The organism is Streptomyces sp. NPDC003300 (assembly GCF_040610915.1).
In the GTDB taxonomy this organism is placed as follows: Bacteria; Actinomycetota; Actinomycetes; order Streptomycetales; family Streptomycetaceae; genus Actinacidiphila.
Genome location: NZ_JBEXNE010000019.1, coordinates 57672 through 115342 on the forward strand (window position 1 = coordinate 57672; position 57671 = coordinate 115342).

Genomic DNA, 57671 nt, shown 5'->3' on the forward strand with positions numbered 1-57671 from the left:
GGATTCGGACTCAACGGCACCGGCGACGACTCAGAAGAACCACCCGAACGCGGCTCCCTGGCCGGTACCGGCTTCCCGTCGCCCAGCGTCCGACCGGGATTCGCCATCGGGTCGGGGCCGGTGCCGCTCGAAGCCGGGGGTTTCGATGTCCCGCCCTGACGGTTCCCGCCCTGGGAGTTCCCGCCCTGCGGATTCCCGCTCTGGTGGTTGCCTCCCTGCGTGTTGCCGCCCTGGGAAGTCCCTCCCTGCGGGTTCCCGCCCTCCTTGCCGGAGGGCACCGGCGGTTTGGGCGCGGGGGCCACCGGGGTCGGCGGGGCCTCGCCCGGAGGCGGTGCGGTCTCCGTCGTCTCCTTCCGGGGCGGCGGCGCGCTCTGGCCGCTGTCGGAGTGACTGCCCTTGCCGGAACCGGAGTTCGTGCCGGAACCGGGCTCGTGCGGTGGCGGCGCGGTCTCGATCTGCGTGTGGCTGCTGTTGCCCTGGTTGGACCGTAGATTGCCGCCGCCGTCGCCCGAGCCCGCCGCGTCGCCGCCGTTCTGCCGCCCGCCCGGCTTGTCGCCGAGCGTCGCGGGCTGGTCATGGCCGGGCCCCGTGCGCGCCGGGGCCTTCGGCGCGGGCGGCGCCGTCGATCCGTTGTCGCGCGGACCACCGCCGCGGTTGCCAGAACCCGGTTCCTTCCAGAGGCTGTTGGGGTCCGGCTTGTCGCCGCCGAGGCGGTGCCCCGGCCCGTCCATCGGATTCGACCCGCCCGGCCCGCCGGGCTTCCCTTCGGTGCCCGATCCGGACGATCCGTCGGAGCGGCCGTGGGAACTCGTCGCCGGATAGTCGTAACCCGGTCCGGTCGGCTGCGCCTTCGACGGACCGTTGCTGCCCGGCGCGTCCGGATTCGGCTCCTTCCAGAGGCTGTTGGGGTCCGGCTTGCCACCGCCGAGGCGGTGCCCCGGCCCGTCCATCGGGTTGCCGGAGCCCGACCCGTCGGGACGGCCGTGGGAACTGGTCGCCGGGTAGTCGTAACCGGGCCCGGTCGGCTGGGCCTTGACCGGCCCGCCGCCCTCGGCCTTCGTGCCGGGACCGGGGAACGGATTCTCGCCGGGACCGCCCAGCCGCCTGCCCGGATTGTCCATCGGATTCGGGCTCAGCGGCTTGGCCGACCCACCGGACCCCTTGGATCCGTTGGACCCGTTGGAACCGCTCGAATTTCCGGAACTCTCGCCGTACGGGCGGTCTTTCAGGCCGTGCGGGTTGCCGGGCGGAGCGCCCAGCGTCCTGCCCGGGTCCTTCGCACCCCCCGGTGAACCGTCGCCCTTGCCCGAAGAGCCCGACGACCCGTTAGAACCGCCGTCACCGTACGGGCGGGACGTCACCCCGTGCGGGTTGGCGGGCGGAGCGCCCAGCGTCCTGCCCGGATCGGACTCGCCCTTGCCCTTGCCCGACGAACCCGATGAACCCGATGAACCGGACGAGCCCGACGACCCGTTCGAACCGCCGTCGCCGACCGGACGGGTCTTCACCCCGTACGGATTGGCCGGCGGAGCGCCCAGCGTCCTGCCGGGGTCCTTCGAACCCCCGGCGGAGTCGTCGCCCTTGGGGGCGGGCGCGCCGACGTCGCTGCTGTGGTGGCCGCCGCCGGGTCCGCTGTTGGTGCCGCTGAACTCGCCGCCGGAGGAGTGCTTGGTGACGATCGGTCCCGAGTCGGGGGCGGGACCGCCCTTGCCCGATCCGTCGGTGATCGGCGTCGCGTGGTCGCCGCCGCCGATCCGCGACGGGGGCGGACCGATCGGGGACTTCCCGCCGCCGCCACCGCCCAGCGGTTTGCCGCCGATCGGCGTGGGAGGCGGAGGTGAGACGGGCGGCGGGGCCCCGGTCTTGGGGCCGGAGCCCGGCTTTCCCGGACGCGGGGTGTAGTGGAAGGCCCCGAGCCCGCCGCTGATGCCGCCGAAGGCACCGCCGATGCCCAGGCTCCACGCCTCCATGCTCCAGTCGACCTCGTAGTCGGTACCGGCGATGTCCGCGCCGATCTTGCCGACGGCGATGTCGAAGGCGAGGTTGGACGCGGCGCCGATGACGGCGCTGCCGGTGATCTCGATGACCGCGGTGGCCACCGAGCCGATCCGGGCGGCCATCTGGGCCATGATCGGGATCAGCCGGGCCAGCAACTGGCCGATCATGGCGAGCAGTCCGCTGAGCAGCGGGCCGAGGGCGAAGAACACGGCGCCGAGCAGGGCGCCGAGGATGTCGGCCCACATCGCGGCGTTGAGCTTCTTCGCGTACTCCGCCGCGGCCTTGTGCAGTTCGTCGGCGTAGCGGTTGATCGTCTGGCCGATGGTCCAGGCGGTCTCGGCGGCGCTGTCGATGGTCGGGGCGACGCCCTCCTGCCAGGCCAGGCGCGCTTCGTCACCGGCTTTGCCGGTCATGCCGAGCTCGGAGACGTAGCCGTTGACGGCGACCTTGCGCTCGTGGAGGTCGTCGCCCATCCGGATCCAGGCGTTGCCCAGTTCGTAGATGTCGTCGAGCTTGATGGTGTTGAGTACGGAATCCGCGTCAGCCATGGTCGGGGCCGCTTTCCTCGGGCGTACCGCTGCTACTCGGACGGGTGCTGTTCTCGGGGCCGCCGCCCAGGCGGGTCACCGGTCCCGTGACGTACCGGGCCACGTCGGGCTGCCTGGCGGCGGGTTCGGGGGACCCCGGATCGTCGCCGTGCCCCGCCACGACGCCCGCGGGCACCGGCTCGGCGGCGGGGCCCGGTACGCTCACCGGCTCGCCGCCTTCACGAAGAGCCGTTCCGCCAGGGCCCGTTACGCCAAGGCCCGTTACGCCAAGGCCCGGTCCGTCAGGGGCCGTTACGCCAGGGCCCGTTTCGCCAGGGGCCTCCTCGCCCAGCTCGTCGATGGCGACCTGGACGATGGCGGGGACGGCGGAGCTGCGGCGGATCAGCGTGCCGCGGCCCGGCTGACGCCGGTAGGCGCGCTGGTCGCCGATCAGGACGCCCTCGCGGTGGTCGCCGGACAGCAGCAGCCCGTCGGTGCCGATCTCCTTGAGCTTGCTCAGCAGGGGGTCGGACAGCAGGGCGCGGCTGGCACCGCCGACGCGGCGGGCGAGCACGAGGTGGAAGCCCAACTCGGCGGCCTGCGGGATGAATTCGGCGAGCGCGGCGAGCGGGCCGTGGCCCATGGTGCCCGCGGCCAGGTCGTAGTCGTCGGCGACGACGTACAGCTCGGGGCCGTGCCACCAGTCGCGCGCGGCGAGTTGGGTGGCGGTGACGTCGGCGGGGGGCATCCGGGTGCGCAGTGTCTCGGCGAGGGCCTGCGCCTGGGCCGCGACCAGGTCGGCGTTGCCGCCGCGGGCGCCGATGTACTCGTCGGGCACGGTGCCCAGCAGGCTGTGCCGGTAGTCGACGACCATGAAGCGCAGGTCGCGGGCGCTGTGCCGGGCGGCCAGGCCGCGCATCCAGGCGCGCAGGAACGCGGTCTTGCCGGAGCCGGAGTCGCCGAAGACGACGAAGTGCGGGGCGTCGGCGGTCAGGTCGAGGCCGACCGGGCGCTGGTCGGACTCGCGTAGGGCGATGGGCACTTCGCGGGCGCCGAGGGCGGGGCCGTGGCCCTCCCAGCGCTCGGCGGGCGGCAGCGCGGCGGCGGCCGTCAGCTCGCGGACGGTGATCCGCGCGGGCAGCACGCGCAGCGCCGGGGCGGCGGGCCGCCGCCAGCTCTCGGCGAGCCGGGCCACCAGCGCCTGCCCGGCCTCGGCGAGCCCTTCGACGCTGTCGACGGCGTCGAGCCGGGGCAGCGCGATGTGGTGGGTCAGGCCCGCGGCGGCAAGGCCGCGGCCGGGGATGCTCTGGCCGAGCGCGCGGGCGGCGGGGCGGCTGATCTCGGACTCGGTGGGGTCGTTGAGCCGCAGTTCGAGGCGGCCGGGGATGCTGTCGCGCAGGCCGATCCGTACCTCGGCCCAGCGGTTGGCGGTCAGCCAGAGGTGGACGCCGACGCCGAGGCCGCGGGTGGCGATCTCGGTGAGGGTGACGACGGCGTTCTCGTCGGTGGTGTGCAGGGCGGCGAGGTTGTCGACCACCAGCACGACGTCGGCCGACCGTACGCCGTCGGGGACTTCGCCCGCGGCGCGGCGGGCGCGCAGTTCGGCGGCGGACTGGATGCCCAGGTCGCGGAACATCTGCTCGCGCGCGGTGACCAGGCCGGTGATCTCGGCCAGCACCCTGCGGACCCGCTCGTCGTCGCGGCGGCCCGCGATGCCCGCCACGTGCGGTGCGTCGCCGAGGCCGTGCAGCGAGCCGCCGCCCATGTCGATCCCGTAGAACTGGAGCTCGTCGGGGGTGTGGGTGAGCATGGCGCTGAGCATCGCGGTGCGCAGGAAGGTGGACTTGCCGCTCTGCGGGGCGCCGACCAGGGCGATGTGGCCCTGACGGCCCGCCAGGTCCAGTACGAGGGGCTGCTGTTCCTGCCGGGAGGGCACGTCCAGCACGCCGACCGGGAACTTCAGCTCGCCGGAGTACGGCCACAGGGCGCAGCGCAGGCCCAGTTCCGGGTCGGCCTCCGGTTCGCCCAGCAGCGGGTCGAGGGTGAAGCGCGGGGGCAGCGGCGGCAGCCACACCTGGTGGCCCGCGGTGTCCTTGTCGGCCAACCGCTCGACGGCGAGCTGGAGTTCGGTCGAGCCGCCCTCCGGGTCCCAGTCCCAGCCGGGCGTCTCGGCCTCGTCCGCGGCGAGCGGCGCGAGGTCGCCGTGCACGGCGAAGGGCACGGGTTCCAGGGCCGGTCCCGCGCTGTCGGCGTCGTGGTCCTGGTAGGGCGCGGAGACGTACGCGACGCGGAAGCGTTCGTAGACCGACTCGTCCACCTTGAGGTAGGCGGAGCCGGGGATGGCGGGCAGCGTGTACGCGTCGGAGGTGCCGATGACGGCGCGGGACTCGGCGGCGCTGAAGGTGCGCAGGCAGATCCGGTACGACAGGTGGGACTCCAGGCCGCGCAGCCTGCCTTCCTCCAACCGCTGGGTGGCCAGCAGCAGATGCATGCCGAGCGAGCGGCCGACCCGGCCGATCTGCACGAACAGGTCGATGAAGTCGGGGCGTTGGGAGAGGAGTTCGCCGAACTCGTCGACGATGATGAGCAGATAGGGCAGCGGCTCCAGCGGTTTGCCGTTGATGTCGGTGGCGCCCGCCGCCTGCCGCAACTGGTATTCGCGGACGGAGTCGACGTTCCCCGCCTCGCGCAGCATCCGCTGCCTGCGCTGCTGTTCGCCGCGCAGCGCGTCGCGCATCCGGTCGACGAGCGCGAGGTCGTCGGCGAGGTTGGTGATCAGGCCGGAGACGTGCGGCAGTTCGGTGACGCCCGCGAAGGTGGCGCCGCCCTTGAAGTCGACCAGGACCAGGGCCAGGTGCTCCGGCGCGTGGGCCATGGCGAGTCCGGTGACCAGGGTGCGCAGCAGTTCGCTCTTGCCGGAGCCGGTGGCGCCGACGATCAGTCCGTGCGGGCCGATGCCGCCCTGCGCGGACTCCTTGAGGTCCAGGGTCAGCGGTTCGCCGGTGCCGGTGACGCCGATGGGGACGGAGAGCAGTTCTCTGTCGTCGGGGGCGCGGCGCAGGGCGGCCGGGTCGAAGTGGGCGATGTCGGGGACGCCGAGCATGTCGGAGAGGGAGACGTGTTCCGACAGGACCTGTTCGCGTTCGCCGGTCAGCCGTAGCGGGGCCAGCGAACGGGCGGTGGCCTCCAGGACGCCGGGCGCGACCTCGTCCACGACGGCCTGCTCGACCGGGGCGTGCAGCGCGGCCGTACGGCCTTCCAGCGCGAGGCCGCCGCGGGCGTCCGTGCGGGCGCGTACGTCCACCCGGCCCGGCTCGGAGCCCTCTTCCTCCACCAGGCACACCACGTGCACGCCGAGGTCGGGGCCCGCTTCGGTGAGCAGGTCGGACAGCAGCGCCGAGCGGGCCCACGGCGCGTCGGGCTCGTATCCGTCGAGGAAGACCACCACGTGACTGCGGGGCCTGGTGTCGCGCTGGGAGATCAGCCGGGCGTTGCGCTCGGCGCGGGCGGCGACCGCCCGGTCGAGGGTGGCCTGGAGGTGGTCCTGGAGTCCTGCGAGGTCGTCGGCGAGCAGCGGCACGACTTCCTGTTCACGGCGCTGGGCCTGGTCGGGCTGCTGGGCGTGCGGCAGCCACTTGGCCCAGTCCCAGTCGGAGTTGCCGCCGGTGACGACGGCGATCCGCACGTCGTCGGGGGCGTGCAGCACGGAGAGCTGGAGCAGCAGGGTCTGGGCGAGCTTGCGGGTACGGTCGCGCGGGCCCAGCAGGCTCACCACGCCCGCGGCGCGCAGGTCGAGCCAGGCGGCCTGGTCGGCGACGGTGCCGTGCGCGCGGACCAGTTCGGCCGCGGCGTGCTGGCAGGGCGTGTCGACGTCGATGGTCGGGTCGTTCTGCCCCGGCATCTGGAGCGCGTCGGCCGCCGCCACCGTGCCGGTGCCGAGCCGCAGGTGCAGGAAGTCGTCGTCGCCCGGGCGGCGTTCCCAGACCCGGCGGCGGCGGGTGGCGATCGCCCAGAGCCGGTCCGGGTGCGGGTGCCGCCACGCGTCGGCGGCGCGCTGGCCGAGCTGGGAGCGCATGACCTGCTTGCGCACCCCGGCCAGATACTCCAGGTACCGCTCCCGCTGCCGGTACTGGTTGCGGCGGCGGTGGCTGCGCAGTTGCATCCGGACGCCGATGGTGATGCCCACGGAGACCACGACGAAGGCGATGCCCAGCAGGATCATCCACGCCTTGCCGTAGGCGATCATGTACGCGGCCATGCTCATGCTGGACAGCAGGGGCAGCAGGAGCATCAGCCAGCCCGCGGCGCCCTGCGGCTGTGGCCGCTGGGGCAGGCCGGCCAGTTTCGTCCGGCCCTCCGGCATCGGCGGGGGCGTGATGCGGACGGGGCGGTGGAAGGGGATTCGACTCACGATGGCTGCCTAGCGGGCTGTCGGGGCGGTGGGGGCGAGGTGGCGGGGGCGGTGCGCCGGCACTAGAACTCCATGGTGACCGCGGTCTTGTTGGGGTCGGTGACCGCGGCGGGCGGCTTGTCGCTGGACTTCCCGTCGTCACTGGTCAAGGCCGTGCGGAACGACTTGAAGGCGTCGGCGATGCCGTCCTCGGCGGTGGTGTAGTTGTACGCGGCCATGCCGACCCCGTCGGCCAGCGCGGACAGAACTCCCTTGTGCGGGTCGTCCTCCGTGCCGAACAGCTCGGTCATGACCGACACCCACTTCTTGTTGACCTCGTCGGCGTCCGAGGCGGCCTGGCCCTGCCAGGCGACGTGCAGTCCCTCCAACTGGCCCCGGATGGTGGTGAGGCTCGACAGGACGGTCTTGCTGAGGGTGACCAGGTCGTTGGCGTCGGACTTCAGGCCCGTCGGGGAGATGTTGAGGACGGAGGTGTCGTAGTCGGCGGTGCCGGAGTCGGCCATGACGCGCCTTTCTCGGGGAGCGGATACCGGTGCGGCACCTGCATGCTGACAATTCCTCATATAAGTGGTAAACCTGGCGGTGTCCTGCCGGGCCCATGCTTGGCGAACCGGCCGTGCGGTCGGCGCGAGAGAGACGAGGCAGACGACGTGACCGATCCGATCACCTCGAAATACGACACCACTCCGCTGCCCGATCCGCCCGCGGACGGGTCGGAGACGCCCAACCCCGACCACGACAAGAACCTCGACGGCCTCGTGCCGACCGACAAGGTCATCTGGTCCACCCCGCCGTCCTTCAACATCGACCCGAAGGACAGCCAGTCCGACCAGGGTTCCGGCCCCGACCCGAACTCGTACGAGGCCGCGGCGGACCTGAAGATCGACCTGAGCGCGGTACGCGTCGCGGAGAAGTCGATGCTCACGGAGGCCCGCGGCGCGGTCGACCGGTACGAGGAGCTGCGCAAGCGGGTCATGGCCGTCAAGGGCCATGTCTTCGGGCAGGGCGCCCAGGACAAGAACGCGGAGGGCGAGGGCCACACCTCGCTCTCGTCCGGGTACGACCCGTCGGTCGGCAAGACGCACGACAACCCGTTCGCCGAGACCGGCGTGAAATTCGGCGCGGACATGAACCCGGCCCAGGACCGCGCCCTGCTCCAGATCGGCTCGACGCTGGAGAAGCTCGGCGAGTACATCGCGCTGCTCAACCACTCGGGGCAGGTGTACGCGCACACCGACCGGGAGTCGCGCTTCCCGCCGCCGCCCGCGGGCTGAACGCGCCGCCGCGTACCGCCCACGCGGTGCGCGGCGGCGGCACTCAGCCATGGGTCCCGCCGTCGCTGAGGTTGTTCAGATTGACGTGCTCGGAGTCGTGGTAGTTGTTGTACGACGTCGTCATCCGCGAGGCGATGTCCTTGAGCAACTCGTCCAGTTCGTGCTGGACCTTGTGGAACCACGTCATCATCGCCGCGAACGACTCGTGCGACGGGCTGGACCAGTCGGCGCCGATCTGCTTCACCTTGGCGTCGATCGAGTTCATGGTGGTGGTGATCGTGCCGGACTCGCGTTTCACCACGCCGATCGCGTCGTTCAGCGCCGCGAGGTCCGCGCGCCACTCTTCCGGGGTCGGTTGGTCCGACATCCGCGGGTCACCTTCCTTTCAGCCGCTCCGAAGTCCTGTGCCGAAGTCCTGTGCCGGTCCTGCGCCGAAGTCCTGTGCCGGTCCTGCGCCGAAGTCCTGTGCCGGGTCCGCCGCCGTACGGTGCGCCCGCCGGGCAGCGGGGCGTACGTCCGCCCGCGCGGTCAAGCGGCGCCTCCCGGGGGGAGGTCGGCGGGCAGCAGCGTGGTGAGCAACTCCTTGTCGGCCGCCGCGAGATCGACGGCGCTCAGGTCGAGTTCGGCCACGCGGTACGCGTGCCGCTCGGTCATCCGCTGGAACACCTGCCGCGCGCTGCGCCCGTTGCCGAACTGCTCGCCGCGCGGGACGGCCGCGAAGTAGTCGTGCAGCGCGGCCGTCGTCTGCGGCGCGAAGGTGTACTCGTGGTCGACGGCCTGGTGCTCCACGATCCGCACCAGCTCCTCCGAGGTGTAGTCGTCGAAGAGCAGGGTGCGGGTGAAGCGCGAGGCCAGGCCCGCGTTGGACTCCAGCAGCCGGTTCATCTCGCTCGGGTATCCGGCGACGATGACCACCACCTCGTCGCGGTGGTCCTCCATCAGCTTCACCAGCGTCGAGATGGCCTCGGAGCCGAAGTCGGTGAACTGCCCCTGCGGCACGAGGGAGTACGCCTCGTCGATGAAGAGCACCCCGCCCAGCGCGCGCCGGAAGACCGCCGTCGTCTTGGGCGCGGTGTGGCCGACGTACTCGCCGACCAGGTCGCCCCGGTCGGCCTCGACCAGGTGTCCGCGTTCGAGCAGGCCGAGCGCGGCGAGGAAGCCGCCGTACAGGCGGGCCACCGTGGTCTTGCCGGTGCCGGGGTTGCCCGCGAAGACCAGGTGCCTGCTCAGCGGTGGCGCCGCGAGCCCGGCCTCCTGGCGGACCTTGACCATCTGCATGAGCTTGGTCAGCGTGACCACGTCGCGTTTGACGCTGTCCAGGCCGACCAGGCGGTCCAGCTCCACATGGAGTTCCGCGAGCTTCGCGCGGGCCGCCTCCGCGGTCGACTCGGTGTCACCGGCGGCCTGTTCGGCCTTCTCCGCGGCCGAGCGGGGCGCTCCGGCGACGGCGGGCACCGCGACGCGCCCCTCCTCCCCCGCCGCCGGGGGCGCGAGGGTCGGCAGGAGCGGATCGGTCGCGTCCTGGACCAGGCAGTCCTCGGCCCGCACGTCGGCCTCGTCGTCCCGCAGCAGGTCGGTGTCGGTGCCGTCCACGGTGCAGCGGCGAAGCAGGAAACGCGAGCGGGCACCGGCGTAGACGGCGGGGAAGCGGCTCTTGGTGAGGTGGCAGTCCTCGTACAGGCCCTCGCCGCCCTCCTCGACGAACAGCGCGTTCTTCGCCGCGCCCTCGACGGTGAGGCCGCGTACGCGGGGCCGGGCCCCGGCGCGTACGACGACGCCGCTGCCGCGCGGCTCGCGGACCGCGCCGCCCTCCACGACGGCCGTGCTGCCCTCCTCCAGCAGCAGGCCCGCGGTGCCGCTGCCGGTGACGGTGACGTTCTCCAGCCGGGCGCCGGTGTCCCGGCCGACCCGGACGCCGGTCTCGCCGGAGGCGGTGATCTCGCACTCCGCGAGCAGCGGGCGGTGCGTGGTGTGCAGGTGTACGCCCTCCCGGCCGCCGGACACCCGGCAGCCGCGGACGGCCGCGTCGCCGCCCTGCACGTACACCCCGGCCAGGCCCGCGTCCGTCATCTCGCAGTCGTCCGCGAGGAGTTCGGACCGTTCGGTGACCCGCACGCCGTACTCGGGCGAACCGCTGACGGTGCAGCCCCTGGCATGCAGGCGGGCCCCGCCGCCGAGGTGCACTCCGGTGTACGCGGTGTCCCGTACGGTGCAGCCGGTCAGCGTCACCTCCGCCTCGGCCACCGCGTACAGGCCGTTGGCGCCGCTGCGGGCGAAGGTGGAGTCGTGCGCGGTGGCCCGGCCGGCCCCGCTGACGGCCAGCGCGGTGTCCTGGCAGTCGACGGCCCGCACGCCGGTCAACTCGGCGGTGGCCTCGGCCGTGACCAGGATCGCGGCGCCGGTGGTGTGGTGCACATGGCAGCCGTCGAGCAGGACGGAGCTGCTGCCGTCGGCCAGTACGCCGGCGCCCTCGGTACGGAAGATCTCGCAGTCGCGCAGCCGTACGCCCGGGGTGTCGTGGCCCGGGCGGGCGGCGGAGCCGGTGGCGGGCGCGGCCGGTTCGGCGTCCTCGCCGTGGGCGAGGGGCCGGTGACCCGTGCCGGAGGCCGCGCGGGTCAGGCGGCCCGCCGTCTCGCGGACCCAGACGCCCGCGGCGCCCGTCTCGTGCAGGCGGCAGTCGCGCAGCGCCGCGGTGGCGTGTCCCTCGACCACGACGGCGGTGCCGCCGCTGCCGCGGACGTCGCAGCGGGTCAGCGTCGCGTGCGCGCCGCCCGTGAGCAGGACGCCGCGCCCGCTGGCGCCGTCCACCAGGGCGTCGGTCAACTCGGCGCGCGCCTCGTCCTCGACCACCAGGCCGTCGCCGACGCAGCCGCCGACGGTCAGATTCTCCAGTGTGGTGCGGCTGGTGCCGGTCAGCCGGACCGCCGCGCCCTCGGCCTTCCGTACCGAACAGCCGCTCAGCAGCGGGGCGGCGGTGCCCGCGACCTCGATCCGGCCGCCGGTGATCTCGCAGTCCCGCAGCACCGGTTCGCCCGCGCGCACCAGCAGCGCGGCCTCGCGGGGCACGGCGGACACGAGGGTGAAGCCGCGGATCTCGGCGCGGCCCGCGTGCACGGTGACGGCCGGGCCGCGGACGGCCACCAGCCGTACGGCGCCCTTCGCCACCAGGGTGACATCCTTGTCAAGCAGCAGGCTCTCGCTGTATGTGCCCGCCTGCACGGTGATGACGGCGCCGGTGTCCGCGCTCCGCACGGCCGCCGCGATGGTGCGGTGGCCGCCCCAACTGCCCGGCGCCACGCGCTGGGCGGCGGCCTTCACCGGGCGCTCCCGGGGGTCGCCCGCCGGGTCACGGGGCGGGTCGAGGAGAGGGTCCCGGGGCGGACGTGCCGGGTCCCGGGCCGACCGGACGCGGGCCGCTCATACGGCGCCCGCTCGACAACCGGCCGCCCGGTCAACGGCCTCTCTGCCAGGGGCAGTTCCGTCACCGGCCGTTCCCTCACCGGCCGCCCAGTCAAGGGCCGCTCCGTCAACGGCCGCCCGGCCACCGGCCGTTCCCTCACCGGCCGCTCGGCCGCGGGTCGCTCGGTCACAGGCCGCTCCCCAGGTCGGCCAGCCAGCCGAAGAGGCCGAACACCCCGGCGGCCAGTGGTACGGCGGCCACGAACAGAACGCTGGTGACGGCCGCGGGCCAGGTCGGGCGGTCCGGCTCGATGGGCCGCAGAGCCGCGCCGAAGGCGAGGAAGAGTCCGCAGGCGACCAGGACGGCGCCCACGCCGAAGGCGGCCAGCGGGCCCGCCAGCCGCGAGTCGAACGCGTACAGCGGCACCCGTACGGTCAGCGCCACGAGCCCCAGCACCCCGGCGGCCAACTGCGGTACCACCGCGCTCAGTACGCGCACGGTGGCGGCCTGGAGCAGCAGTCCGACGCTGACGCAGCCCGCCAGCACGAGGGCGTAGACGTCGTGGGACGCGCTCAGGGTGAGCAGGGCCGCCGCGAGGAACACCCCGCTCACCACGCTGAGCAGGGTGAGCAGCGCGTTGCTGCGGTGGACGACGGTGGCCACGGTCCCGTCGTCCAGCGCGGGCGCGCTGACGTCGGGTCCCGAGGGCACGAGCACCGCGATCTGGCCCGCGGCCCTGGGCAGCAGCCCCGCGGTCAGGAACAGCGCCACGGACACGACGGCGGCGGAGCCGGTGAGCCCGGCGTGCGAGGCGGTCAGCGCCACGGTGAGCAGCGCGGCCACCAGTGTGAGCAGGTTGAGCACCACGGTGGCGGGCGACGGCAGCGCGACCAGCCCGATCACCGCGCCGAGCACGGCGAAGACGGAGACGAGTACGGGGGTGGCGACCGGGCCGTGCACCGGTCCGTCCAGGCCGACGCAGGCCAGCAGCGGGACGGTGGCGAGCGCGAAGAACTGCCGTACGGCGCGCGGCAGCGGCCAGTTCTTGCGCTCCGCGTACCAGGCGAGCAGCGCCGAGCAGAGCGCGGCGAGCGCGAACAGCGCCGCCCACGGGCCGGCCGGCCGCAGCGCGCCGAGCCAGGCCGCCGCGGCCACCATGAAGACCAGGCCCGCGCCCACGACGCACTGGGCGCGGCGGCGGGAGCTCCACAGGCCGCCGTCGTCCTGGGCGCTGGCGACCTGTTCGTCCAGGTCGGTGACGGTCAACTCGCCCAGTTCCGCCGCCCGCTGGTCGCGCAGGTACAAGGTGGCGCCGTCCACGATGCCCGCCGCCGACAGCGAGTCGCCGGGGGCCATCGGAGCGCCGCCCGACTCGGCGAGCGACCAGACCGGCGGCAGCGCCTCGGACTCGGACTGCCCGCACAGGGAGGCGAGTCGGGGAACGTACTCGGCGATCGGGGCCTGCGCCGGAAGCGCGAGGTCGATCCGCCTGCGTTCGCCGACCACGGTAACCCGGCAGCGTTCATCGGGCACGGATGTTTCCTTCGGTGTCGGACCTCACGGCCGCGCGTCCGCGGGCCGCGGTGGGTCGGTGCCGCCGGGTTCGGAGACACCGACGTCAAAGACGGCGTTCGGCGGCGCCTGGTTTCGGTGGCGTGGGGTTTTTGTGACGCGTGGTCTTCGTGGTTCCGGTCTCAGTGGCGCCAGGTGGAGATGTTGGACCACTCGGCGTCACTGTAATTGCTCCAGTTCACATGCATCGCCTGGGCGATGCGGCCGAGCACACCGTCGGGTCCGAACAGGCCGTCGGCCGCCAGGTCCCACTCGTTCTGCATGTCCTGGTAGTAGGTGGCGGCCTGGCTCTCCCGCCACGCCTCCACCATCGGCGCCAACTGCGACTTCAGCGACTGGAGTTCGCCGGAGATCTCCCCGGCCCTGGCGTTGATCACGCCGCCCGCCGCCGCCAGTCCCTCACCGACGTAGATCGGCGTGCCGTCGATATCGGCCATGAATCGCTCCTCGTTGTGCGGCCCGGATCAGTTGAAGTTGGTGCCGGACGGTGCCTTCGGCAGGTCCTCGCCGAGCGCGGCGAGGTTGTTGAGGTTCTGCTGCTCGGAGTCCTTGTAGTTCACGTAGTTGCCCTGGAGGCCCTTGGAGATTCCCTCCAGGGCGTCGTGCAGCATCCGCGCGTAGACGTCGTACTCCGCCATCAGCGTCTGGAACTGGTTGTGGGCGATGCCCTGCCAACTCGCTTCCAGACTGCTCACATACGTCTTCAGCTCCGCCAACTGCCCGGCGATCTCGCTCGCCGTGGACATCGTGTTGCTGGAGGCGGTGGCCAGGTACTCGGGTGTGACCCGGTACGTGACGCCACCGACGCTCACAGAAGGCTGGTCAGCCATGGAATCCGCCCTTCCTCGCCCGATACCCCGGCAGTCAAACACCGTTTGGGCCCGGTCCGGGCCGCACGAGCCGCAGTGAGCAGAGTCTGAGCAGGTTCTGAACGCGTCGGGAGCGGGGGGGCCGGGCCGGTGTCAGTCGGGGAGGTGGCGGGCGAAGCGGGCGTGGGTGGTCTGGCGGCTGGTGCCGAAGGCGCGGCCGATGGCCTCCCAGGAGACGAGGGAGCGGCGGGCGGCGCGGACGGCTTCGCGGCTGAGCGCGGGGGCGGTCTCTTCGACGCGGGCGACGACGCGCAGCGCGGTGAGGGGCTGGTCGCGGGAGAGTTCCTCGACGCGCCGCCGCAGGGCGGCGAGCATCTGCTCCACGTCGTGGGGGACGGCGCCTTCGGTCGCGGTGACGTGATACTCCCAGTCGGCCATCGGGCCGGTGCGGGAGTCGTTGCCCTCGGTGGCGTCGTCGTCGCCCCGGATGATGGGGTGGGTCTCTGCGCCGCGCCAGCCGCACTCGCAGGCGCCCTTGACGCCGATCGCGCGGGGGCCGTCCGCTCCGTTGTACGACCACCAGGGCTGACGGCCCTCGGGCGGCGTCGCCGGTTCCGCGCCGTCGGCCAACACCGCTGTCACATAACCGGTGTGGCGCCGGGTCTCGTCCACCCACTCCATGGCTCAGCCCTCTCCGCACCGGGAAAAATGTTCCTCAAGGTTCCCTGACAACGCGCGCGGCTGTCAAAGAATTTTGACAGCCGCGCCGCTGGCACCTGCCCCGGAGGCCCCAGGGTGTGTCCTAGGGGGCTCACGCCTCGCGGAGGGCCTGTTCCACGGCGGTGCGGACGCGGGCGTCCTCGGCGGCTTTGCGCTTGGTGCGGGTGCGGCGGGTGTGGAGGAAGGCGGCGACGGCCAGGGCGAGGAGGACGAGGACGAGGGCGGTGAGGGTCCAGGGGAAGGCCCAGGTGTGGGCCGTGGCCTGGACGGTCTTGAGCTGGGTGGTGGAGCCGGAGGCGTCGGTGAACAGCGGGGTGAGGGTCACGGTCGCGGTGAGGCGGACGGCGGGGGCCACGTCGTGGACGGGCACGCTCACCTTCCAGCTCTCGCCGGGGAGCAGTTCGGGCGGCGTGGCCGTCTTGCCACCGGTGACCGCGAACCAGCCGAACAGGCCCTTGAGCTTGACCGACTGACGGGTCGACATGATCGCGTTGCCGGTGTTGCGGATGCGGTAGGTGACGGTGGCGTCGCCCTTGGAGAAGGGGGCGGCCGTACCGCCGTAGGAGACGTGCAGGTCCTCCACCGCCAGCGTGGGCTTGATCGCGCCGCTGACCCGCAGCTTGATCTTGATGCCGAGCCGCCGGTCGACGTTGATGCCCTGCGCGTCGTCGGGCTGGGTCAGCGAGGTGAGGATGCCGCCCACGTAGTCGCCGGGCGTCGCGTTGGCCGGGATGGCGAGGGTGAAGGGCACCTCGACGGTCTTGCCCGGCTGGACCACGACGCGCTCGCGCGCCGCGCGCGCCCACACGCCGATCGCGCGGGACTTCTTGTCGGCGGGCAGCAGGTCGAGTTGGCCCTTGTCGGTGGTGAAGCCGTCGGCGGCGTACACGCCGAGGTCGACCGGCGCCTTGCCCCGGTTGGCGACGACCATCGCGTCCTCGACCTTGCCGCCGGGGTTGACGGCGTAGCTGTAGCTCGACCGGTCGGCGCCGAAGCTGTTCGACGCGGTGCGTACGGTCCAGGCGACGTCGCCCTCGGCGGCGGCGGCCGGTCGCGCGGACAGACCGGTGACCGCGAGGGCGAGGAGCAGCGCCAGGACGGCGGTACGGACGAAGGTGGCGACGACGGTCGTCCGGCGGGTCACGGGCACATGCATGTCGGGGTCCTCGGGCGTTCTGGTCGGAGCTGTCGGAGCTGAGGAACCGGTGGGGCGGGCGCCCGCGGGCGCCTGCCCCACCGGGTGGTGCGGGGTCACTCAGGTGGAGCGGTCAAGCGGGCGGGATCAGCTACTGAGCGCGGTGATCGTGAGAGTCGCGCGGTAGTCGCCCTTGGCGACGCTGCCCGGGATCTTCAGATCCAGGTCGGCGCCGAGCTTGGCCGTGCCCTTGGTGTGACCCTGGTCCGCCCAGCCGAGGCCGCGCGAGACGGACAGGCCGGAGCCGCCGTCGTAACCGGAGTTGACCGTGCCGCCGGCCTTGGCACCCGCGCCGGGGGCGAGGATCTTCGGCGTCCAGCCGAGGTACGCGCCGGAGAACTTCTTGGCACCGTCCGTGAAGTCGCCCACGCTGGCCGAGATCGACCAGGGAGCGAGCGAGCGGCGGCTGTCCGACACGACGATCGGGTTGATCGTGCCCGCCGCGTCGAAGTAGTCGCCGTCGTGGTCCTTGGCGGTGCCGAGGTCCACCAGGCCGTTGTAGCCGTCGATGGTCCAGCCGAACTCGCCGGGGGGCGCGGTGGGCACCTTGACCGCGAGGTCCTGGCCGGTGCCGTGGTACGGGTGCACCGTCACCTTGTCGACGACCGAGCCGATCGGCTGGCCCTCGGGGGTGTTGACGCAGGAGACCTGGCCTAGCTCGACCGCCGCGTTGGGCGCGGTGCAGGTGCCGCTGCGCAGGTTCTCGACGACGAGCTTGTCGTTGCGCACCTGGACCTTGACGTAGGAGCGCACGTGCTCCTGGTTCTGCACCGAGTTGTACCAGTAGCTGTCCGGGTTCAGCGGGTCGGGACCCTGGCCCGTGACACCGGTGCCGCTGCTGTCCGGCTTGGTGATGTCGTAGTACTTCGAGCCGGACGCCGAGTTGGCCGTCACGTAGAGCACACCGCCGGGACCGGGGTACACGTCCGCCTGGCCGGGCTGCTCGGCCGCGTCCGCCTTCTGACCGTTCTTGATCAGGTAGCTGCGGGAGTAGCTGTGGTCGTGGCCCTGGAGGACGACGTCCACGCCGAGCTGCGAGAAGGCGGTGGTGAAGTCGGTACGGCGCTGCTTGTTGTCCGAGTCCTTGGCGTGGCTGGCCGGGGAGTAGATCGCGTGGTGGTACGTGAGCACCTTCCACTTGGCCTCGGAGCCGTGCTTGTTGATGATGTCGGTGACGTACTTGACGTGCGCCTCGTCACCGCCGCCGCCCGAGGAGGCGGCGTAGCTGTTGCTGTTCAGGTCGATGAACAGCACGTCCTTGTAGATGTACCAGTAGTCACCGCCCGAGGTGTTCGAGCCCGGGTTGCCGTTGGCGTAGTACGGCGCCGAACGGTCGGTGTTCGGGGTGTACAGGTGCTGCTCGTACGCCTTGCCGCCGACGTCGTGGTTGCCGATGGTCGCGGCCCACGGGTACTGACGGAGCTTGTCGGGGGCCAGGAAGGAGTCCCACTGCGCCTCGGTGTTCGCGGTCTCGACCTGGTCGCCGCCGGACACCAGCAGTTCGGCGTTCGGGTTGGCGGCCAGCGAGACGTCGAGCGTGTCCTTCCAGCCCGCCTGGTCCTTGGCGAGGTTGCCGGAGGAGCCGATCTGCGGGTCGCCGTAGAACAGGAAGTCGTAGTCGCCCTCGAAGTCCTGCGTCTTGAAGGCGTAGGTCTGCGACCAGTTGCCCACGGAGCCGACACGGTAGGAGTACGCCGTGTTCTCCTTCAGGCCGGTGATGGTGGCGTGCCGGTTGAAGCCGCCGCTGGTGGCGATGTTCGCCCCGCCGATGGCGTCGAACGTGGCGGCGTCCGCCGGGAATTCACCGTTGACCAGGGTCGCGGTCGGGGCGGCCTGGATGACCTGGGCCGTGTCGGCCGAGGAGTACCAGGTCACCGTGCGCTGCGTCTCGTTCGCGCCGACACCGAGGATGATGCTGGTGAGGGCGGCGGGGTCGGCGGCCACGGCGGGGGAGGTGAGTCCCGCGCCGACGGCGAGCGCCAGACCCATGGTGACCGCGGTGGCCCCGGTGACCACGCGGCGTCGTACGGACCCGTGGGTCCGTACCGATCTGATCGATCTCATCTGTGTTTGTTCCTTTTTGGACGGAACTGCATGGAGCTGAGGTCATCAAGCTCCCATCGGTTGGTAAACAGGCGGCAAATGCGATCTTCGCCTGACCTGAACTTCACCTCAGTTGAAGGCTCAGCCACCGCCCACCCGTTGCAGGAACCACACAAGTCCCATAAGCGCTACACCTGCGGAAACGGTGCCGGTCACCCAGAGCCCCGCGGTCGGCGAACGGCGGCGCAGCAGGGCCAGCAACGGAAAGACGACGGCGATGATCGACAACTGCACGACCTCGATGCCGACGTTGAAGACCAGGAGGGAGCCGAGCAGCGTCCAGGACCACGCCTGGTCGATGCCGAGCGCGCCCGCGAAGCCGAGGCCGTGGACGAGGCCGAAGCAGAAGACCACCGCGAGCCGCAGCCAGCCCGCCCGGTCGAGGGCGACGTGGTCGCGCAGGAAGCCGCGCCCGCCGGAGCCGGGCCCCGAGCCGGAGGCGCCCCGGGCCGAAGCGCCCGGATCCAGGTCGGAGGCGTGGCTGCCGCGCTGCCGTATCCGCCACAGGTGCCAGCCCGCGACCACCGCGATCGACAGCGCGATGACCGGTTCGACCAGCCGCGACGGCACGTCGACCGCCCCGAGCGCGGCGAGCATGAAGGTCACCGAGTGCGCGAGCGTGAAGCTGGTGGCGGCGAGCACGATCTCGCGCAGCCGCCGCGACCCGGCGATCAGCGCCAGCAGGAACAGGATGTGGTCGGTGCCGGTCAGCAGGTGCTCGGCGCCCAGCCGGAAGAACTCCCAGAACCAGGCGTACCAGGGCTGGTCGATCGAGAAGGACGGGTGCGCCGCGTCGAGCGCCGCGCTGCCGGAGCGGCCGTCCAGGTCGTACGTGACGATCGTCTTCGTACCGCGGACGTATGTCTCGCTGTCGGGGAACAGACCGCTGCGGACCCGGTGGTCACCGGCCAGCTCCTGGCAGTCCCAGTCCAGCAGCAGGACGGTGTACGGCACGCCCTCCTGCCGGTCCATCGTGAAGTCGCCGACCTGCTCCGGCGCGCACGCCTTGCCCGCGGCGGTGACCGAGAAGCGCTGGGTGACATAGGCGACGGCCGACTTCTTGTGGGCGTTGAGGGCCGCGGCCTGCGCTGTGGTGTCACCGGCGTCGAAGGCGCCGTTGCCGGTGCGGAAGAGGTCGTCGTCATGTTCGGCATCGGCAGCGGATATGACGAAAAGGTCGTATTCAAGCTTGAGGGAAGTACGGACATGGCCTTCGTCCGCCGCCGTCACATGGACGTACGCGGTGGACGAGAAACCGTGGGCGAACGCCGGTTGGACGGCGCCGAGGAAACCGATCAGCGCCGCGGCGATGCAGATGACGGCGCGACGGACCCGCTCTGACATGGGACTCCTTGGGTAGGAGGAGCACGCTGCACGTCACGGGTGAACTGAAACCGGCGGGTCGGCGAACCCTGGGCCAACAAGGTCCGCAAAGGCGTTCGAGGTTCCCCACGGAGGCGATCGGCGTCGCAGGATGGACCCGCGGCACCCGCCCATGGCTCTCACCAGGGCGTTCTCTCGTCACACCGTTCACAGCAAGCCCTCGGCACCTCGCTCACCCCTTATCGCTCAGCGCTCAGCACCTATCGCTCAGCGCTCACCGCTCACCTCTCACCGCTCAGCACCAATCGCTCAGCAGTCACCGCTCACCGCTCACCGCTCACCGCTCACCACTCATCTCGGAGGACGATCGACGTGCGCCCCCCGCTTCGGGCCGTTGCCATGCTGGCGGCGGTCACCGCGCTGGCCCTCGGAACCGCCGGATGCGGCTCCGACGACGACTGGTCGCAGCCGCGCGCCAAACCCTCGCCCGTCGGCACGCTCGGCCCGCGCTTCGTGGACAGCGTGTCGCCGCCCGCGCCCGAGTCGACCGTCACCCCGGCGCCCGGCTCGTGGGAGGGCGTCCACCCGCCGAAGGGCTACCGCGTGGTGCTGCTCAGCGCGGGCACCGACCGGCCGACGCGGTCGCTGGTCGACGCGGTCAAGAAGTGGGCGGACGAGGAGCACGTCAAGCTCAGGACCGTCGTCGCGGACGGTGCGGCCGACCTGCTGCCGAGCGTCACCAGGGCGCTCGACATGCACGCGGACCTCATCGTCAGCGCGGGCAACGACCTGATCGACCCGCTCGTGCCTGTCACCGCGAACCACCTGTCGCAGCAATTCCTCGTCGTGGGCGCGGAGTTGGCCGAGCCGACGCACAATGTCACCGCCGTCGACTGGTCCGGCGCGTCCTTCCGGGGCGAAGGGCTCGGCATGTCCTCGACGTACGACGCCGGTTCGTTCACCGCGGCGCGCTGCGCGGCCTCGATCAGGGCGGGGGTCGCGGCCGTGCTCAGCGACCTGACCGGGATCGTGATCTGGCTCGACAAGGTGTAGGCGGAGCCGCGGCGACCGCCCGGAACCGCGAACGGCTCCTATACTCCCTGCTCATGACCGACATCGACGAGCAGGGCCGGCCGCTTCCCCCCGAGACGGGCGGGGAGACCGAGACACTGCTGGGCTTCCTCGACTTCCAGCGGGCGACGCTGGCGTGGAAGTGCGCGGGACTCGACGCGGCCGGGCTCGCGGCGGCCCTTCCCACCTCCGCCATGACGCTGGGCGGCATGCTCAAGCACCTGGCGTACGTGGAGCAGTGGTGGTTCTCGCAGTGGCTGGCCGGGCGGTCGCCGGAGGCGCCGTGGGACACGGTCGACTGGTCGGCGGACGCCGACTGGGACTGGCACTCGGCCGCGGACGACACCCCCGAGCAGATCCGTACGCTCTGGGAGGACTGCGTCGCGCGCTCGCGTGAACTGACCGCCGCGGCGCTGGCCGAGGGCGGGCTCGACACGCTCTCGCGGCGCGCGGACGCCGCGGGCCGGGCGCCCAGCCTGCGCTGGATCCTCTTCCACATGGTCGAGGAGTACGCGCGGCACGTCGGCCACGCGGACCTGATCCGCGAGTCGGTGGACGGCCTCACCGGGGAGTAGCGGACGCGCCCCGCGCGGCGGTGAGTTGGGGAGCCACGGCGGGGATGCCTGACGCCATGTCACCACCGCGACCGGCGGGGGCGTTCGGCAACGAGGGCCGATGTCTGACGGACCGTCACATCGGGCCACCGCGGGCGCGCTCCGGACGCGCCGCCACGCCCGCGGCCGGCGCGGTCCCCGCTACGGCCTCGGACCGTCCTCGCGCAGCGCGCGGTCGACCAGGGCGCCCGCCGCGCCCGGGTACGCGGCCGGGTCGCACAGGGCGGACAGCTCGTCCGGGCCGAAGTGGCCCGCCAGGTCGGGGGATTGGGCGAGGACGTCGGCGAGCGGGCGGCCGGAGTCGGCGGCTTCCGCGGAGGCCGCGGTGAGCAACGCGCGGGCGGCGGCCTTGCCGAGACGCGGGGTGAGGACGGCCACGATCCGCTCGGAGACGACCTGACTGCCCGTCATGTCCAGGTTGTCACGCATACGGGCGGGGTGGACGGCGAGCCCCTCGGCCAGTTCCGCCGCGGTGTGCGAGGCCCCGCCGACCAGTCGCAGGCACTCGCGCAGGAACTGCCACTCGGCGTGCCACACCCCGGCCGACCGTTCGTCCTCCGCGACCAGACACTGCGTCAGACCGGCCGCCAGCACCGGGACTTGGAGCGCGGCGCTGCGGATCAGCGTGGACAGCACCGGATTGCGCTTGTGCGGCATCGCCGATGACGCGCCGCGCCCCGCGACTCCCGGTTCCGCCACCTCCGCGACCTCGGTCCTGGCCAGCGACTGCACGTCGACCGCGATCTTGCCGAGGACGCCCGCGGTGAGCGCGAGCGCCGCCGCCAGGTCCGCGACGGGCGTACGCAGCGCGTGCCAGGGCAGTACGGGCCTGGCGAGGCCGGTCTCGTCGGCGAAGGCCGCGACCAGCTCGTCCAGATACTCCCCCGGGTCACCGGCCCGCCCGCCGTCGTCGACTCCCGTACCGGCGGCGGTGTCCCCGGCACCGGCGCCGTACCCGTCGACCCGCGCGTACGCGAGGTATCCGGCCAGCGTGCCCGCGGCCCCGCCGAGCGAGACCGGCAGCCCGTGGTCGAGCAGCGCGGCCAGCCGGGCGTCCGCGTCGAGTACGCCCTGCCGCCAGCCCGCCGCCTTGAGGCCGAAGGTGGTCGGCACGGCGTGCAGCGCGAGGGTGCGGCCCGCCATCGGGGTGTCGCGGTGCTCGGCGGCGAGCGCGGCCAGCGCGCGCTCGACCCGCGCGAGGTCGCCGCGGATCAGCCGCAGCGCCCGCGCGGCGACCAGCATCATCCCGGTGTCGAGGACGTCCTGGCTGGTCGAGCCGCGGTGGACGTACTCGGCCGCCGCCGGGTCGTGTTCGGCGACCGCCCGGGTCAGCGCCTGGACCAGGCCGACCACCGGGTTGGCGGTCTCGCGGGAGGCGAGCGCCAGCGCGCGCAGGTCCATCAGGTCGGTGTGCGCCGCCGCCGCGATGGCCGTGGCCGCCGACTTCGGCAGCGTGCCGAGCCTGGCCTGCGCGCGGGCCAGCGCGGATTCGGCGTCCAGCATCGCCTGGAGCCAGGCGATGTCGGACACCGCCGCCTCGACCGGGGTGCCCGCCCGGACCGGCGAGAGCAGCCCGGCGTCGATGAGGGTGTCCTGCTCACTGGGCCGGCTGCTCATACGATCACTCCGAAGGTGTGGGTCTCGGCCAGGACGGCGGGGTCCGCGCCCGAAGCCCCGGCGACAGCGGCGGAAGCGCCGACGCCGGAACCGGCACCCGTGGCCCCCTCGCCGGAAGACCCGTTGCCCGCGGCCCCGCCGCCGGAAACACCGTTGCCGGAAACCCCACTCCCGGAAGCCCCGCTGCCCGAAACCCCGGACCCGGCCCCGGCCAGCCTGGCCGCGGGAACCGCGCCCCGCGCCTCCGGGTCACCGGCGCCCCGGCCGGCCGCCGCCAGCGCGAGCAGCGCGCACGCGATGGACTCCGAGTCGCCGAGCGTCACCGAGTCGACGCCGGGCCTGATGCCCGCCGCCGTGACCCAGTGCACGGACTCGGTCGGCACACCGTAGGCGAAGCGGCGCGGATGCGCCTGCCCGCGCGGGTCGAGCAGCCGGTAGGGGCGCTCGGTGACGGCGAGGCCGCCGGACTCGTATCCGCCGCCCGATCCGGTCGGGATGCGGTACGGCGCGCACTGCTCGGTCGCCATCAGGTAGTTCAGCAGCGGCTCGGCGGTCCGGCGCAGGTCCGGCTCCGGCAGCCGCGCCTCGATCAGCGCGGAGGCCACGACCGGCGGCCCCGGCACGACATGCGACGAGGCGACGAAGGCGGGCCTGGCCGGGTCGAGGCGCACTTCGGTGCCGGGTCCCGTGACGACCAGCACCCGCGCCTCGATCAGCGCGATCATCTCCTCGATGCGGGAGGCGGGGGGCCCGATGGACAGGAAGGCGTTCATCGGGGTGTACCACCCCTCCAGCTCGTCCCGGTGCGACGTGCCGTCGAGTCCGCCGTGGTCCACGGCCAGCCGCACCTCGTTGCGCAGATCGCGCAGCACGTCGAGCGCGGCCTTCAGCGGGCCGCTGACATTGCCCGCCCTGGCCTCGCGCACATCGCGCGCCAAGTACCCGAGCAGCCAGACCCTGAACTCCTCCCGGTCGGCGAACCGCCGTCCCAGGTAAGGCGTCAGCAGCCGCTCCCAGCTCCAGCGCTCCTCCGGCTCGACGCCGTACTTGTCGAGGAGTTCGGTCTCCTCGCGCGACCCGGCCGTCTCCAGGAAGCGCACGCCCAGCTCCGCGCCCTCCGCCGCGCGGTCCTGGGCGTGCAGCAGCGCCTGGTAGTAGACGCTCTGGACCTCTTTGGAGATCAGCGGCCACAGATGGGTCCGAAAGTGCAGTCCGGGACCGCCGGTCGCCCGGTCGCGGGAGGCCGCGATGTAGGCGGGGGTGAGCAGCCGCGGGTGGTAACGGCCGTACGCGCCCTTCTGGTTCTCGCCGCGCGCGTGGTACGGGACCCCGCGCCGGGAGGTCGCGTACAGCGACGGCTCGCGCCCGGAGGGCAGATAGACCAGCCGGTCGCCCTCCCTGCGGAAGGTGCCGCCGCGGCCCGCGGTGAGCAGCGTCATGTGGTCGAAGAAGTTCAGGCCGAGTCCCCTGAGCAGCACCGTCTCGCCGGGAGCGATCCGAGACAGGTCGACGTCCGCCGGGTTGGCGGGGGTGATGTACGTCAGCCGGTGGATCGCGGCCAGCGTCGCGGTGCGCTCCTCGCGCGGGGTCGGGCGCGCGGCGACATGGCCCTGGGCGAGGACCACCGCGTCCAGCCCGTGCAGCCATGCGCCGTTGTCCAGCCGGATGCTCTGCGGCCCGTCCGGGTCGCCCATGGCGTCGGCGACGGCCACCGCGCGCGAGCGGTGTTCCTCGACGGTGACGTGCGCGGGCGCGTTGCCGGTGATCCGCAGGAAGCAGGAGCGCAGGTAGCGGCCGTAGAAGGCGCGGGTGGGGTACGAGTCGGGGTCGAGCCGCCGGGCCTCGGCCAGGTCCTCCGGGTCGTGCGCGCCGGGCACGCGGCTCCCCGGCACGGCACCGCCCGGCGCCCCGGCCCCCGGGTCGCCGTCCCCCGGCCCCAGCAGGCCCTTCGCCCACTCGTACAGGCTCGGGCCCGGCTCGATGGGGCCGTCGATGGTCACCCGGTCGTCGGTGAAGACGGTGATCTGGGAGGCGACGGTGTTCATCAGCAGATGCCGCGACTGGTCGGTGCGCCAGACGCTTCCTGCCCCCGGCTCGGCGGGGTCCACCACGTGGACCGTCAGCGAGGAGCAGGAGGGCGACTTGCGCTCGTGGGCGCAGAGCCGCTCCAGTACGGACAGGCCCCGCGGGCCGGCGCCGACGAGGCAGACGGCGAGGTCCGCCGCAATGCTCATGGGTCTTCTCCATCCGGTGGCCTGGTCCCCCGACCGGGCACGGGTGCGGGCGCGATACGCCGGTGGTGACCGGCGCGGGCGGTTGCCATGAGGGGAGGCGGAGGCGAGAGGGAACCTTGTGGGCGGGTGTTTTCGGGCAGGGCAAGGCGTACGGGCGGCTCGGGGCGGTGCCCCGAACCGCCGGCACCGGGTCGTCACGGCATGGGGAGGATCAGCTCTTGCGGGTGAACTCCCGTACCGCGGTGGCGAATTGGGTGGGCTGGTCGAGCGGGAGGAGCGAGTAGCTGTCGGCGATCTCGACGAGGCTTCCCTGCGGCAGGATCTCGGCGAGCCGGCGGCCGTGCGCGGGCGGCATGACGCGGTCCTTCTCGGCCCACACCACCAGCGCGGGCCGGTCGAAGGAGGAGAGCCCCTCGCTCACGCCGACCAGCAGCTTCTTGTCGGCGGCGATACCGCGGAGCACCCGCACCGTGTCGCGCCGCACGTCGGCCTGGGCGAGGATCGGCTTGATCCAGTTCTTGCTGACGGCGTCGCCCCGCTTGGTGAGCCAGCCGAAGGCGATCGGCTGGCGCCGTACCAGCTTCAGCCGCATCTGCTGCATGAAAAGGCCGAAGAAGGTGGGCGACAACTTGCCGGTCATCACGACGGTCTTGCCGGTCAGCCCCGGCGGAAAGTTGTCGAATGCGTCGCAGGACGCCAGCACAATTGAGCCGACGCGCGGCGCGCCTTCGTCCACGAGCAATTGCACGACGGCGCCGCCGGTGTCATTGCCGACCAGGGTGACATTGTCCAGATCCAGCCGTTCGAGGAATTCCCCGACCAGCCGGGCGAGTCCGCGCGGCGAAAGGTCGGCGTCCTCCTTGACCGGCTTGGTGTGGGCGCCCATCGGCAGCACCGGCACCACGCACCGGTGGTCGGCGCGCAGATCGGCGACCACGTCCGCCCAGAGGGTCTCGTCCATCAGGAGGCCGTGCAGCAGGACGAGCACCGGCCCGTCGCCGCCGGTGTCCTGGTAGTCGATCGTCCCGGCCGAGAGTTCGATCTGTTCCATGGTCATACGTCAAACCCGTCTGTCGGCTCGCCGTGGCGGGGTTTATTCGACGGATGCTCCGTCAGCACTCCCCGCATTGGCCTCAGTTGGTGGTCAGCGGCTTGAGCATATCGAGCGGATTGCGCCCGCTCCAATGTCCGTCGACCGCGTACGGCCTGAGCCGCACGAACAGCGTTTCGTGGTGGAAATCGCGTTCCTCGTGCTTCTTCATCGCCCTGACGTGGCCGCCGGGGTAGGAACCGACCGTGTACTGGCGCATTTCCTTGACGCTGCGCCAGAGCGAGAAGGTCGCCACCTGATTGGGCGGCCTGATCAGCGAGGTGCCCTCGAGGAAGGCGGGGTGGTGGGCGGCGTCGCGCTCGGCGTGCGAGGCGGCGGCGACGAACGGCACCACCCGGTTGAGGCGTACGCGGGCCAGGGTGAGCACCCCGATGGGGTGATCGTCCACGGGTATCTCGCGGCGCGGCAGCTCCAGCAGGCCGGGCCAGGCGCCGAGGGTGCGGACCGGCTCGAACCGGGCGCGCCACCCGTTCTCGTACGGCTTGGCGACCGGGTGCGACAGGAAGCGGTCCAGCGCCTCGTCGTTGTCCCACGCGGCGATCATCGCGGCGCCGGTGGGTTTGACGTCGAACATCGCGCTCTGCGAGCGCAGCGGGCTCATCAGGAAGGGGCTCGCCCAGTGCAGGCCCTCGTGCGCCTCGGGCTTGGGCCCGTTGCGCAGGGCGCTCATGGCCTTGGCGGGGCCGACCTCGGCGAGGTGCAGGGACATGATCATGCCCGAGCCGATACGGGGTGTTTCCAGGTTCTCAGGCACGCTGGCAGTCGCCTTTCGTCGCGTGGGCGCTTCCGGATCTCATCGCGTGGGCTCTTCGACGGGCACGGCGGTCTTCTGGGCCACCAGCAGCCGCCCGGGGTCCTCACCGGTCTCGCGCCCGATGATCTCGGTGGCGACGCGGCGGCCGGAGTAGATCGCCCCGGACATCGACCCGAACTCGTGGGGCACGGACTCCGCTCCGGCCCAGTGGATCCGGCCGACCGGCTGCTTGAGCGCGGGACCGTACTCGGTGTACAGACCGGGCGGGGCGTAGGCGTGGTAGCAGCCGCGGGTGTACGGCTCCGCCATCCAGTTCTGCTCCAGCAGGTCGTACGGCTTGCCCGCGCGCGGCCCGAAGAAGCGCTCCAACTCCCGCAGGACCAGGGCGCGTCGCTCCCCCGCGGGCAGCTTGGCGACCTGCCGGGCGGGCGGCCCGGTGACGAAGCCGGTGAGGACGCCGGGCGTGCCGTCGGGCGGGCAACTGTCGACCGTGGCGCGTACCGGGCTGGAGTGGCTGATCACATGCCCGGTGAAGCCCTCGGCGCGCCAGAACGGCTCGTCGTACAGGGCCAGGTACTTGATGGCGGCGCCCATCGTCATGCGCTGGCTGACGTGGTCGCGGTGCTCGGGCAGCGGCGGGTCGTACTCGATCCGCCCGGCCAGCGGCACGGGCACGGCCATCACGACCCAGCGGCCGACCGCCTCGAATCCGGCGCCGCGCACCCGGACGTGCTCACCGGAGTGCTGGATGCTGCGGACCTCGGCGTTGAGGTACGTCTCGTCGTCGACGGTCTTCGCCAGGGTCGTCGCGAGGTTGTGCGAGCCGCCGACGAAGCGGTTCTCCAGGGTGCCGCCGGTGATCTGGGTCATGGCCCTGAACCCGCCGGTGCCGTTGGAGTAGTTGAGGACGTGCAGCAGGGAGACGTCGGCCGGCGCGGCGGCCATGCCCGCCTCGATCATCAGCCGCATCAGGGCCCGGCCGCCCTTGGTGCGGACATTGCGCTGCGTCCAGGACCACATGGTCTCGCTGTCCCACTGGGTGGCGTGCGGGGCCTCCCAGGGGGCGTCCTGCGGTACTTCGCGGCGCATCCGCTCGATGCGCAGCGCCGCCTGCCCGAAGTCCAGCAGCGTGGCCGCGCTGACCTTGGGCGCCATGCCCTTCCAGGGCTGCATCTTGCCGCCGTCGTCGATCAGCCGGTAGCCGGTGTCGTAGACCTTCGCGGTCTTGATGCCGACGGACTGGGCGGCCCGGTGGCTGATCGTCCCGGCCTGGCCGTAGAACTCACAGCCCAGTTCGGCGACCTTGCCGTCCCCGAGGGGCTTGCTCAGCGACCGGCCGCCGAGGCGGGAGCGGGCTTCGAGCAGCGCCACGCTCTTCCCGGCCATCTTCAGTTCGCGCGCGGCCGTGATCCCGGCAAAACCCGCACCGACGACGATCACATCGGCTTCTATCGATGGGTACTCGCTGATGTCGTGCAATGCCCTCTCCTACAGTTCGGGTGTCGATCCGCGCTGGGTTCCGCCGTGCACCGGCCGTGACGTGGACCGTGGTTACGCGCCGTCGCGCAGCACCACGTCCTGGCTGACCGCCTCCAGACCGCCGTTGTCGCGGTTCTTGATCATCTCGGTGAGGAGGTAGCGCCGGGCCTTGACGGTCGCGGTGCGCTGGAGGTCGTCGGGCGTGACCTCCAACGGGACGCCCAGGCCGGTGATCCCGGCGGAGGCGGACTTCCAGACCTCGGGGTCGAGGGACTTCCCGTCGCGCATGCAGACCACCGGGACCGGCTTGCCCTGCTCGTCGGGGACGACCACGATCTCCTCGGCGTTGGGAATCCGCTCCAGCAGCACGTCCTCGATCCACAGGCAGCTCTCGACGCCCTCGATCCGGTCCGCGATGCGGTCCAGGATCTCGATCTGCCCGAGCCGGCCGCGCCGCCCCCAGTCGCCGGTGTCGAACCACTTGCCGTGCCGCCGCTCGGCGAACTTCTCCGGCGTGCCCACGAACGACAGCGCGCGGGCCGGGGTCTTGACCTGGATCATGCCCGGTTCCGACTGGTCGGAGCGGCGCTTGCCGGTCTCCGGGTCGGCGATCCTGGCCCGGATGCCGGGCACCTCCCAGCCGACGCTGCGGGTGTCGCGGCCCTTGAGCCGGCCGAACGAGCCACGGGTGTACGGGCGGACCGAGACCACCTGCGTCTCGGTCATGCCGTAGCACTGGAGCCAGACCGGGTACTTGCGCTTGGACGCGTCCAGCAGCGCCTGGATGGTGCGCGGGTGCATCGCGTCGAAGGAGTTGAAGTACAGCCGGATGCTGGAGAACGGCTCCGACGGATCGTCGATGATCCGCTCCCAGCCCATGAAGTTGTTGGGGTGCGACTCCAGGATCGTGGGCCGGTACTGGGGCAGCAGCCGCAGCATCGTCTCCTCGTCGGGCCTGGCGATGCCCAGCAGCGGGGTGCCGCGCGAGAAGGACGCCATCTGCGTGATGGCGGCCCGCACATGGACGTGCGAGATGGCGCTGGCGAACAGCTCGTCGGGGGTGTGGAAGCCGGGGAAGATCGACTCCATCAGGGCGTTGTAGGACACGCCCTTGGCGGACGCCTCGGCGAGCTTGGACACCCCGGTGGTGCTCGACGTGTGGGTGATCAGCATCGGCTCGTCGTCCTTGAGCGGACTCGGCGCCGGAATCCGGCCGCCCCACAGGTCCGCCACCGGTATGCCGCCGTCGATGTCGGCGATGGCGGTCATGCCCAGGTGCCGCAGCCGCTCGCCGTCCAGCCGGGCGTACTTGGCGACCTCGGGGTCGGTGACCAGGAATTTCGCCTGGAGGCGCTCCAGCAGGATGTTGATGATGTCCGGGTCCAGGCGGGCCGACAGCAGCGCGGGGATCGCGCCGATCCTGGCGGTCGCCCAGGCCAGCGCCTGGATGTCGTAGTTGGGCGACTTGACGATCGCGACCCGGTCCCAGCGCTTGACGCCCGCGGACTTCAGGACGGCGGCCATCTGGTCGACCAGGGTGGCGAATTCGACGAAGTCGAGTTCGACGCGCTGCTCGGGGTCCCAGGTGAACGGCTGGTCGAGGTAGATCGGCACCCGGCCGTGCTTCTCGGCCGCGCGCTCGGCGACCAGGCCGACGTTGAGCGGCTTGACCAGGGCGACCCGGTCGGGCTTGAACTGGGCCTTGAGCATCTTGGCCGCGTCCAGACGCCGGGCGGAGAGCGGGATCTTGGACCGTGTCCGGTCGCCAGCGATCGAAACCATACGACTCATCCCTTCCTGCGGGTTGCCGTGCCGACACCCGTGCGATCGGTGGTTGCGTACTTGCGGCGCTCGTCCGCCATGAGCCGTTCGTATTCGTTGGGGTCGACCAGCAGATGGCCGGACGAGTCGTGGAACCGCTTGTCCTGGCGGCGGCGGGCGTTCCTCAGCTCCGACCACATCTGCGCGCGCGAGGGGAGGCTGACGGTCTCGGTCAGCAGGTCGCCGACCCACTCCGACTGGAACTCGGCCAGCGGCATCAGCGACATCATCGAGTGCAGCAGGCCGATGAAGTACAGGCCCTCGGTCTCCGGCGGCACCACCTGGTGGTAGAGCGCGGGCGCGTCGTCGCCGTCGCCGACGAGGGTGTCGTCGAGGAAGGGGTAGTCGATCTTGTAGCCGGTGCAGTGGATGATCACATCGGCCTCGGTCTCGGTGCCGTCCGAGAAGCGGACGGTACGGCCGTCGACCGTGTCGATCACCGGCTTGGCGGTGATCCTGCCGTGCGCGATGGCGGGCAGCAGCTCGCTGCTGGCGACCAGCGGCCCCTGCCCGACCTTGTACGGCGGGTCGGGCAGCCCGTACGCCGACATGTGGCCGTGCACCAGCTTGATCATCAACGTCACCAGCGGGCGCCGCTGTTCGACCGAGAGCTTCTTCATCATCGGCGACAGCTTGTCGATCGGGCCGCCTTCGAGGATCTTCGGGACGACGTAGTGGCCGGTGCGCACCGACAGGTACGTGGCCTCCGCGACGCGCGACACCTCGGTGGCGATGTCGGCGGAGGTGGCGCCGAGACCGATGATCACGACCTTCTTGCCCGCGAGGTCCGCCGGACCCTCGTAGTCGTAGGAGTGCATCTCGGTGCCGGTGAACTTGCCCTCGTACGAGCCGAAGAGCGGCAGCCCGTGCCGCCCGCCGGAGGCGACCGTCACCGCGCGGTACAGATGCGTCGTGCCGTCGCCGAAGGTCACCGCCCAGCCGCCGCCCGCCGCCTGCTCGACCCGGCTGACCTCGGTGTCCAGTTGGATGTGCTCGCGCAGCCCGTAGTGGTCGACGTAGGAGTCGAAGTACCGCGCCACCTGGGTGTGGTGGGGGTAGTCCGGGTAGTCGTCCGGCATCGGGAAGCTCGGGAACTGCATGACGGTCTTGGAGGTGTTGGCGAACAGCGCCGGGTACGCGCAGCTCTTGCCGCCCTGCGCGGGATACCGCCACAGGCCGCCGAGTTCCGAGCGCCGCTCGTAGGCGTCGAAGGCGATGTCGCGGATCTTCAGCGAGCGGCACATCGCGATGCCCGCGGAGCCCGCGCCGATGACGCAGACCTTGTCCCTGCGGTCCTCGGGCGCGGACGCGGCATCGGCCACCGGCTCGTGCGTGGTGGTCATCAGGACTCCCCCGCGCGCTCGGTGCTCGCCAGCGCCAGCAGGCCGAGCAGGGTCGCGGTGGCTGCGGCGCCGGTGTCGACCACGGTGGACTTCTTCAGCCGGCCCTTGCGGTGGCCGAGGATTCCGGCCGCGACGTCGAGGCCGTCGCAGAGGATGCCGGCCTTGAGCAGCAGCCTGCGGGTCTCGCCCCTGCTGGCCAGGACGCCCACGATCAGGGCGATGTTGCGGGCGGCGAACAGCCGGACCAGGTACTCGCCGTCGGCGTCCTCGTTGATGTGCAGCTTCTTCGCCCCGATGGCGGGCGCCAGGAACGCCGCCGCGCCGACCGTACGCAGGGTGCTGAGCAGAACAGCCGGCGTATCGCTCTTGTTCATAGTGATGCGAGTTCCTCTCGCGCCTCGGCCATCGACATCACGTCGTGGCACTGGGAGCCGGTGTCGGTGGGAATTCCTTGGCGAAGCCGGTGAGCCGGACGACGACTCCGGCCTGCCGCAACATCTCGATGTCCGTCTCGGGTTCCGCGGACTGCTCGGGGAACGAGATCCCGGCCGGCAGGTCCCGGCTCAGCACGCGCTCGGCCGCGCGGACCGCGCCCATCGCGCTGAGGTGGCCCTGGCCGCGGGTGTCGAGCAGATCGATGGAGACCGAGCGGTTCGCGCTGTGCGCGGTGACGGTGAGCCCGCAGAAGTCGCCGGTGCCCGCGCTCTGGAAGAGCGCCGCGCGCACCCCGTGCAGCGGCGGCTTGGTCAGCGCCCGCAGCGCGCCCGACCGCTTCAGCCCGATCATCGCGTACAGCGACGGCACGCTCTGGAGCGCGATGCGGGTCTCGACCGTCGGCACACCGAGGGTGAGCGGCACGGTGGTCTGCTCCAGCGTGCTCACATACGCGGCGGGCCGCTCGTTGCCGTCGGCGCAGCGCACCAGGCGGCGGCCGGTCAGCGGGTGCGTGGGCTGCCGCCTGCCGTCGCGCATCGCGTAGTACGGCCAGGCCAGCCGTTCGGCGAAGCCCCAGGAGTCGGGGCCGACCTTGTCGTCGGACGAGGACAGCACCGCGATCTCCACCCGCTCGGCCTGGCCGAGTTCGCGGACGGCAGCGGCGGCCATCAGCGCGTTGAGCCCGGCGTACCAGGCGCCCGACAACAGCACGGGGGACGTGGGCCGTTCACGCGAGACCGCGACGGTGACGTCGAGAATCCCGGCGTGGCCCGCGCGGTTGATGTCCGCGATCGGGATGCCCCGGCGCATGGCGTCCACGATGAGGTGGTCGCCGGGGTCGCTGACCACGGCGAGGACGGCCGCGGGCCGCTCGGGCAGCGCCCCCAGCGGGCGTTCGGCGCGTACGTCGATGACGGCGGTGCTCGCGCCGATCCGCGCGGCCAGCGCCGTCGCCCGTTCGGGGTTGCGGCCCGCCAGCACGATCGGCAGGTCGGGGTGGCGCTGCCGGATCAGCCGCGCCGCGTGCTCGCCCACCACTCCGTAACCGCCCACGATGAGCAGCGGCGGCCGGGCGGCGGCGCGTCTGGGTCTACTGGCCATGGCTCACCGCGCCACTGATCGTGGTGTCCGGCTTGCGCTCCTCGCCGCGCTCCTCCGCCGCCCGCGCGAACAGCTCGCGGGCCACCCGGCGGCCGGAGTCGACGGCGCCGCCCATCGAACCCATCTGGTGGACACCGCTCTCGGTGCCCGCCCAGTGGATCCGGCCGATCGGCTCGCGCAGCGCCTTGCCGTACGCCGTGTACAGTCCGGGCGGGCCGAAGCCGTGGTAGCAGCCGCGGGTGAACTCCTCGTCCAGCCAGTTCTGTTCGACGAATTCACGCGGCTTGCCCGCCTTCGCGCCGAGCCCGGCGACCAGTCCGTCGAGTACGGCGGTACGCCGCTCGGACGGCGACAGGCGGGTCAGCGCGCGGGCGGCGGAGCCGGTGACGAAGGCCGACATCACGCCGGGGCTGCCGTCGGCGGGCGAGGTGTCGAAGGCGACCCGGAACGGGCCGTCGCTGCTGGTGATCTGGCCGCTGAGCCCGGCGGCGCGCCAGAACGGCTCGTCGTAGACCGCCAGGCACTTCATGGCGGCGCCCGCGGGCATCCGCTGCGCGAACTGGTCGCGGTAGCCGGGCAGCGAGGGCGCGTAGGTGATGCGTCCGGCGAGCGTGACCGGGATGGCGACGACGACCCACCGGCCGCGGTACTCGAAGCCGGGGCCCGAGACCACGACGGAGTCGGAGCGCTGCTCGATGGTGCGGACGGCGGCGCCGACGCGTACCTCGTCGGGCATCCGCGCGGCCATCTTCTTCGGGATGCTGTGCGCGCCGCCGTCGAACCGGTAGCGCTGGATGCCGCCGCTGACCTCCAGCAGGTAGCGGAAGCCGCCGGAGGCGTTGGCGTAGTAGAGCACGTGCATCAGCGACAGGTCGGCCGGGCGGGCGCAGAAGGCGGCCTCGATCATCATGGTGATGAAGGCCCGCGCGGTGGAGGTGGTGACGTTGCGCTGCATCCACGACCAGAGGGTCTGGCTGTCCAGCTTCTCGGCGTTCGGCGCGTTCCACGGGCCGTCGGGCGGGACCGTGCGCGCCATGCGCTCGATCTTCAGGATCGCCTGGCCGAGGTCGGCGATGGCGGCCGGGCCCATCCGCCAGGGGAACAGGCCGGAGTACGCGTGGCGGCGGCCGTTGACGAAGGTGAGGCGTTCGCCCTCGTCGTAGCTGCGAAAGCCGGTCACGCCGACGGACTTAGCGGTCTCGGCGATCATCGTGCTCTTGTCGCCGAAGTACTCGCCGCCCAGGTCGACCGCCTTGCCGCCGCCCACGTCGAGGCCCTTGAGCCGTCCGCCGACGCGCTCGCGCGCTTCGAGCGTCTTGACGGTCCACCCGGCCTCTTTCAGCTCGCGGGTCGCCGTCAGTCCCGCCAGTCCCGCGCCGACGACGATGACATCGGCTTCCGCGCTGGGCTCGTCTGTCACATGCAGCACGTTCAGACCTCCGCGTTCTTCTGATCGGCGTCTTTCACTACGGAGCCGGTGGTCCCGTTCGCGCCGGCGGAGCCGTTGGAGCCGTTCTGCGGGCCCGGGGCCGGGAGCGGGTCGGCGGCGGCGGACGGGACGGGCCGTACGCGTACCGGCGGGGCCGCGGTGACGTCGGAGGACACCAACTGCGGGTGGCGGTTGATCCACCGGCGGCGCGGCTCGCGGGCCAGCAGCTTGACGGTCTCCCGCACCAGCGGCAGCCGCTTGTGCTTGCCGGACAGCATCATCCGTCCGGTGATCACGGCCATGTCGGTCAGCGGGAAGACCTCGTAGTACTTCGAGCGGTGGTGGTAGAGGTCGAGGAAGCGGCCGATCTCGCCGCGCTCGGCCATGCCCTTGAGCGCCTCGGGGACGGCGGCGGGCAGCGCACCCGCCTCGCCGAGGATGTTCGCGAGCCAGTAGTGGCCCTCGAAGCGGCGGTCGCGCCACTGCGTCCACTGCCGCAGCGTCTCGTCCTGGCCGAGCGCCGACACACCGGGGCCCGAGCGGCCGAGGGCGGCGACGATGGCGGGCGCGAGGCGCTCCACCTGGCGGAAGGCGTCGCCGATGCCGCGGCCGGCGGAGGGGTCCTTGAAGTGGCCCGCATCGCCGACCAGCACCCAGCCGGGTCCGGAGGACTGCCGGAAGTAGCCCTCGAATTTGACGATCCCGGAGATCTTGGTGGCGATCTTCGCGTCGGCCAGCGCCTCCGCGGTCGGTTCGCAGGACCGCATGTGGGCCAGCAGGCCCGCTTCGGTGTTGCGGCGGAAGTACTCGCGTTCGTGTCCCTCGGGAGACACGCCGACCAGGTACAGGCCGTTGTCCGCGGGGCCCGCCCACACCATCCGGTCGCCCCAGCGGTGGAAGACGAAGGTGTCGTCGGAGGACGGGTGGGCGCCCTCGAAGAAGGTGAAGTAGTAGGAGCGTTCGTTGGGTACAACGTTGTATTTGCGCGAGCCGACCATGTACGCGACCGTCGAGTTGCGGCCGTCCGCGCCCACGACGAGCGGCGCGCGCAGCACCGTCTCCTTGCCGTCGTGCTGGGCGCGCACACCGGCCACCCGGCCGCGCTCCCAGATCATTTCGACGACCTTGGTGCCCATCCTGACGTCGGCACCGGCCTCGACCGCGGCCTCGTGGAGGATCGAGTCGAGCAGGTGCCGACGCAGGAAGGTCGCGCCGCCCACGTCGTCGAAACGCAGCGGGAACTGCGAGACGACGTGGAAGTCGTTGAGCTTGGTGTCGGCGCGGCGCATGAAACGCACACCGGTCTTCTCGACGGAGTCGAGCACACCGAGGCGTTTGAGGAACAGGAGTCCGTCGGCCTCCATGAGGTGCGAGGAGAGCACCTCACGGGGGAACGTCGCCTGCTCGACCACGACGACCTTCAGGCCCGCGCGCGAGAGCAGCGTGGCGAGCGGCGACCCGGCACAGCGGGCGCCCACGATGATGACGTCGAAGTGCTCGGCGTCCGTACGGTTTCGCCGGATTTCGCTCCCGGCCAGGCCCTTGGTCGTCATGGTCTTAGCTCCGCGCCCTTTCGCCGGCCGGGACGATCTGCGAGTCCAGCGGACGCGGATCACCGTCACCCCACGAAATGCCCTGGAGGTGCGTGGTGCGCAGTCCCGCGTAGTTCAGCTCTCCGTACGGTCCGCCGGTGAGGCCGTTGCCACCGTGGGTGGAGAGGATGGAGTTGAACCCGATGTGCGAGTCGTTGACCTTCAGCAGGCCGCCGTTGGTCACGCCGTCGGCGAACCGGTGGGCGGTCTGCTCGTCGCCGGTCCACACCGAGTTGCGCAGCCCGTACTTGTTGGCGTTGAGGAAGTCGATGATGTCTTCCAGCAGCGCGTCGTCGTCCGTGGTCGCCTCGGGCACCACGACCGGCAGCAGCGGGAAGAAGGTCTCCTCGCGTACGCAGGACAGGTCCCGCGACTCGGTGAGTCCGTCGACCCTGACCACCGTCGGCAGGCAGAACATCCCGGTGCTCGATGTCTCGCCGTCGACGTCCACGCGCGTGCCGCCGCAGAGCACGGACGCGCCCTTGGTCTCGGCCTCGGACAGGAAGTCGAAGAAGCCGTCGACCTTCAGTACCGGGCTGAGCAGGATCTCCGGGTTCTCCGGGTAGCCGGGCACGATGGCCTTGGCGCGCTCCACGAACACCTCGAGGAAGCGGTCGGCGACCTCGGGGTGCACGATCGCGTACTTCGGCACCATGCAGATCTGGCTGGAGCCGTAGAACGACTCCTCCAGGGCCCGCGCGGCGGCTTCGAGATCCGCGTCCTTCCAGACCACGAAGCCGTCGTTGCCCGCGAGTTCCAGGATCGCCTTCTTGCCGTTGCGCAGACAGTCCTCGCCGAGCTTGAGGCCCGCGGCGCTGTCGCCGAAGAACAGGATGTCGTCCACCAGCGGGCTGGCGAGCCAGGTCCGCAGCACGGCCTCGGTGTGACCGCAGATCACATTGAGCGTCCCCGGAGGGGCGCCGTGCTTCTCCAGGATCGGCGCGAGGATGTCGCGGTAGACGAACATCACGCTCAGCGGCGTGGTGCGCGGCGCCTTCACCACCAGCGTGTTGCCCGCCAGGAGGGCGAGCACGCCCAGCGTGGAGTTCGAACCCGCCGCGTTCTGCGGGGGGTTGACGCACACCACGCCGTCGGGCTTGCGCACCAGTTCCAGCGTGCGGCCCTGCGGCGCGAACTCCTGGTGGAGCTGGCTCTCGTACCAGCGGACCGTCGGCTCGTCGCAGCAGCGCAGCATGCCGCTGACTTCCCACTGGGCGAGCCGGCGCGGGTGCCCCTCGGCGATCAGGATGTCGATGAGTTCCTCTGACCGTTCGGCCAGCGTCTCGTTGAACTCCAGGACGATCTGACTGCGGGTCTCCTGCGGGAGGAGCCGGAAGGTCCGGCTCGCCCTGCGGGCCGCTTCCAGCGCCCGGTCGTTGTCCTCGGGGGCGCCCACCGCGCACCGGGCCACCACGGCCTCGGTCGACTCCACGGGCCGCCCGAGTTCCAGCGCCCGCTTGAGGTTGAACGTCGGGCGGTTCTCCTTCAGGTACGCCGAGGCGCGCAGGACGTACGTCCATCGAGCACCCTCGACGTCCTTGCCGTCGATGTACTGAGGGTAGGACCTCATGCCTGGAGGCCCTCCATGCTGGGGGCGACGAAGTCTTCCTTCTCGACGTCGCGCAGCAGGCCCTCGTTGTACCGGCCGTACGCGCCCAGGTCCAGCAGGCCGTGGCCGCTGTAGTTGAACACGATGGTGGCCTCGCGCCCGGTCCGCTTGCACTCCAGGGCCTTGTCGATGACGGCCCGGATGGCGTGCGAGGTCTCGGGGGCCGGGAGGTAGCCCTGGAGCTTCGCGAACGTGGTGCCCGCGTCGAAGACGGACACCTGCCCGTACGCCTCGGCGTCGAGCAGCCCCTCGTGCCGCATGAGACCCACGATCGGGGCGCAACCGTGGTAACGCAGGCCGCCCGCGTGGATGGGCGGCGGCACGAACTCGTGGCCGAGGGTGTAGGTGTGCACACCGGGGCCGCGGCCGTTGGAGTCGGCGAAGTCCAGCCGGTACTCGCCGTAGGTCAGCGGCGCGCACGCCTCCGGCTCGGCGGCCAGGATGGTGATGTCGGCGCCGTTGAGCTTGTCCTCGACGAAGGGCGAGGCGAAGCCGCTGAGGTTGGACCCGCAACCGACCGAGGCGATCAGGTAGTCGGGGGTGCGGCCGATCATCCTGAGCTGTTCCTTCAGCTCCAGGCCGATCACCGAGTGGTGCAGCAGGCAGTGGTTGGAGAAGGCGCCGACCGCGAAGCGGGTGCCCTCGTCGGCGTCGACGCACTCCAGCGCCTCGCTGACCGCGGTGGCCTCGCTGCCGGGGTGGTCGGGGTACTCCGCGAGGAGCTTGCGGCCGTAGTCCGTGGTGTCGCCGGGGCTCGGCCGCACCTCGGCGCCGTAGGTCTCCATCAGATTCCGGCGGTACGGCTTGGTGTGGTAGCTCGCCCGCACCATGAAGACCGTGAGGTCGAGGCCGAAGATCTGGCAGGCGATGGCCAGGGCGCTGCCCCACTGGCCGGCGCCGGTGTCGGTGACCAGCCGGGTGTGGCCGTCGCGCTTGGCGTAGTACGCCTGCGCGAGGGCGGAGTTGAGCTTGTGGCTGCCGCTGGGCGAGGTGGCCTCGTACTTGAACCAGATCTGGGCCGGAGTGCCCAGCTCCCGCTCCAGCGCGACGGCGCGGATCAGCGGGGTCGGCCGCCAGAGCTTGTACGCCTCGCGTACCGGCTCGGGGATCGTGATCCAGCGCTCCAGCGAGGTCTCCTGCGCGGCCATCGACTTGACGAACAGCCGCTCCAGCCACTCCCGCGTGACCTTCTTGCCGGTGGAGTTGTCGATGTACTCCTCGGGCAAGCGGGGCAGATCCGGGATGACGTTGTACCAACGGGTGGGAATCTTATCGACCGGAAGATCGACACGGTCGATTAAGCCGAGCGGCTTCATACCTTGCGTCCCCTTAAGAGCGTGGTTGCTGACGAAATGCAGTGACACTCGTACGGACCTGCGCATGCCTGACCGGGCCGGCACCCTCGTGGGGAATTGATTTCCGGCATGACAAAGTCAGGCATTGGGCTTTTGGGTGCGAAAAATCTCGGCGAGAGGAACGGTGAAGCGCGGTGGAGTCGTGCCTCGGCACAACGATTACTCAGTGCCTCGGCGGCGCGTCAGGCTCCAGCCGAAGTCACGAGTTGTGCGAGATCACGGATTGCTGTTCCCGTGGATTCGTGCCCGAAGGCACGGAGGGACGGGATGTCCGGACGTCACCGGCCGTACGGCCTGGTGGTGCGGGGTCGATCAACCGTGCATGAGAGGCCGACCAGGTGTCGGACCTCGAATATTCTCGTGCCAGCACTCGCATACCCCCGTATCAGTACTGGAATTGTTTGACAGCCTAGCGTCCGGCAGTTCCGATGGCAATACCATACTGGAACGCGTCCCGATGACCGGAACTCATCCCGGTGACCAGCGCATTTCCCCTGCGGGAGTCACAATGGGCTGGTCACCGGGACGCCGTCGCATTACTGACCAGATCGGTCAAAGTGAATTCCTGTGAAGCCCGGCGACAACGACAGTGGCGGCGGGCCGCTTCCGCGGGCCCGCCGCCACTGTCACGCTCGCCGTGCGGGCGCCTGTCGTACGGCGCCGCGGGCGGTCCTCCTGAGCCGGGTCAGTGCCGCCCGGCGCGGTCCTCCTGAGCCGGGTCAGTGCCGCCCGGCGGGTTCCGTCAGCGCTGTCCGGCCGGCGCCGTCTCGCGGACGGACTCCTCGCCCTCTTCGGGCAGCTCGGGCAGGATGCCGGTCAACGCGCTCTCGTGCAGGTCCTTGTGGCGCAGCGTCAGCGCGGCGATCACCGCGGCGACGAAGGCGAACACGGCGCACAGGGTCATGGCGTCGTGGAAGCCGGTGGTGAACGCGTCGCGCCCGGCGGCCAGCACCTTGTCGGCCAGGCCGGGGCCCGCCGAGTGCGCGGCCTCGTCGATGCTGCCCGCGCTGATCCCGTTGGCGATCTTGTCGCTCTGGGCGCTGGTGAGCGTGGCCGCGGCGTCGGACGCCTTGAAGGCGCTGGTGACGTGGTTCTCGAAGAACGCGCCCGCGACCGCGATGCCCAGAGCCGTTCCCACCTGCTGGAACGTCTCGCTGATACCGGAGGCGACACCGGCCTTGGCCGGTTCCGCGACACCGATGGCGAGCGCCGCGCGAGTCGGGTTGAACAGGCCGAAGGCCAGGCCGATGACCACCAGGGCGGGGATGAGCGAGGTCCAACTGTCGCCCGCGCCGCTGAGGTGGATGAGCAACAGGCCGATGCCCAGGGCGAATTGGGAGGTGGCCATGATGACCCGGAAGGGCACCTTGCCGGTGAGCCCGCCGGCCAGCGCGCCGAAGAAGAACATCGCCAGCGTCAGCGGCAGGAAGCGCAGGCCGGCGGACCAGGCGGAAGCGCCCTCGACGCTCTGCAAATACGTCGTGACCAGGAAGATCGGCGGCAGACCCGCGGCGTTGGCCAGGAAGGTCGTCGCGGACAGGCCGAGGAAGGTGCGGTTGCGGAAGAGCTGGGTGTCGAACATCGCCTGCTCGCCGCGGGAGCGCGCGACCGCGAGGAAGACCGCCAGGCACACCGCGGCCACCGCGTACAGCGCGATGTTGCTGCCGGAGAACCAGCCGTCGGTGTTGCCGCGGATGATGGCCAGCACCAGGGCGGCCAGCGAGAGCGTGAAGGAGACCATGCCGACGAAGTCGGGGGCGGCGGCGCTGGGCAGCCGCGATTCACGGACCTGGCGCATCGCGATCAGGACGGTGATCAGGCCGACCGGCACATTCAGATAGAAGATCCAGCGCCAGCCGGGGCCATTGGTCAGCGCGCCGCCGATCAGCGGTCCCGTGGCGACGGCGAGACCCACCGCGGCGCCGAACGCGCTGAACGCGGTGGCGCGTTCCTTGCCGCGGAACTCATGACCGAGCAGAGCGGGGCCCACGGCGAACATGATGGCCGCGCCGACACCCTGGACTCCGCGGCTGACATTCAATACCCCGATATCCCCGGCCAGTCCGCAGGCGAGGGAAGCCGCGGTGAAGATGATCAGGCCGATCAGGAAGAGCCGCTTGCGGCCGGTCCTGTCCGCCACCGATCCGGCGGTCACGAGGAAAGCCGCGAGCGTCAGCGCATACGCGTCGAACACCCACTGCATACCGCTGAAGCTGGCGTGCAGTGAATCATGAATGCCGGGCAGGGCGACCGAGACCACACTCAGGTCCAGCATCAGCATGAATGTGCCGACGGATACCACTGCCAGGGTCCACCACCTTAAAGCAGCGGGGGGGTGGGGCGTTTCGGTCATGCCGACTCCAGAGTGTGGAAAGTCGCCGTATCCGGCGAATCTGGCTGCTGACTATGGATGGTGACCATGCCGTGGTGGAAGCACCGCTGCCGAGGCGCCCCGCGTCGGCGGACAGGCCGATCCAGGGTGCTGGCCGATGATCGCGGTCGGTGCCGGTGCCGTCAATTGCCCCATGGGGCATGGTTGAGCATGTGTACAACGTATACCCTACACATGCCCGCGCGCACCCGCACGAAGATGTCCGTCGGCTGTCGGCATATGCGCGCGGGTTCGCAAAGACAGCGTCTTTTTTATCCGCAACTCCTTTTAGCGCGACTGTATATGCTGTATAGGCGGTAGTCGCCGGCGGACGGCGCGGTGATCCGCGTCCAGCGGCCCGCGCGGCTCACGCATCCGCCGGTCACCCGGAACCAGGGCGACCAGGCGACGCGGACGACGGTGCTTCCGGCCTTCGGCAGCCGGACCGTCACGTCGGCCTCACCCGCCCGCAGCACGCGCGCGGGCGCCGAGGCCAGCGGCACCGGGCGCTCCACCGCGAAGACCGTCCAGTACGGGTCCCGCCAGACCGGCCACAGCCAGTCGGGGCGGGCGGCGGGCGCGAGCAGCGCGGCCTCCGCCGCGCCGGGACCGCCCACGTCGCCGTGGGGCAGCACGACATACGCCACCGCCCAGTCGTCGAGCCAGCGGCGGTAGGCGGCGGCCGGAAGCGTCCCGTCCGGCAGCGTCCCGCCGTAGAACAACGGGTCCCTCTTCACGTCGAGTTGGCGGTTCCAGCCGCGGGCGATCTGGGCGACGTCGGCGAAGAGCGTCGACTCGCGGTGATCGCGGGCCGGAACGACCTCGATACGGTGCCGCTCGGCGCGCAGTCCGCGCAGCGCGCGGGTCACCCCCTCGGTGTGCGAGGCCCAGTCGGGGACGGCGGTGGACATGCGCAGTTCCCTGCCGGTCTTGGCGGCCAGCGCGTAGCCGTTGTGACCGAGCGCGCCGGTCAGCACGACGACGAGGACCGCGCCGAGCACGGGGGCGCGGGCGGCCGTACGGGTCGGGCCCCGGTCCAGGCGCACGTACGAGCCGCCGCGCGGGCGTCGGGCCACGCGTTCCATCAGCGCGGCGGCCAGCAGCGGCAGTCCGGCGATCCCGGCCAGCCGCTCGACGTTGGTGCCGACGGGCGAGGCCACGCAGGCGGTGAGCGCCGTGCCGAGCGCGTACGCGACCGCGCCCGCCCGGACCGTGCGCCAGGACCGCGGCGCGGCCAGGGCCAGCGCCAGGGAGGTCACCAGCGGGCAGACCGCCGCGTCGGCGCTCATCAACTGCTCGCCCTGGAAGGGGAAGAGCATGTACACCGCGCCCAGCACCAGCACCGGCGGCGCCGCCAGGGCGAGCGCGGCGGCGCGGCGGCCCGCCGCCAGCAGGCCCGCGCCCGCGACCCACAGGAAGAGGGCGGCGACCGGGCTGGACATCGCCGTGAGCGCCGCGAGGACCGCGGTGCCCGCCCAGCGGTCCGGCGCCCGTCGCACCCGGCACAGCGCCAGCAGCCCGAAGGCCGCGCCGACCGCGAAGGTCGTACGCCCAGAGGCCACGTCGCACCACTGGCACACGGCGCCCAGCAGCGCCGGGACCATCGGCCGCCGCACGCCGGAGCGGACGAAGAGCACGGCCATCGCCCACGTCGCCGCCAGACCGGCCGCGACCGAGACGGCCCGGACCCCGGCGTACGCCATCAGCGGCGGGGTGAGCACGCTGTAGTCCATCGTGTGCATGCCGCCGTACCAGGCGAGGTTGTACGGCGTGCCCGGATGCCGCCCCGCGAAACCGGCCCACGCGACCTGGGCCGCGAGGTCGCCGCCGCCCGTGGCCAGCAGCCACGCCCAGAGCGCGTACAGCGGCGCCGCGCAGGCGACCGCCACCGCCGGGACCGGCCAGCGCCTGCGTCGTGGGGCCGGCCGTACCTGTCCTGTCCGCTGCGTGGGCCGCGGCAGCACCGCGGGCTGAACGACCGACACATCACTCATAGCGGACGCCTTCCCCGGAAGCGGCGGGGACAGCGGGTCGGCCGGGAAAGACCATACTCGGTATGCATACTGAGTATGTATACCGAGTATGGCCGGGTGGGCGCCACCGCCTCCCCGGCGGGGCATGGCAGCATCGGGGACGGCCGGACCGGACAAGGAAGCGAGAGGCGCACACCATGCCGTTGCAGATCACCGCCACCGACGCGGAGCACCCGTCGGCGCTGCTCGACCTGGAGTGGAACCTGCCGCTGGAGGAGTGGCCGGACACCTCACTGGTCGCGCTGCCGCGCGGCATCTCCCGGCACGTCGTGCGCTTCGCGCGGGCCGGGGACGAGGTCGTGGCGATCAAGGAGGTCAGCGAGTGGGCGGCCGTGCGTGAGTACGGGCTGCTGCGCGACCTCGACCGGCTCGCGATACCGGCCGTGGACCCGATCGCGGTGGTGACCGGCCGGGCCGCCGCCGACGGCACCCCGCTGGAGCCCGCGCTCATCACCCGGCATCTGAACGGCTCGCTGCCGTACCGCTCGATGTTCGAGACGACGATGCGCCCCGACACCGTCAACCGCCTGCTGGACGCGCTCGCCGTCCTCCTCGTACGGCTCCACCTGGTCGGTTTCGCCTGGGGCGACTGCTCGCTGTCCAACACGCTCTTCCGCCGTGACGCGGGCGCGTACGCCGCCTACCTGGTGGACGCCGAGACGGGGCAGATCCAGCCCGAACTCACGCGCGGGCAGCGGGAGTACGACATCGAGCTGGCCCGGGTGAACATCGCGGGCGAGCTGATGGACCTCGAAGCGGGCGGCTCCCTGCACCCCTCGGTCGACCCGGTCCCGTTCGGTGAGGCGATCGTCCGCCGCTACGCCGACCTGTGGCACGAGCTGACCCGCGAGTCCGTCTACCCGGCCAGCAAGCGGCACTACATCGACCGCAGAATCCGCCGCCTGAACGACCTCGGCTTCGACGTCGCCGAGATGCAGATCGAGCGCTCACCCGGGGGCGACACCGTGACCTTCCTGCCCAAGGTCGTCGACGCGGGCCACCACCAGCGCCAACTCCTGCGCCTGACCGGCCTCGACACCGAGGAGAACCAGGCCCGCAGCCTCCTCAACGACCTGGAGTCCTGGATGGCCACCCAGGACGACCACGCCCCCGCCGACGGCCTGCCCGCCGCCCGCCCCGAAGTCCTCGCCCACCGCTGGCTGCGCGACGTCTTCCGCCCCGCCGTCCGCTCCGTCCCCCAGGACCTGCGCGCCCGCGTCGACCCGGCGCAGGTCTACCACGAACTCCTCGAACACCGCTGGTACCTCTCCGAGCGCGCCCAGCGCGACGTGGGCCTCGACGCCACGGTCGAGAGCTACACCACCGAAGTCCTCCCCCACCTCCCCGACCCGGCGGCGGTCCTGACGCCCGTCGAGGCGGCGGAAGCCGAGGAACCGGCCGAGCCGGTGTCGCCCGCAGCGGGCGACTGACCGTCAGGCGCGGTCGAAGGAGTCGGTGGGGTCGCGGAGGGCGACCGTGGCGTGGCTTTCCTGGAAGCTCTGTTCGGAGACGACGGTGAGGCGGGCGGTGGCCTGGAAGTCGCGGACGGTCAGGGCACCGCAGGAGACCATGGTGGCCTTCATTTTGGCGACGGTGACGGCGAGACCTTCGCTGAGGTCGCCCGCGTAGGGGACGTAACCGTCCACGCCCTCTTCGAAGACCAGGCCCTGGCCGCCCTGTTCGTAGCGCTGCCAGTTGCGGGCGCGGCTGGAGCCCTCGCCCCAGTACTCCTTGACGAAGCCGTCGCGGGTGGGGAGCTTGGCGCCGGGCGCCTGGTCGAAGCGGGCGAAGTAGCGGCCCATCATGACGAAGTCGGCGCCCATCGCGAGGGCCAGGGACATGTGGTAGTCGTGCACCAGGCCGCCGTCGGAGCAGATCGGCACGTACTGGCCGGTCCGCTCGGCGAAGGCGTCGCGGGCCGCGGCGACGTCGAGGACGGCGCTGGCCTGGCCGCGGCCGATGCCCTTCTGGTCGCGGGTGATGCAGATGGAACCGCCGCCGACGCCGACCTTGACGAAGTCGGCGCCCGCCTCGGCGAGGAAGCGGAAGCCCTCGCCGTCCACGACGTTGCCGCCGCCGACCGGGATCCGCGGGAAGTGCTCCTTCGACCACGCGATCGCCTGGGCCTGCCAGTCGCTGAAGCCGTCGGAGGAGTCGAAGCAGAGCACGTCGGCCCCGGCCTCGGCCAGTCGCGGGACGCGCTCGCGGTAGTCGTGCGTGTTGACGCCCGCGCCGACCCGCAACCTCTTGTCCTGGTCGACCAGTTGGTGGGGGAAGCGCTTGTTGTCCGAGTAGTCGGAGCGGAAGACCAGGTAGCGCAGGAAGCCCTCGGCGTCGACCACCGGCAGGCAGTCCAGACGCTCGTCCCACAGCCGGGAGTTGGCCTGCGACAAGGTGATGTCGTCGGTCGCGCACGCGAGGACGTCGACCGGGACCATCCGGCTGGAGACCGGCTCGTCGGACCGGTGGCGCTGCGGGTGGAAGTCGCGGGAGGTCACCAGGCCCAGCAGCCGCCCGGTGCCGGTGCCGTCGTGGGTGACGGCGGCCGTGCTGTGACCGGTGGTCCGCATCAGCTCCCGCAGCCGGCCCAGCGGGTCCTGCGGCCGTACGTTGGTGTCGCTGACCACGAATCCGGCCTTGAAGTTCTTCACCGCGCGGACGTCCGCGACCTGGTCGGCCACCGGCCGGTTGTGGTGCAGGAAGCTCAGCCCGCCGTCGCGCGCGAGCGCGATGGCCAGCTCAGGAGAGCTCACCGACTGCATGATCGCGGACGTGAACGGGGTCCGCAGCTCGATCGGCGACGGCTCGTCCCGCGCGTGCCGGACCAGGGGCGTCCGCAGGTCCACCGCCTCCGGCGAACAGTCCGTCCGCGTCCGGTTGGGCAGCAGCAGGAACTCGTTGAAGGTGCGCGAGACCCCTTCGATGATCTGAGCCATGCACCCGGACTCTACAGGCGCCGCCCGTCCGCCGCGCGGCGCCCTGCCGCAGGTCAGTCGCCTTCCGCGGGTCCCGGCGGCGGATGTCAGAGCGCCGCCAGCTCCGGCAGCAGGTCCACCGCGAGCGACACGTCGGGGGTCAGCGCCCGGTCCTCGGTGGCCGTCGGCAGCGCGGAGTCCAGGACGGCGAAGACCGGCGCGTGCGTACCGGCGCCCGCCGACAGCGCGGGAAGCGCCGGGTGCAGCCGCAACGCCCGTACGGCGGCGACGAGTTCGCAGGCGAGCACGAGCCGGTAGGCGTCCACGGCGCGCAGCGCCTGCCGGGTGGCCTGGGAGGCGAAGCTCGCGGCCTCCTCGACCCCGCGCGAGAGCACCGCGTGCCCGGCCGAGGCCGGTACGGCGCTGGCGCGTATCTCCGCGAGGGCGGAATTGGCGCTGTACTCCAGGATCATCATGCCCGAGCTGGCCGCCGAGCCCCCGGCGAGGTAGGAGCGCAGGCCGGTGATCTCGGGGTCGCCGAAGGCGGTCAGCCGCGCGGCGGACAGCTGCGCGGTCTGAAGTACGGCGAGGCAGAGGTGGTCGAGCGCGAGCCCGACGGGCGTGGCCATGAAACCGCCGTGGTGGTACGCGACCGGCCCGCCGTCCGGTCCCTCCTCGCCGATCAGCGGGTTCTCCGAGGGGCAGTTGACCTCGACGTCCAGAATCCGGCGCAGTGCCCAGGCCGCCTCCAGCGCCGGGCCGTGCACCTGCGGGAAGGCCCGGAAGCCGTACGGGTCCTGGATGCGGCGGCCGGTGGCGCGCGGCCGGTCGGGGACGCCGAGCAGTCTGCGGACCTCGGCCCCGGCGTGCAGCGCGCCTGGATAGGGGCGGATGGCGAGGGCGGGCGCCGCGTACGCCTCGAGCGAGCCGGAGACGGCGGCGAGCGAGAGGGCCGTCACGGCGTGCGAGGCGCGCAGCAGGACGTCCAGGTCGTGGCAGACCAGCGCGGCCTGCCCGAGGGTGAAGGCGCTGCTGCTCATCAGCGCGAGCGCGTCGCCCTGCTGGAGGGTGACGCGGCCGGGGAAGGGCGCGGGCACCGCGGCCGGGTCGAGCGCGGCGGCCGGGTCCAACCCACCGGCGGACGGCGGCACTTCACCGTCGGGCGACGGACCGGACGACGGCGAAGGCGACGGCGAAGGTGCCCGCGAGGGCGACGGCGTGGACTGCGGCGAGAACGGCGACGGCGAGGACTGCGGCGACGGCGACGGCCACGGCCCCTCGCGGAAGGCGTCCGCGGGATCCGGCTGCCGCCCCAAGTCCTCGTGCAGCCACGGCCGTTCGCCGATCAGCGCGAGACCGGTCTCGGCGAGCGCGGTCAGATCCCCGGTGCCGACTGCCCCGTACTCGCTGACCGCCGGGTGCACACCGAGCCGCAGCGCCTCCACCAGGGCCTGCACGACGGCCGGTTGGAGCGCGGAGCCGCCCGCCAGCGCCTGGTTGGCGCGGACGGCGAGCGCGGCACGCACCTGGCGGGCCGGGAGCAGCGCCCCGACCCCGCCCGCGTGGCTGCGCAGCAGCCGCAGGTCCTGTCCCGCCTGGTCCTCGTCGCTGACCGGCACGAGCCGGTTCGCGCCGACGCCGGTGTGCCGCCCGTACATCCGGCCCGCGGCGGCGGCCTGCCGCGCGGCCCGCCAGGAGCGGTCCGCGCGGGCCAGCGCCTCGGGCGCCACGGTGGGTACGGCCGTCCGGTCCGCGATCCGCGTCACGGCGTCGGCGTCCAGGCCGGCGCCGTCGAGCACCACGAAGGCCCCCTCCTCGGCGGAGGGCGCCGTCGTGCGGTGCGTCGGCGTCTCGGAATCAGAGGCTGTACCCACTGCGCTGTATCGGTCCCGCTGCCGCGGTCAGCCGAGGCCGACGGAGGTCAGCCAGGTCTTGGCGACCTCCAGCGGGTCCTTGTTGTCGCTCTGCACCTGGGTGTCCAGGCGGAGCAGGGCCGCCGTGTCGAGCTTCGCCGACACCGCGTTGAGCGCGGCGACGCCCTCCTTGGACAGACCGCTCTTGTAGACCAGCGGGATCACGTTCTCGAAGCCGAAGAGGTTCTCCGGGTCCTGGAGGACGACGAACTTCTCCTTCTCGATGGTCGGGTCCGTGGTGAAGACGTCGGCGGCCTGCACGTTGTTGTTCTTGAGCGCCGCCGCGGTCAGCGGACCGCCCGCGTCGAGCGCCTTGAACGACTTCGGCGTGAGGTTGTAGACCGACTTCAGGCCGACCAGGCCCTGCTGCCGGGTCTGGAACTCGGGCGAGGCGCCGATGGTGATCTCGGAGCCGTACTTCGCCAGGTCCGCGATGGTGGACTTCTCGGTCAGCTTGTACTTCGCCGCGGTGGCCGCGTTGACCGTCAGGGAGTCCTTGTCCTCGGCCGGTGCCATGTCGAGCAGCGTCAGCTTCGGGTCGAGCTTGGCGAGTGCCGCCTCGTTGGTGGCCTGGGCCGTCTTGGGCGTGGCCTTGGCGTCCAGGTATGCCAGAAGTGCGCCGTTGAACTCCGGCAGTACGGTCAGCGAACCGTTCTTCAGCAGGCCGTAGGTGGTCTCCCGGCTGCCGATGTTCGGCTTGTAGCTGACCTTGATCCCCTTGGCCTTCAGGGCCTCGCCGTAGATGTCGGCGATGAGGATGCTCTCGGGGAAGTTGTTGGAGCCGACGACCACGGTGTCGCCGCTCGCCTTCGACCCGGCCAGCGGGTCCTTGGCCTTGTCGGAGCCGGAGTCACCACAACCCGCGAGCAGGGGCGCCGCGACGGCGGCGACGACGGCGACCGCCGCGAGGCGGCGTATGTGGCTCGGGCTGGACCAGGTGCTCTTCACGTGAGAGGTCACGATTTCCGCTTCCGGGCTCGGGGAGTTTCGGTCTCTGATCGGGCGTACTCGTGGCGTAGGCGCACCCACACACGCGGACGTACGTCGAGTACGCACACACGTGCGGTTGCGAGTGCTACCCAGCGATCCAATCCAGCCGCTTCCGCGTCAGTCAAGAGCAGCCTGATCACCGATCGGCATCGATGTCTGAACACCGGTGGATTGGTCGGTGATTCCCGTTCCGTACGGTCGTGTCCGTAACAAATTATTGATGGTGTGGTCAGGTAGTCGTGGTCAAGAGGAGGTAGTCTCCCCGACGTTGGTCAGGTGCTCGGACAACCGCGGGGAGTATCCGGTCACTTCATTCCGGTTACGTACAGAAGCGTTCATTTTGCGCCACTGTCGTCGTGTCCGGTTGTCGGCGAGCCGGTAAGCGGTTCCGGAGGAGGCTTGGTGTCCGTGCACGAGGTGGACGGGTCGGCACGTCCTGACCCGGAGCCACACGTCAGGGGCGGGGTACGGAACTTCGCCGACCGCTGGCCGTTCCGGCGCAAGCTCAACGTCCTCGTCGGCGTTCCGCTTGTCGTGGTCGCGATGCTGCTCGCCTACGTGATCACCGGCCTCGTCGGCCAGGCGCAGGACGCGGCCTCGGCCGCGCAGCTCGTCCGCGACAGCCGCCAGGTCGCCGAACTCGTCGACCTGGTCGAGACCGAGCACCAGCAGGCTCTGCTGCTGTCCGTGCGCTACGAATCGGCCACCTCGGGCAAGCGCCCGTCGCTGGTCGCCTACCGGCAGGCGCGCACCGCCGTGGACGCGCAGGTGGAGAACGTACGCGCCACCTTCGGATCGCGGCTGCCCGCCGCGGAGGCCCAGGTCCTCAAGGAGATCAACGGCCTCGGCAGCCTGCGGAGCACCATCGAGCAGAGCTATCTGCCCGCGGACAACATCGACCCGGCGTACACCGCGACCGTGGACGGCCTGATCGACGGCCTCGGCCTCGATCTGAACAAGAACCTCAGCTCGACCCGCACCGGCAGCATGCTGGACTCGCTGCTGCGTGCGGAGGCCGCGCACGCCTCCTTCGAGACCAGCGTCTTCTCCGCGCAGACCGGTGACACCAACGCGCTGATCGAGTTCAACAACGCGGTCGGCTACCAGCAGCTCTACGTCTCCCAGGCCAGCCGCTTCGGGCGGTTCGCCAGCGACGCGCAGCGCACGGAGCTGGCCGGGATCGAGATGAACCCGGTCTGGAACGGCATCGCGCTCCAGTACGCGGGCCTCCAGATCGACCCGAGCGCGCTGGAGGCCAGCGGCCCCGCGCAGGTGCGGGCGGCCTTCACCAAGGCCCTCAAGTCCTACCCGGACTACCAGAAGCAGGCGCAGACCCGGCTGAAGATCACCGGCTCGCTGATCGACCAGATCGCGCACCGCGCCGACCGGGCGTCCGACGACGCCTGGTGGCGGGCCGCGTGGCTGCTCGGCGGCGCGCTGCTGGCGTTCGTGCTGTGGCTGGCCTTCTCCGTGGCCGTACGCCGCTCGGTGATCCGGCCGGTGCAGGTGCTGACCGGGGCCGCGACGGAGGTCGCCGAGGTGGCCGGGCAGGAACTGGCCCGGGTCGCCGACGACGACGCGGACTTCGCGGGGGCGCCGCGCCTCCAGGAGGTGCCGGTCACCGCGCACGACGAGATCGGCGACCTGGCCGAGGCGTTCAACCGCGTGCAGTCCACCGCGGCGGCGCTGCTGGAACGCCAGGTGCTCAGCCGCCGCAACGTGGCCGAGATGTTCGGCAACGTCGGCCGCCGCGTCAGCAACCTGACGGCCCGTCAACTCACCCTGATCGACGCCCTGGAGCGCGGCGAGACCGACCCCGCGCTGCTCGACCGGCTGTACCGGATCGACCACCTGGCCGTACGCCTCCAGCGCAACGCCGACAGCCTGATGCTGCTCGCCGGTATCCGCGAGGCGGGCCTGGACGCCAGCCCCACCGCGCTGACCAACGTCGTACGCGCCGCGCTCGGCCAGATCGAGGGCTACCAGCGGGTCTCGCTGCTCGCGGACACCGACGTCACGGTCGCGCCCGACATCATCGCCGACCTGACGCTGATGCTGGCCGAACTCCTGGAGAACGCCGTGGCGTTCTCCCCGGCCCGCAGCCCCGTCGAGGTGTCGGTGCGCGACGGCGCCGAGGGCGCGCTGATCGAGATCACCGACCACGGCCTGGGCATGAGCGCGGAGCGGCTGGCGGAGGAGAACGCCCGGCTGATCCGCCGCGAGCGCCTCGACCTGGTGCCGACGAAGGTGCTCGGCCTGTTCGTGGTCGGCAGCCTGGCCCGGCGCTGGGGCGTACGGGTCACGCTGACGCGGACGCCCGGCGGCGGTGTCACCAGCCGGGTGACGATCCCGGCGACGCTGCTGCTGCTCATGAGCCCGTTCGCGGAGCCCGTCGCCGAGGGGGCGGCTCCGGCCGCCAAGGCCGTCGGCGGCGCGCGGGAGGCCGCCGCGGCTCCCCGCCACGTCGAGGCCGAGGAGACGGTCGCGCTGCCCGAACGCCGTACCGCGCCGTCGTGGGCCGGTACGTCCGCGGCAGGCTCCCCCACGACACCCACGACACCCACGACACCCGCGGGCCCCGCCCCGGTGCCCGCGCCGCGCGCGCCGGAACCGGCGGCAGGACGCGACGACGGACGCGACGGATCAGGATCAGCCGGACCGGGCGAACCCGGCGGCTTCGGCGGACCGGGCGACGGCCGCGACGGCCTGACCCCGCTCCCCCGCCGCGTCCCGCAGCGCCAGGCGGCCGAGGAGACCCCGGCCGCCCCGGCGCCCGCGGCGGGCGGACCCACCGCCCCCCACTCCGAGCAGGACCGGCCCCCGAGCGACGGCGAGGACGGCGGCGCCCGTCCGCTGCGCCGCCGGGTGCGCGGTGCCACGCTCGCCACCACACTGACCGACGCGGGACGCGCGGCCGCGCGCCGGGCCCCCCGTCAGACAGACGCAGAAGAAGTCCGCTCGGAACTCGACGAGTTCGAGGCCGCAGTGGAGCGGGCCAACCGTGACGTCGCGAGCGGCACGGCACCCGGTACGACGAACAGCCAAGCAGGGCTTCCGGAAGGAGCGGACCAGTGACATCGCCGACAGGTGGGACCCCGGCCGGACAGGACCCGCCCGCCGATCTGCGCGCCGCCGCAGCCGACTTCACCTGGCTGCTGAACCGTTTCGCCACCGAGACCGCGGGCGTGGTCGACGCCATCGCCGTATCCTCCGACGGCCTGCTCATCGCCGTCTCGCAACTGCGCGACGCGGCCGACTCCGAGCGGCTGGCGGCCATCGTCTCCGGCATCACGAGCCTGGCGGCGGGCGCGGCGGGCAACTACGGTCTCGGCGGCCTCAACAAGGTGATCATCGATCTGGAGGACGGCCATGTGCTGGTCTCCGCGATCGGCAGCGGCGCGGTGCTCGGCGTCGTCACCTCCAAGGAAGCCAAGCTCGGCAACATCGCCTACGAGATGACGGTCTTCGCCAACCGCGCGGGCGCCGCCCTCAGCCCGCAGCTCGTCCTCGAACTCAAGAACAGCGTCGCCGTTCCGTCCCCGCGCGGCCGGTCCTGGGACTAGCAAGAAGCGAGGAGAGCAGAAGGAGGAGGCAGGCACATGGCGGCCGGTGACACGCCAGTCGGCGAGGGGTCCCGTACGGGCTCCGCCGACGACCCGGTCGGCCGGGCACCCGCGGTACGGCCGTTCCTGGTCACCGCGGGCCGGGTGGCCGGCACCAGGTCGGGACCGCCGATCCCAGTCGAGACCCAGGTGGTGACGACCGCGGCCGGTGTCGGGGCGCTCGACGGGCTCTCCTTCGAGGAGCACGACATCGTCGCGCTCTGCCGCGTGCCGCAGTCGCTGGCGGAGATCGCGGCCAAGCTCCGCCTGCATCTGAACGTGGTCCGCGTGCTGGCCGAGGACCTCCAGTCCGGCGGCCATCTGTCGGTCTACGTTCCCAGCTCCGACATCGCCCAGGACATCTCCGTACTGCGAAGGGTTATCGATGGGCTCCGCACCATCCCCGACTCCAGGGGGGCATTACGTGACACCGAGTGAGCCGGCGGGCCGGGCCGCCCGCAGGACCGACTCAGGGCTGCCGACCGCCGTCCGGCCGCCGCTGCCGGTGAAGATGGTGATCGCGGGCGGCTTCGGTGTCGGCAAGACCACCACCGTCGGGTCGATCTCCGAGATCAGGCCGCTGACCACGGAGGCGGCCATCACCGAGGTCGCCGCGGGCGTGGACGACCTCAGCCACACACCGCACAAGACGACCACCACGGTCGCCATGGACTTCGGCTGCATCACGATCGACGCGTCGCTGAAGCTGTACCTGTTCGGCACGCCGGGGCAGGACCGTTTCGGCTTCATGTGGGACGACCTGGTGGAGGGCGCGCTCGGCGGGCTCGTCATCGTCGACACCCGGCGGCTCGACGACTGCTACGCCGCCGTCGACTACTTCGAGCACAAGGCGATCCCGTTCGCCGTCGCCGTCAACGCTTTCGACGGGCACGTCGAGCACGCCATGGACGAGGTGCGCTGGGCGCTGGACATCGCCGAGCAGGTGCCGGTGTTCACCTTCGACGCGCGCGAGCGCGGTTCGGTACGGGACGCGCTGCTGGTCGTCCTGGAGCTGGCGCTGGCGCGCGCGGAGGGCTGAGCGGGGGCCGTTGTCGTACGGCCCCCGACCGTTCCCCCACCGCTCCCGCGTGGCTTCCCCCTGCTCCTTCGCGCTGCCCGGCGGTCAGCCGCCGCGGCGCACTCCCGGGGACACCACGAGCCGGTTGACCAGCCAGAACAGGCCGATCGTGGTGAGGGCGAGGCCCGCCACGAGGGTCGCCCCGCCGACGACCTTCTCGTAGTTGCGCTGGTAGAGGCCGTCGATGATGTAGCGGCCGACACCGCCGAAGCTGACGTACGCGGCGATCGACGCGGTGGAGACCACCTGGATCGCCGCGGAGCGCAGGCCGCTGAGGATCAGCGGGAGCGCGACCGGCAGTTCGACCTGGAAGAGCACGCTCGTGGTGCTCATGCCCATGCCGCGGGCCGCGTCGACCGGCGAGGGGTCGACGGTGCGCACGGCCTCGTAGGTGGTGACCAGGATCGGCGGCACCGCGAGCGCGACCAGCGGGATCATCACCGGCGTCAGGCCGATGCCGACCCAGACGGTGATCAGCACCAGCAGGCCGAAGCTGGGCAGCGCCCGCGCGGCGGTCGCGATGGCCGCCAGCGCGTTCCCGCCGCGTCCGGTGTGGCCGGTGAACATGCCGATCGGCAGTCCGATGGCGGCGGCGATGGCGAGGGCCATGAGGCTGTACTGGACGTGCTCGAACAGCCGGTGCGGGATGCCGTCGGCGCCGTGCCAGTGCGAGCCGTCGCTGAAGAAGGCGTTGACGAAGTGCAGGACGTTCATCGGGCGGCGTCCTTCAGGGTGGGCGCGGTGGGCGCGGGTCGTGAGGCGGGCTCCGCCGGTTCCGACAGCGGTACGCCCTTGCGCCTGGCCTGTCCGCCGCGCGGCATCCACGGCGTGAGCAGCATGCGGATCAGGACGAGTACGCCGTCGACCGCCATGCCCAGTACGGCGATGGAGACCACGGAGGTCACCACCAGCGGTGTGCGGTGGTAGAACATGCCGTCGGTGAGCAGATTGCCGAGCGCTCCCTGGTTGCCGATCAGGGCGCCGACGCTGACCAGGCTGATGCTGGACACGGCCGCGACCCGCAGCCCGGCGAAGATCGCGGGCACCGCGATGGGCAACTGTACCTGGAGATAACGGCGTCCGGGGCCGAGGCCCATGGCGGTCGCGGCGGCCATCGTCTCCTCGGGCACCGACCGGACGCCGTCCACGATCGCCGGGACCAGCAGCACGAGGCTGTAGACGGTCAGCGGGATCATCACGGTGGTCTCGGTCGCGCCGGTGTAGTCGATGAGGACGACGAAGAAGGCGAGCGACGGGATCGCGTACAGCACGGTCGTGACCCACAGCACGGGCGAGTAGATCCACTTGAAGCGGACGCAGAGCTGGGCGACCGGCAGCGCGATGAGCGTGCCGAAGAGCACCGGGAGCAGCGCCTCGCGCAAGTGCAGGCCGATCAGGCCGAGATAGGAGTGCTGGAGGTCGCTGGGGATGGTGAAGTACTCGCTCATCGGGCGGCCTTGGCAGCGGTCTCCGGGTCGGCGTCGGCCGGGTCCGCGGCCTTCGCGCCGGACCCGCCGTGCCCGCCGGACGCGGCGGTCTTCGCGGCGCCCCTGCCCGCGCCGCGTTCCGCGTGGGCGCCGCGGATGGCCTCGGCGATCGTCGTCTGCGAGGTGACGCCGACCACCCGCCCGGTGTCGTCCACGGCGACCGCCCAGCCGGTGGGCGAGAGCACCGCGCAGTCCAGCGCGTCGCGCAGCGACTCCTCGCCGAAGACGAACGGGCGCCCGTGCGGCAGCAGATCGGCGCGGTCCAGCCGGTCGGCGCCCTTGGCCGCGGCGGCGGGCTCGGTCCAGCCGATCGGCCTGCCGTCGGTGTCGGTGACCAGGAGATAGGGGGCGTCGGACGCCGCGGTGCGCTCGGCGACCTGGGCGGAGCTCGAGTCGACGGCGATGATCGGCGCGGTGGTGAGTTCGAGTCCCGCCGAGGTGAAGAAGGACAGCCGGCGGATGCCGCGGTCGGTGCCGAGGAAGTCCTCGACGAACGCGTCGGCGGGGGCGGTCAGCAGCTCGTCCGGCGGCGCGTACTGGGCGAGTTTCCCGCCGGTCCGCAGCACCGCGACCATGTCGCCGAGCTTGATGGCCTCGTCGATGTCGTGCGTGACGAAGACAATGGTCTTGCCCAACTCGGCCTGGATACGCAGCAGTTCGGCCTGGAGCCCCTTGCGGACGATCGGGTCGACCGCGGAGAAGGGCTCGTCCATCAGCAGGACGGGCGGGTCGGCGGCGAGCGCCCTGGCCACGCCGACGCGCTGCTGCTGGCCGCCGGAGAGCTGGTACGGGTAGCGCTTGGCCATCGAGGCGTCCAGGCCGACGCGTTCCATCAGGTCCCTGGCGCGCTTCCTGGCCCGGTTGCGGTCCCAGCCCAGCATGCGCGGCACGGTCGCGATGTTGTCCACGATGGTGCGGTGCTGGAAGAGTCCGGCGTTCTGGATCACGTAACCCATCGACCGGCGCAGCGCGTTGACCGGCTGCGCGTGGATGTCGGCGCCGTCCAGCAGGATCCGGCCACCGCTGGGCTCGACCATCCGGTTGATCATCCGCAAGGTGGTGGTCTTGCCGCAGCCGGAGGGTCCGACCAGTACGGTGATCGAGCCGTCGGGTATGTCAAGGGAGAGTTCGTCGACCGCCACAGTGCCGTCGGGGTATCGCTTGGTCACCGAATCTATCTGTATCAAGTTCCTGATCCCCTTCGGGGCTGGGCTTGGGGGGACTGTTTCCGGCCGTCGCGCGGAAAGCCTATCCCGCACATGTGTCCCTTCCGGGGAACATCCGTCCCATGGGACGCAGGGCGGCCATCTTGACATGGGCAGGACATAGGGGTGTTCTGGTCTCGACCACGGCCCGGAGGACGGCACTTGGCCGGACCCCGCGGCCCGGCCCGGTCCCCGGTCCCGGTCACCCCCCACCATCCGTCGCACAGGCGGCGTCCGAGCCGCCGGGAAGCGGAGCCATGCCCGCACACATGCCCGCGCACCTGTCCGCTCACCACGCGGTCCCCCACCGTCCGTCGCGCGTGCGTTCCTCGCGCGTCCTCGTCCTCGTGCTGTCCTGCCTGCTGCTGAGTCTGGTCCCCACGACCTTCAGGGCACAGGCCGCGACAGCGATCTGCAACACGTACTGCGACGCGCGCGATCCGGCCGCCGCGCCCTCGGAGCGCGTGCCCGTCAGCGCCTCGATCTACTCCCGCGGCATTCAACTTCATGTGGATGACAACGATGCCATGGGCTGGGCGTCCATCGGCAACGGCAGTCCGGGCGACGAGGTCTGGCTCGACCGGTCCTTCGACGGCGGCGCCACCTGGACGAACGGCAGCAAGCTCGGCGACACCGTCACGCCCGCGGCCAACAGCGGCTGGCGCACGCTGATGTACAACGTGGACGACTGGAACACCAGCGGGGTCGGCGCGCTGCGCGCCTGCGGCAAGGCGGGCGACCGGCCCGAGATCGCCTGCACCCAGTGGGCCAGGTCCAACTGGAACGCCTGGAGCCGGAGCACGGCCGCCGCCACCGCGCTGATGATGAAGTGGGACCGCGGCACCGGGCTGTTCGGCGGCAACGGCTGGTGGACCGCGGCCAACGCGCTCACCTCGGTGATCGACAACATCCGCACCAGCGGCATGCCCAGCTACGGCTACGCGGTCTCGCGCACCTACGACCTCAACGTCAACGCGCGCGAGGGCCAGTTCAGGAACGACTACCTGGACGACACCGGCTGGTGGGGCCTGGCCTGGGTCGACGCGTACGACCTGACCGGCGACAGCCGCTACCTGAACACCGCCCGCGCCGACGCCGACCACATGTTCGGCTACTGGACGAGCAAGTGCGGCGGCGGAGTGCAGTGGAACGAGACGAACGCGTACAAGAACGCCATCAC

Annotated in this window: 42 protein-coding genes (2 of these 42 cut by a window edge); 9 read left to right on the plus strand and 33 right to left on the minus strand. The window is 71.7% G+C overall.

Annotation, left to right across the window (positions count from 1 at the left end; translation table 11 throughout):
- The 3 genes from ABZX65_RS25325 to ABZX65_RS25335 all read right to left on the minus strand — a co-directional run.
- Positions 1-2546, minus strand: partial view of a hypothetical protein gene (locus tag ABZX65_RS25325; RefSeq protein ID WP_355344245.1) — the 5' portion only. Its footprint begins 7321 nt before the window's first position; 2546 of the gene's 9867 nt are visible here — the first part of the coding sequence; it begins with the start codon at positions 2544-2546; its stop codon lies beyond the left edge, outside the window.
- Entirely contained in the window at positions 2539-6936 is a 4398-nt protein-coding gene (gene eccCa / locus ABZX65_RS25330; protein WP_355344248.1) for a type VII secretion protein EccCa, read from the minus strand. Before eccCa ends, ABZX65_RS25325 begins: the two co-directional genes overlap by 8 nt.
- Positions 6937-6998: 62 nt before the next feature.
- Complete coding sequence (locus tag ABZX65_RS25335) at positions 6999-7439, minus strand: hypothetical protein (protein ID WP_355344251.1); 441 nt, start codon at positions 7437-7439, stop codon at positions 6999-7001.
- A 147-nt stretch (positions 7440-7586) separates the two neighbouring features.
- Between ABZX65_RS25335 and ABZX65_RS25340 the strand changes: the two genes are divergently transcribed.
- Positions 7587-8210: a hypothetical protein gene (locus ABZX65_RS25340; RefSeq protein WP_355344254.1), complete on the plus strand. Its 624-nt coding sequence runs from the start codon at positions 7587-7589 to the stop codon at positions 8208-8210.
- Positions 8211-8253: 43 nt separating this feature from the next.
- Here the strand turns inward: ABZX65_RS25340 and ABZX65_RS25345 are convergent, their stop codons facing one another.
- The 9 genes from ABZX65_RS25345 to ABZX65_RS25385 all read right to left on the minus strand — a co-directional run bounded on the left by ABZX65_RS25345 (position 8254) and on the right by ABZX65_RS25385 (position 19353).
- Positions 8254-8577 carry a WXG100 family type VII secretion target gene (locus ABZX65_RS25345; protein WP_355344257.1) on the minus strand — a complete coding sequence of 108 codons (324 nt, stop codon included), beginning with the start codon at positions 8575-8577 and terminating at the stop codon, positions 8254-8256.
- 161 nt (positions 8578-8738) lie between these two features.
- Positions 8739-11528 carry a right-handed parallel beta-helix repeat-containing protein gene (locus tag ABZX65_RS25350; protein WP_355344260.1) on the minus strand — a complete coding sequence of 930 codons (2790 nt, stop codon included), beginning with the start codon at positions 11526-11528 and terminating at the stop codon, positions 8739-8741.
- A gap of 268 nt (positions 11529-11796) precedes the next feature.
- Positions 11797-13143 (minus strand): EsaB/YukD family protein, encoded by a 1347-nt coding sequence (locus tag ABZX65_RS25355; protein WP_355344263.1) that lies wholly within the window; start codon positions 13141-13143, stop codon positions 11797-11799.
- A gap of 161 nt (positions 13144-13304) precedes the next feature.
- Complete coding sequence (locus tag ABZX65_RS25360) at positions 13305-13619, minus strand: WXG100 family type VII secretion target (protein WP_188281815.1); 315 nt, start codon at positions 13617-13619, stop codon at positions 13305-13307.
- A 27-nt stretch (positions 13620-13646) separates the two neighbouring features.
- Positions 13647-14012 carry a WXG100 family type VII secretion target gene (locus ABZX65_RS25365; protein WP_223186817.1) on the minus strand — a complete coding sequence of 122 codons (366 nt, stop codon included), beginning with the start codon at positions 14010-14012 and terminating at the stop codon, positions 13647-13649.
- Between the two features lie 132 nt (positions 14013-14144).
- The gene (locus ABZX65_RS25370; protein WP_355344267.1) at positions 14145-14672 is read right to left on the minus strand and encodes a hypothetical protein; all 528 of its coding nucleotides are present in this window, start codon (positions 14670-14672) and stop codon (positions 14145-14147) included.
- A gap of 130 nt (positions 14673-14802) precedes the next feature.
- Entirely contained in the window at positions 14803-15867 is a 1065-nt protein-coding gene (locus ABZX65_RS25375; protein WP_355344270.1) for a DUF916 domain-containing protein, read from the minus strand.
- A gap of 126 nt (positions 15868-15993) precedes the next feature.
- A complete protein-coding gene (locus ABZX65_RS25380; RefSeq protein ID WP_355344273.1) occupies positions 15994-17970 on the minus strand; it encodes a metallophosphoesterase family protein in 1977 nt (658 codons plus the stop codon).
- Between the two features lie 120 nt (positions 17971-18090).
- A complete protein-coding gene (locus ABZX65_RS25385; protein WP_355344276.1) occupies positions 18091-19353 on the minus strand; it encodes a HupE/UreJ family protein in 1263 nt (420 codons plus the stop codon).
- 351 nt (positions 19354-19704) lie between these two features.
- Here ABZX65_RS25385 and ABZX65_RS25390 point away from each other — a divergent pair, with 351 nt between their 5' ends.
- Together ABZX65_RS25390 and ABZX65_RS25395 are read left to right on the plus strand one after the other, a co-directional pair.
- Positions 19705-20385, plus strand: a complete 681-nt coding sequence (locus ABZX65_RS25390) for a hypothetical protein (RefSeq protein ID WP_355344279.1) — start codon at positions 19705-19707, stop codon at positions 20383-20385.
- Positions 20386-20438: 53 nt separating this feature from the next.
- Entirely contained in the window at positions 20439-20978 is a 540-nt protein-coding gene (locus tag ABZX65_RS25395; protein ID WP_355344282.1) for a DinB family protein, read from the plus strand.
- Between the two features lie 180 nt (positions 20979-21158).
- Here ABZX65_RS25395 and ABZX65_RS25400 read toward each other — a convergent pair whose 3' ends face one another.
- From ABZX65_RS25400 to ABZX65_RS25470, 15 genes are all read right to left on the minus strand, one after another.
- Positions 21159-22634 (minus strand): lyase family protein, encoded by a 1476-nt coding sequence (locus ABZX65_RS25400; protein WP_355344285.1) that lies wholly within the window; start codon positions 22632-22634, stop codon positions 21159-21161.
- Positions 22631-24868, minus strand: a complete 2238-nt coding sequence (locus tag ABZX65_RS25405) for an FAD/NAD(P)-binding protein (RefSeq protein WP_355344288.1) — start codon at positions 24866-24868, stop codon at positions 22631-22633. Before ABZX65_RS25405 ends, ABZX65_RS25400 begins: the two co-directional genes overlap by 4 nt.
- A gap of 211 nt (positions 24869-25079) precedes the next feature.
- Positions 25080-25925, minus strand: coding sequence for an alpha/beta hydrolase (locus ABZX65_RS25410; protein WP_355344291.1), 846 nt, complete (start codon positions 25923-25925; stop codon positions 25080-25082).
- 76 nt (positions 25926-26001) lie between these two features.
- Positions 26002-26733: a spheroidene monooxygenase gene (locus tag ABZX65_RS25415; RefSeq protein ID WP_355344294.1), complete on the minus strand. Its 732-nt coding sequence runs from the start codon at positions 26731-26733 to the stop codon at positions 26002-26004.
- Positions 26734-26772: 39 nt separating this feature from the next.
- Positions 26773-28212, minus strand: a complete 1440-nt coding sequence (locus ABZX65_RS25420) for an FAD-dependent oxidoreductase (protein WP_355344297.1) — start codon at positions 28210-28212, stop codon at positions 26773-26775.
- Positions 28213-28284: 72 nt separating this feature from the next.
- Positions 28285-29994, minus strand: a complete 1710-nt coding sequence (locus tag ABZX65_RS25425; RefSeq protein WP_355344300.1) for a class I adenylate-forming enzyme family protein — start codon at positions 29992-29994, stop codon at positions 28285-28287.
- Positions 29995-29999: 5 nt separating this feature from the next.
- Entirely contained in the window at positions 30000-31376 is a 1377-nt protein-coding gene (locus ABZX65_RS25430) for an NAD(P)-binding domain-containing protein (protein WP_355344303.1), read from the minus strand.
- On the minus strand, positions 31376-31750 hold the full coding sequence (locus ABZX65_RS25435; protein WP_355344310.1) for a hypothetical protein: 375 nt from the start codon (positions 31748-31750) through the stop codon (positions 31376-31378). The genes ABZX65_RS25430 and ABZX65_RS25435 overlap by 1 nt, the downstream gene beginning before the upstream one ends.
- Positions 31751-31787: 37 nt before the next feature.
- A complete protein-coding gene (locus ABZX65_RS25440) occupies positions 31788-32912 on the minus strand; it encodes a hypothetical protein (RefSeq protein WP_355344312.1) in 1125 nt (374 codons plus the stop codon).
- Positions 32902-34341 (minus strand): FAD-dependent oxidoreductase, encoded by a 1440-nt coding sequence (locus tag ABZX65_RS25445; RefSeq protein ID WP_355344315.1) that lies wholly within the window; start codon positions 34339-34341, stop codon positions 32902-32904. Before ABZX65_RS25445 ends, ABZX65_RS25440 begins: the two co-directional genes overlap by 11 nt.
- Positions 34342-34343: 2 nt before the next feature.
- Positions 34344-35894 carry an NAD(P)/FAD-dependent oxidoreductase gene (locus ABZX65_RS25450; protein WP_355344318.1) on the minus strand — a complete coding sequence of 517 codons (1551 nt, stop codon included), beginning with the start codon at positions 35892-35894 and terminating at the stop codon, positions 34344-34346.
- Between the two features lie 4 nt (positions 35895-35898).
- On the minus strand, positions 35899-37503 hold the full coding sequence (locus ABZX65_RS25455; protein ID WP_355344320.1) for an aldehyde dehydrogenase family protein: 1605 nt from the start codon (positions 37501-37503) through the stop codon (positions 35899-35901).
- Positions 37500-38924: a TrpB-like pyridoxal phosphate-dependent enzyme gene (locus ABZX65_RS25460; protein WP_355344323.1), complete on the minus strand. Its 1425-nt coding sequence runs from the start codon at positions 38922-38924 to the stop codon at positions 37500-37502. The genes ABZX65_RS25455 and ABZX65_RS25460 overlap by 4 nt, the downstream gene beginning before the upstream one ends.
- A 715-nt stretch (positions 38925-39639) precedes the next feature.
- On the minus strand, positions 39640-41250 hold the full coding sequence (locus ABZX65_RS25465) for a DHA2 family efflux MFS transporter permease subunit (RefSeq protein WP_355344326.1): 1611 nt from the start codon (positions 41248-41250) through the stop codon (positions 39640-39642).
- Between the two features lie 290 nt (positions 41251-41540).
- Entirely contained in the window at positions 41541-43262 is a 1722-nt protein-coding gene (locus tag ABZX65_RS25470) for a hypothetical protein (RefSeq protein WP_355344329.1), read from the minus strand.
- Positions 43263-43438: 176 nt separating this feature from the next.
- Between ABZX65_RS25470 and ABZX65_RS25475 the strand changes: the two genes are divergently transcribed.
- Positions 43439-44731 (plus strand): DUF4032 domain-containing protein, encoded by a 1293-nt coding sequence (locus ABZX65_RS25475; RefSeq protein WP_355344332.1) that lies wholly within the window; start codon positions 43439-43441, stop codon positions 44729-44731.
- 3 nt (positions 44732-44734) lie between these two features.
- Here ABZX65_RS25475 and ABZX65_RS25480 read toward each other — a convergent pair whose 3' ends face one another.
- From ABZX65_RS25480 to ABZX65_RS25490, 3 genes are all read right to left on the minus strand, one after another.
- Positions 44735-46237 (minus strand): IMP dehydrogenase, encoded by a 1503-nt coding sequence (locus tag ABZX65_RS25480; protein ID WP_355344335.1) that lies wholly within the window; start codon positions 46235-46237, stop codon positions 44735-44737.
- 86 nt (positions 46238-46323) lie between these two features.
- Positions 46324-48018 (minus strand): aromatic amino acid ammonia-lyase, encoded by a 1695-nt coding sequence (locus ABZX65_RS25485; RefSeq protein WP_355344456.1) that lies wholly within the window; start codon positions 48016-48018, stop codon positions 46324-46326.
- Positions 48019-48117: 99 nt separating this feature from the next.
- The gene (locus ABZX65_RS25490) at positions 48118-49089 is read right to left on the minus strand and encodes an ABC transporter substrate-binding protein (protein WP_355344338.1); all 972 of its coding nucleotides are present in this window, start codon (positions 49087-49089) and stop codon (positions 48118-48120) included.
- Between the two features lie 432 nt (positions 49090-49521).
- Between ABZX65_RS25490 and ABZX65_RS25495 the strand changes: the two genes are divergently transcribed.
- From ABZX65_RS25495 to ABZX65_RS25510, 4 genes are read left to right on the plus strand one after another with little or no spacing between them, the layout of a single operon-like run.
- Positions 49522-52194, plus strand: a complete 2673-nt coding sequence (locus ABZX65_RS25495) for an ATP-binding protein (RefSeq protein WP_355344341.1) — start codon at positions 49522-49524, stop codon at positions 52192-52194.
- The gene (locus ABZX65_RS25500; protein WP_355344344.1) at positions 52191-52682 is read left to right on the plus strand and encodes a roadblock/LC7 domain-containing protein; all 492 of its coding nucleotides are present in this window, start codon (positions 52191-52193) and stop codon (positions 52680-52682) included. The genes ABZX65_RS25495 and ABZX65_RS25500 overlap by 4 nt, the downstream gene beginning before the upstream one ends.
- A gap of 36 nt (positions 52683-52718) precedes the next feature.
- Positions 52719-53159, plus strand: a complete 441-nt coding sequence (locus ABZX65_RS25505; protein ID WP_188280651.1) for a DUF742 domain-containing protein — start codon at positions 52719-52721, stop codon at positions 53157-53159.
- Positions 53146-53760 (plus strand): ATP/GTP-binding protein, encoded by a 615-nt coding sequence (locus ABZX65_RS25510; protein ID WP_355344348.1) that lies wholly within the window; start codon positions 53146-53148, stop codon positions 53758-53760. Before ABZX65_RS25505 ends, ABZX65_RS25510 begins: the two co-directional genes overlap by 14 nt.
- A gap of 84 nt (positions 53761-53844) precedes the next feature.
- On the opposite strand, the gene ABZX65_RS25515 is transcribed toward ABZX65_RS25510, so the two are convergent.
- From ABZX65_RS25515 to ABZX65_RS25525, 3 genes are read right to left on the minus strand one after another with little or no spacing between them, the layout of a single operon-like run.
- Positions 53845-54513, minus strand: a complete 669-nt coding sequence (locus tag ABZX65_RS25515) for an ABC transporter permease (protein ID WP_355344351.1) — start codon at positions 54511-54513, stop codon at positions 53845-53847.
- Positions 54510-55247: an ABC transporter permease gene (locus ABZX65_RS25520; protein WP_355344354.1), complete on the minus strand. Its 738-nt coding sequence runs from the start codon at positions 55245-55247 to the stop codon at positions 54510-54512. Before ABZX65_RS25520 ends, ABZX65_RS25515 begins: the two co-directional genes overlap by 4 nt.
- Entirely contained in the window at positions 55244-56473 is a 1230-nt protein-coding gene (locus tag ABZX65_RS25525; RefSeq protein ID WP_355344357.1) for an ABC transporter ATP-binding protein, read from the minus strand. The genes ABZX65_RS25520 and ABZX65_RS25525 overlap by 4 nt, the downstream gene beginning before the upstream one ends.
- 287 nt (positions 56474-56760) lie before the next feature.
- On the opposite strand from ABZX65_RS25525, the gene ABZX65_RS25530 reads away from it, so the two are divergent.
- Positions 56761-57671 carry the 5' portion of a glycoside hydrolase family 76 protein gene (locus ABZX65_RS25530; protein WP_355344459.1) on the plus strand. The gene runs 583 nt beyond the window's last position, so 911 of the gene's 1494 nt are visible here — the first part of the coding sequence; the start codon lies at positions 56761-56763; its stop codon lies off the right edge, out of view.

Coding starts and splice junctions, on each gene's coding strand:
- ABZX65_RS25515 (WP_355344351.1), bottom strand. CDS start 54,513: ATGAACGTCCTGCACTTCGTCAACGCCTTCTTCAGCGACGGCTCGCAC.
- ABZX65_RS25360 (WP_188281815.1), bottom strand. CDS start 13,619: ATGGCCGATATCGACGGCACGCCGATCTACGTCGGTGAGGGACTGGCG.
- ABZX65_RS25440 (WP_355344312.1), bottom strand. CDS start 32,912: ATGGCCAGTAGACCCAGACGCGCCGCCGCCCGGCCGCCGCTGCTCATC.
- ABZX65_RS25380 (WP_355344273.1), bottom strand. CDS start 17,970: ATGAGATCGATCAGATCGGTACGGACCCACGGGTCCGTACGACGCCGC.
- ABZX65_RS25475 (WP_355344332.1), top strand. CDS start 43,439: ATGCCGTTGCAGATCACCGCCACCGACGCGGAGCACCCGTCGGCGCTG.
- ABZX65_RS25470 (WP_355344329.1), bottom strand. CDS start 43,262: ATGAGTGATGTGTCGGTCGTTCAGCCCGCGGTGCTGCCGCGGCCCACG.
- ABZX65_RS25430 (WP_355344303.1), bottom strand. CDS start 31,376: ATGACCACCACGCACGAGCCGGTGGCCGATGCCGCGTCCGCGCCCGAG.
- ABZX65_RS25435 (WP_355344310.1), bottom strand. CDS start 31,750: ATGAACAAGAGCGATACGCCGGCTGTTCTGCTCAGCACCCTGCGTACG.
- ABZX65_RS25505 (WP_188280651.1), top strand. CDS start 52,719: ATGGCGGCCGGTGACACGCCAGTCGGCGAGGGGTCCCGTACGGGCTCC.
- ABZX65_RS25450 (WP_355344318.1), bottom strand. CDS start 35,894: ATGACGACCAAGGGCCTGGCCGGGAGCGAAATCCGGCGAAACCGTACG.
- ABZX65_RS25385 (WP_355344276.1), bottom strand. CDS start 19,353: ATGTCAGAGCGGGTCCGTCGCGCCGTCATCTGCATCGCCGCGGCGCTG.
- ABZX65_RS25345 (WP_355344257.1), bottom strand. CDS start 8,577: ATGTCGGACCAACCGACCCCGGAAGAGTGGCGCGCGGACCTCGCGGCG.
- ABZX65_RS25520 (WP_355344354.1), bottom strand. CDS start 55,247: ATGAGCGAGTACTTCACCATCCCCAGCGACCTCCAGCACTCCTATCTC.
- ABZX65_RS25425 (WP_355344300.1), bottom strand. CDS start 29,994: ATGGTTTCGATCGCTGGCGACCGGACACGGTCCAAGATCCCGCTCTCC.
- ABZX65_RS25395 (WP_355344282.1), top strand. CDS start 20,439: ATGACCGACATCGACGAGCAGGGCCGGCCGCTTCCCCCCGAGACGGGC.
- ABZX65_RS25400 (WP_355344285.1), bottom strand. CDS start 22,634: ATGAGCAGCCGGCCCAGTGAGCAGGACACCCTCATCGACGCCGGGCTG.
- ABZX65_RS25410 (WP_355344291.1), bottom strand. CDS start 25,925: ATGACCATGGAACAGATCGAACTCTCGGCCGGGACGATCGACTACCAG.
- ABZX65_RS25365 (WP_223186817.1), bottom strand. CDS start 14,012: ATGGCTGACCAGCCTTCTGTGAGCGTCGGTGGCGTCACGTACCGGGTC.
- ABZX65_RS25465 (WP_355344326.1), bottom strand. CDS start 41,250: ATGACCGAAACGCCCCACCCCCCCGCTGCTTTAAGGTGGTGGACCCTG.
- ABZX65_RS25480 (WP_355344335.1), bottom strand. CDS start 46,237: ATGGCTCAGATCATCGAAGGGGTCTCGCGCACCTTCAACGAGTTCCTG.
- ABZX65_RS25455 (WP_355344320.1), bottom strand. CDS start 37,503: ATGAGGTCCTACCCTCAGTACATCGACGGCAAGGACGTCGAGGGTGCT.
- ABZX65_RS25370 (WP_355344267.1), bottom strand. CDS start 14,672: ATGGAGTGGGTGGACGAGACCCGGCGCCACACCGGTTATGTGACAGCG.
- ABZX65_RS25335 (WP_355344251.1), bottom strand. CDS start 7,439: ATGGCCGACTCCGGCACCGCCGACTACGACACCTCCGTCCTCAACATC.
- ABZX65_RS25460 (WP_355344323.1), bottom strand. CDS start 38,924: ATGCGCAGGTCCGTACGAGTGTCACTGCATTTCGTCAGCAACCACGCT.
- ABZX65_RS25375 (WP_355344270.1), bottom strand. CDS start 15,867: ATGCATGTGCCCGTGACCCGCCGGACGACCGTCGTCGCCACCTTCGTC.
- ABZX65_RS25405 (WP_355344288.1), bottom strand. CDS start 24,868: ATGAGCATTGCGGCGGACCTCGCCGTCTGCCTCGTCGGCGCCGGCCCG.